This window comes from Methanococcoides sp. AM1 (assembly GCF_900774055.1).
Taxonomy (GTDB): Archaea; Halobacteriota; Methanosarcinia; order Methanosarcinales; family Methanosarcinaceae; genus Methanococcoides.
Map to the genome: position 1 here is coordinate 1 of NZ_CAAGSW010000003.1, position 57671 is coordinate 57671.

A 57671-nucleotide genomic window follows, 5' to 3' on the forward strand; every position below is an offset into this window, starting at 1 on the left:
TCAATCTTACTGTCAGTAATATCAATGGTACTGCTTCCGAAGTCAAGACCGGTTATATCAATGTGACATCAGTTCCTATACTTCCGGTATCCGATTTCAGTGCTAATGTAACTGAAGGTATTGCTCCTCTGAGTATTGCGTTTACTGATCTCTCAACCAATGCAACGTCATGGTCCTGGGATATTGATGCTGACGGTACCGAGGATTACTCCAGTCAGAATATAATTCATACGTATGATACAGCTGGTTTGTATACTGTCAATCTAACTGTCAGTAATATCAATGGAACTGCTTCCGAAGTCAAGACCGGTTATATCAATGTGACACCCTCAAACCAGCCACCTGTGGCAGACGCCAACGGTCCCTATATGGGTGATGAGGGATCTCCAATAACTTTCAATGCCAGTAATTCTACCGATCCTAATGGAGATACGTTGACATTCGAGTGGGATTTCAACTATGATGGTGTAAACTTTGATGTTAATGCAACTGGCCAATCACCCACTAATATATGGTACGACAATGCAACTTTTACAGTTGCTGTTAGGGTTTCTGATGATATGTTTTCAGATATTGATAGTACGACAGTAACTGTCAACAATGTCGCACCAAACATAACATCCCTTGCTGTGTTGGAAACTGAACCAGTTGAAGTTGGTACTAAAGTGAATTTAACTGCAGAATTCCTTGATCCTGGTATCGAAGATACTCATAATTATACCATAGACTGGGGAGATAATACAGAAGATGAGATTGATATTATTATACCCCCGGGTGACCGTGTTGTGGATGCAAATCACACATATGCGACCTCTGGTTTGTACAATGTCACATTCATTGTTGAGGACGATGATGGTGGCAGTGATACAGACTTCCGGTATGTGCTTGTATATGATTCAACAAGCGGATCTGTAGCCTGTAGAGGAAGTTTCGACTCACCTGCGGGGGCATATGTGGCTGATCCTGGCCTTACGGGAGTGGCAACATTCGATTTCACTTCAAAGTACAAGAAAGGTGTGCTGATAGGCAAGACGCAGTTCGAGTTTGAGGATCTGAATTTCCATTCCGTCGATTATGAATGGATGGTTGTTGCGGGTCACAAGGCCATTTACAAAGGAAATGGTACTGTCAACGGTGAGGGCAACTATGAGTTCCTGATATCGGTAATTGATGCAGGACGCACACCAGACTACGATACTGATATGCTCAGGATAAAGATCTGGGACAAAGACAACAATAATGTAATAGTCTACGATAACATGTCGGGTGAAGATGATGTTGCAGATCCGATAACACCAATATTGAAAGGTAGGGTCCAGATTAGGCCATGATCATCTGCAAATAAGGTCAATTCGTGCACATTCCCGGTGATTGAGCCGGGTTTTGTGCATTCTTTTTTCGAGCTAGAAATTGATTCTAAGATCGTCTGCAAGTGACATCTCAACTTAATTATTACAAAAAGTGTTACTGAAAGATAGCTGATTTTATCTAGGGACTTGCTACAATCGTAGTTGGAAGTGCACATTATTTGAATAAAGTTCAAAGAGTGGTGGAATACGCTAAGACAATTAATCAATTTACTCCACACCCGAAACCCCAAAGCATATCTATTTCTTTCATAAAGTAAAATTAAACTTAACGATCTAAATTCATTTTTCCAACAGGGGGTACAATATGAGCGATTTTAAAACCATACTTTGTATGCTACTTATGGCTGCCCTATTACTGGTGGCCTCTGGTTGTGTGCAGCCAGACGATGCATCCGTTTATGAGCAGGAGGATCAGACCGTTGAAGAGGATCAGAGCGATCTGTCTTTACAGGAAGAGTATACTATATCCCAGGTCAATGCGGCTATTGGCCTGATAGAAGAGAATGGAAAGCTGGCATTTCCTGAATTCAGGGAGAACAACAGTGAGTGGTTCCACGATGATTCCTATATATTCGTCTGGAGGACTGACGGGATACGTGTCGTCTATCCGCCGGATCTGAGCGGTGAAGGCAAGGACATGAGCGGACTTGAGGATTTCAACGGCAAACCCATAGGTAGGGTCTTCATCGAGACTGCTTTAAGTGAAGATGGAGAAGGGTGGGTCGATTACTACTGGCCAAAGCCCGGTGAGACTGAGCCTTCAATGAAGCATACGTTCATCAAGATAACTTATATTGGAAACGAGACATATCTTGTGGGGTCCGGCTTCTACGTTGAATGAGCCAGGTCACGTTTCTGCAGCCAGATTACGCTTCTGGAGCGCGGACTGAGGCGATGAGCTACGCTCACCACCTCCCTTATAGTCAAACGGAAGTCACAATTAGAAATCTAAAACAGCAAGATCAAAGCTCTTCATCGCGAAATTCAAATGAATAGAATACGATGGGCCCGGGGAGATTCGAACACCCGACCTCTGCCGTGTGAAGGCAACGTCATAACCAGCTAGACCACGAGCCCATTTTTGTTTTAATTAGGTGCCTGATATCTTGATTTTCTTCAATTTTCAGGTGCCACTGAACCATCACATGGACTTGATGGGCTATAAGGTTAACGGCAATTAATTATGATTGCAATTATATAACGAAGCATATTTCAAAAAACCCGTCTATTTATGGAAAGGTTTAAGTATAATTCGGGCATTTATTGTATTGTACATTGGCAGAGAACTTTGAGTAGTTACTTGACAACTGATGAGTCACTACCCTAACACACACATACAAACACCACACACTCCTTTTCAACTCGAAGTTCTCTTCTGATGCTATCCTTTTTGTTCATTTTTTAAGATAAGATCCTTGTATTCCTGCTGTCCTTATGCCTTTATGCTTTTATGCTTTTATTTCTATACCTTTCCGGGTTTTTGCAACTGGAACTGAACTTTGATCAGAAAAAATAAGGGTAAAATAAAAAGAGTAAAAAAAGAAGCTATGGAGATTAAATTCTCTCTTCCAGAGCCATACGTTTCTTTAATTGTGCTGATTCAAGCCAGATTCCCCTGAGTTCCACCTGACCGTCTGAATTTACGAATATCAGCCGTAAGATAACATCATCGGTCTCTTTCTCGAAGTTAGCACGATATATAACAACAGTATGCTTTTCAGCAGCATTGATCTCCAGCAGTTCCTTAGAACTATAGTTGCCCAGCTCATCCTGAATGACGTATGCAGACTTCAGAAATATCTCTTCTGTGAATGCCTTTTTCATCGTCGGATCCAGTTCAGCGGAAAATTTGGTATAATTTTGCTCATTGATGGCCTGGAGTGCATTTTCTGCAATAGGGTCCGCATATCCTTCAATATCGGCATTGAAGCTTTCTTCATCTATGGAGGTGCATCCGCTCTGGAATATCGCTGCTACAATGATGAGAATCAATAATGCTTTGATCTTTAATTTCATGTTTCACCCTTAATACTGTTCTATCTCTGTGAAGTCTTCTTCCTTTAGCTCTTTTGGTAATCTGAATGTGAAAGTACTGCCCTTGTTGGCCTCGCTTTCCACGAATATGGTGCCGCCCTGTCCATCTATAATTCCTTTGATGATCGCAAGTCCAAGTCCTGTACCGCCTGCTTTTCTTGTGGCGGTACTGTCCACCTGGTAGAACTTATCGAATATCTTCTCCCGCTTTTCAGGAGGTATGCCGATACCATTGTCTCTGATACTTGCCTGAATATGATCTCCGGCATCCGTTACGCTGATCTCCACCTCTCCATCATGCGGTGTGAACTTGATGGCATTCGTCAGGAGGTTCACAAACACCCTGATAAGCTTGTCCTTATCTGTCTTGATGGTAAGGCTCTCTTCAGGATATCCGACCCTAATGTCTATCCCTTTGTCCTTAGCCTGCTTTTCAACTGTCTGCAGTGAAGTCTCAACGATATTCCTTATATTCACATCTTCCGGATTGAATTTCATCTTGCCGGATTCAATGCGTGAGATGTCCAGAAGGTCGTCCACCATTCTTGCCTGACGGTCGATGTTCCTTATGATAAGGTCAAGCATCTCTTCCTTGATCTCAGGGTTGCATTCACTTTCCTTCATGAACTCACTGGAGGTCTTCATTGCGGTCAATGGCGTTTTCAGTTCATGTGATACCATTGATACGAAATCGTTCTTGAGCCGGTCAAGCTCTTTCAGTTTCCGGTTGGCATTTTGCAGGTAGTCGTTCGACCTTTCCAGCTCTGATGTCTTACTCTTTACTTCATCCTCAAGTGTCTTGTTCCAGGAGAACAGGATCAGTGCTATAAATGAACCGATGAAGAGGATGAATGCAACAGAGATCATCGCAAAGAGTCCCTGCTTAATGTATATTGACTGGACTAGGGATTCCACATACCACAGCGGTGTAACAACACCCACGGACCACTGCTGGTTCTTCCATATTACAGGTTCGTAGGATATGATCTTCTTTTCAAGGAAACCATTCTCATTCCTTTCCGAGAAGCTGCCATTGCCGGAAAGCCCTTCTGTCTGCATTCCGATTATTTCAAGGCGGCTGACATCAGGTTCGTTCACAATGTCAAAGTAGTTCTTTCCAATAAGTTCTGTCTCAGCACTATCGTAGAGAAGTCTTGCATGGTCGTTGATCAGGTAGATGTATCCTGCAGGATTTTCCGTTTTTATCGTCTCTTCAGCGATCTCATCGATCTCGATAACTGCGATAAAGGAACCTTCAAAATCGTCTTCACCGACGTATACAGGTACCCAGACATATATTGCCAGTTCTTTCTCAAATGTGGTTAGTGGATTGGTAATATAAGTTTCACCGGTTTGCTGTATTATATCAAAAGGGATATTATTTTCATTCTCGTACAGGTTGTATCCAAGCGGTGTGTTCTCTTTAGGATAACCCGATATTATAGTTCCATTCTTGTCCACATATTCAATAACGTAAAATCCCTTTGATTTTTCATATATGTTGGCAAAGGTACTTTCAAAATTATCATCCGGTATCTGGTGGGGTTGTATGGAAAGAACTTCCAGCATTGTAACCTTCTCATTAAGGAAAGTCGTTATGCCGGTAGAGATCTGCTGTGCCTGTGATGTCTGTCCCTGTGTGAACTGGTCAATGAACTGCTCTTCAACCTCAGTGTTGGCCCTGATCCCTAGAAAAAGGATCGAGCTTATAAAGAGCATCGTTATGAAAAGAACGATGATCGCATTCCATCTGCTTTTTCTGGCAAACATGAGGTTTCAGCACAAAAAGTGCGTTATAAGTATCATTCCTGTGCTCTTCTTAGCACCGTTTTGATCCTTGCTTTCAGTTCCTTCAGGTTGAAAGGTTTTATAATATAGTCATCTGCTCCGATATCAAGGCCGCCTACCTTGTCATCGATCTCTCCTTTTGCAGTAAGCATTATGATGGGTATGTTCCTGTATACAGGATCTTCTTTTAGTCTCTTACATACCTCGAAGCCGTCCATATCCGGCATCATTACATCGAGAAGGATCACGTCAGGGATATCGGATCTCAGGAGATCGAATGCCATAGCACCATTTCCTGCATCGATAACATTGTATCCATCTGCTTCAAGTGCTCTTTTGGTAGCCATGACAGCATCAGGCTCATCATCCACGATAAGGATCTTCTCTCGGGTATCTGAAAGGGCTTCTACTCTTTTTGCCACCACGTCTTCAGAAACAGATAGTTTTTCTGCAATTTCTTTGGTGCTGATATCCGGCTTTTCCTCGAGAAGTCTCAGGATGTCTTTGTCAAGCGTTTCCTTTTCCATATATACCACAACTTTGAAATATATCTAGATATAAACGAATGATGTTATTAAAGCCTTTCGAAATATAATAAAGTCTCTTCATATTTTGAATCTGCCAGCCAATTATTAGAAAGTCTTATAAGTTATTATTGTATATTTAACGATGATATTAATGGATGCTCTTGAAAAAATATTCGGAAAGACGGCACAGATAACTGTTCTGAAGAACCTTATCCACCACAAAGGTGAGTCCACTTACTTATCAGGTATTGCGGAAGAGACCGGCCTTTCCCATTCAAGTGTTGCGAGGGTGATCGAACCTTTGCTTGAAGCGAACATCGTGACCGAGAAACGCCTTGGCAAACAGATACGCACCTTTAGCCTGAACCTTGACAATAAGCTAACATTATTGATACTTGATTTCTACAATGATCTGGGTAAAATAAAAGTTTGATCTTTGATCGATCTTCACTACCCTGGTATTATCTATCTTCACTATCCGAAACGCAATTTGTTCCTAAAAGCGTTTCAAACAATATTTCTGACAACATCTCAATTCTGTGGATCACTTTCAGCTCTATCCGCAGCATCTTCTTTTGATCCTGTTGCTTTCACCGTTGTTTCCATTGTTGCATCTGATGTCTCTTCTTTGATATCGTCTTCTATCTCTACATCTTCCATCTCAACATCATCGATGTATGTATAATCATTCTCATCGATGCTTGCAGACCATGTACTTCCAAGCAGGTGATAGGCCAGTATTCCGGAAACCTTTGCAAGAGCATTCATTATATGCAGTGAAATGATGCCTAAAAGCAGTCCTCCGGCCATAACCATAAGGGCTACACCGATAGACTCCACCTGGTAGGATCCGAAGTTTATGTAATTGGTCTTGTAGATAAGAGGTACTCCGATCAGGGCTATTGTAAGTGCTATCAGTGTGAAGGAAACTATCAGTGTGAATATTCCCAGTGGGAACTTTATGAACAGGAAAACCAGTCCTTTCCATGTGACCGGGTTTATGATATATCCTTTCAGCTTTTCTGTCATCTTTTGGTTTGTGACCTTCTGTGACTCCATTGGTGGGATATCAATTCCCAGAAGCCAGATGGCAAGCTGCCTCTCAAAGGATGCCAGTTCCCACCAGGCCACAAGCATCAATATTAGAATGGGGATGCCGATGAGGGTTATTGAAAGGCTTAGGCCCATTGAAAGGCCTGTCACAAGGAATATGAAATATGCTGTTCCAAGAGGGAAAGAGAACAGCAGGTATGTGAGATTCAGATAGGTCTGTTTACGTGTGACCACGCCAAAAAAATCCCGTATCATACTTTTCATGTCTTTTTCTACCATATGTTCTCCCTCCTTTGCTGTTAATTTTCTGTACTCATTGATATTTCCTGTGCGATCCTTTTTGGTCTTCTGAAGAAGAAATATATCACTGCTCCCAATAACTGAGTAAATACTATTATAATTACCCATATAAGCTTATCATTTCCCTGTGAAGGTTCGTTCATTACACAGTCGATAAGCATCCAGAGCCAGAATATTGTACTTGCTATTGCAAGTCCTGCAAACATAAGGAACAATATTGCGTTTATCGGGAAAAATATCCAGCTATCAAACATCTTTATTCACCTTGTTCTCTTTTTTGTTTATCCTTTTGTCATCGATGTCAGGCGTTGGTCTCATCCTCATTTTAGATTGATCTGCTTTCTTCTCAATCATGTCTTAATGCATCCACAGGCTTCATCTTCGCAGCTTTATTGGCCGGATAAGCGCCTGCTATTAAACCTACAAGTATTGAGATCACAAATCCTGCGAATATCTTTGTTGCAGGTAGAACAACGGGCAGGCCCATGAAGGTTGCAGCACCATAAGCTCCCACGCATCCGAGGACCGCACCAATGACCCCTCCTATAGTTCCGACAACAGCGGATTCTACGATGAACATTGTCAGGACATCATAATTGGAGTATCCGAGAGCTTTCATAAGCCCGATTTCGGATGTTCGTTCTGTCACCGTTACCAGCATGATGTTCATGATGCCGATGGAACCCACAACGAGTGAGATCAGTGCAACTGCTGTAAGTAGTGCAGTAAGGGCATCTGAGAGGCTTCCTGCCTCTTCAAGCAATTCCTGCTGGTCCATGATAAAGTAAGGTTTCACATCATCTTTTTCCATGTCTCTCGAAGAGATTCCCATATACCTTCCGAGCCTCTTGTCGATCTCATCCGAGGTCTCAGTGACAGTATCTATGGATTCTCCTTCTGCAAATATTGCGGAATAATCGTTTACTGATAGGATCTCGTTCATGGTGGAGATCGGTATGAAGATGCGGGTATCAGGGTCCAGTCCCGATGAAATGAAACTTGCTTCGGATTTCTCGACAATGCCTTTTACCTGGAAGGTTTGCGTTATGACCTCACCATCACGATTTCGGAAGGTTATATCAATGGAATTCTTGTTTGCCAGTCTGCGATCGAAGGTATTCTCGGAGATCTCGCTTCCAATAACAGCAACGTATTGGTCATTATCCTTGAGGAAATTCCCTTCACTGAGCTGGATATTGGCGACCTCGTCATAGTCGCCTGTAACCCCGATGATTGTCACCCTTCTCGAGTCTGACATGTACGTCACCTCAGCAACCTGTTCATTGAGCGGAGATGCCCTTACAACACCAGGAGTGTTCCTGACAACCTCCAGTTCATTATCGAACAGTATGTTCGGCTCATTTGCTCCGACATAAACGAAGTTAGATCCAATTGTTCCTATCTCCTCGTCAAAGTACTGGTTAAAGCTTGCACCAATGGCCACATTTGCGATAACGGCAGCTACACCAATAACTATGCCAAGTGTTGTAAGGGTAGAGCGAAGCTTTGAGTTGAAGATGCTTCCCGTTGCGATCTCAAGTGACTGCCTGAGGTTGACCATGCAAATTACTCCTGCGATTGATCCTGTTTCTTCTTCCTATATACGAAAAGTGTTGATCCGGCAAGTATCACAAGTCCAAAGGCTGCAGCAGCAGTTGTAGTTCCATTCCCGGTGTCTTCCTCCGTAAGATCAAAGTTACCAACATCTTCAGAGGTTGTGTGTTCGTTGAATCCGTTCCTGTATTCTGCGACAAGTGTAAGAGGAGTTACTGTCTCTTCCTCTTCCACTACTGCAGTGAATTCGATAGTGAAGAGCTCGTCAGGTTTCATAGCTCCGATAAAATATTCTTTCGGTGAGAATCTTACACCTTCAGCTTCCGGTCTGACACTTACGGATGAAAGTGTATTTTGATGAAGATTTGCCACATCGAACTGGATCTTTCCTTCTCCGTTGACAAGTGTCATGGGCTTCGAGGGGATCATTTTGAGTGATGAACTGTCAACTGTAAGTGGAACTCTCCAGTTGTTATTGTAAGCGTGTGAATTTCCGATAATCGAAAGGTCAAGGTAGTATGTTCCATCCGGCGTATCCTCAGGAACTTCTACATTAAATGTCAGTGTGACCGAATTTCCCGGTCCTATTATTCCTGCATCCTGTTCACCACCTGTTGTCTGGATCATATCGGAGCCGGAAAGAGTTGCGGACTGGATACGTGCATTAGTATCGTAGTCCTTGCCTTCGAATGTTATTGTATTCTCTGTAGCAGTATTGGTAAGCGTAAAACTAACTGTCCCTGTATCTCCGGGGCTGAACACTCCGGGGTTGGCTGTGATATCTTCCAGTTCAAGTGTCCCCTTGCTTTCAAAGGTCGTAGATCCAACCTTCATTTCAAAAGTATCTTTTACCCAGGGACTATCACTATCGCCTCTGTAATATACATTAAAAGAAGCTGTTCCGGGTTTTGCATTTTCATCCACATACAGGCGGTATTCCTGAACAGATGCAGTGTCAGGCGAGAGTATGCCGATATTCTTGATGGCATTGTTCTCGGAATCGAGGGAGAGTGGATATTCGGGTATTAATTTAATGGACACATCATCGGATTGTCCTGAGCGGAAGTTCTCCACTTTGATCCAGACGTCAACATATTGTCCTATCTCTGCCGGATATGGCTCATATTTCTGGACATCCACATCAAGGCTTGTTGCACTGTTCTCCTGTGCTGATACCGGGGTCAACATCACTGTCAACATCACCAGGAGAATTGCGAATGTGGGCAATTCTTTTGATATTTTGAAGTTGCTTCTTTGCATGATCATCACCTTAGTTATTTTTGATATAGCCGTCCTTTACATGGATGATCCTGTCTGCATATTCAGAAGTTTCAGGGTCGTGCGTGATCATAATTATAGTACTTCCTTTCTTATGGAGGTCTGAAAAAAGCTCCATGATCTCAACACTTGTCTTTGAGTCAAGGTTTCCTGTAGGCTCATCTGCAAGGATTATGGCAGGATCGTTGATCAGTGCCCGGGCAATCGCAACTCTCTGGGATTGTCCTCCCGAGAGCTCGGTTGGCTTGTGTTCCATACGGTCTGAGAGTCCCACAAGATCGAGGAGTTGCCGGGCACGTTCATTCACGTCGATATTCGAACTGCGATTTGCGTAGGTAGGCAAAAGTACATTCTGGAGGGCTGAAAGCCTGGAGACAAGGTTGAAGTTCTGGAACACGAACCCTATCTCCATTCCTCTAAGCTTTGCCAGTTCGATATCTGAGATCTTGTTGATGTCCATCCCCATGACCATCACATGGCCTTCATTAGGCCTGTCAAGACATCCAAGCATGTTCATAAGAGTGCTTTTACCGGAACCTGAGGGACCCATTATCGCTATGAAATCTCCCTTTTTCACGTTGATGTTAATATCGTGAAGTATGGGTACTTCCACATCCGTCAGATAGTAGCTCTTTTTTAAAGCAACAGTTTCGATAACAGTCTCTCGTCCTTTTTTATCCTGATCAGCCAGAATGCTCATCGCATCATCTCCGAATATGCACAAATCTGTCGATTTATCGACAATATGTCATATGACTATGTTTCAATTTAAGTCTTTCGATATTTCGGCAAGTTAGGCGATACACTCAATGTCATAATGATCTGATCAAAAAGGAAGCCAAAGGCTCAAAGAAGAAAAATATAGATCATTATCAGGCAGAAATAAATCAAAGAGAAATCCAATCGATAAAAGGAATTATGGAATAAAGAGAAAAACAAAAAAGGAAATATTGGTGAAAAGAAGGTCAGGAAGATGAATTGTTCTTCTGCCTGCTCTCTTCAAGTGCGCTTTTGACGATCTTCATCGCACACAATTCACCACACATGGAACATGCATCGCTTCCGCTATACCTGCTCTCTCTGATGGTACGAGCCCTTTCAGTGTCAATAGCAATCTCATACTGTGTATCCCAGTCAAGCTTTGCACGGGCGGTTGCCATCCTGTTATCCAGTGCACGTGCCTGCTCTTTCTGACCATCGCGTGTCAGGTCGGCAGCATGGGCTGCTATTTTGGTAACAGTTGCTCCTTCGCGTATATCCTCGACGGTTGGAAGTGCAAGGTGTTCTGCGGGTGTTGTCATGCAGAGGAAATCTGCTCCACACATGCCGGCAAGTGTTCCTCCGATGGCACCGGTGATGTGATCAAAACCTGGTGCAATGTCAGTAACAAGTGGACCGAGCAGGTAAAGTGGTGCCTGATGACATAGTTCCTTCATTGCTCTTACGCTGAGCTCAACTTCGTTCAACGGAACATGTCCCGGACCTTCAACAAAGGTCTGTACACTGGACTGTCTTGCTTTGCTCACAAGTTCTCCGAGTGTGATAAATTCCATGAACTTCGGTCCGTCAGATGCATCATGTATGCACCCAGGTCTCATGCCATCACCAAGGCTTAAGGTAAGGTCATATTCTCTTGCTATCTCAACAAGATAGTCATACTCTGCATAGAAAGGATTTTCCTGCTCGTTGTGTGTCATCCATGCAAAGGTAAAGGAACCACCACGGCTGACCATATTTGTGATCCTGTCGCTGTTCTTGAGCCTCTCGATCGCATTGTAGTTGACACCTGCATGTACAGTGACAAAGTCTACTCCGTCCTCAGCATGCTTACGCACTGCATTGAACATGTCATCGGATGTCATATCAACAACGGTCTTGTGGGAAGCTGCAGCCTGGTATATTGGCACGGTACCTATTGGTACATCCACTGCATCCATGATCCTTGCACGTATCAGGTCAAGGTCTCCGCCTGTGGAAAGGTCCATGATAGTGTCAGCACCGTATTCAACTGCGACCTTGGCTTTCTCAACTTCATCTTCAATGTCCACAAAGTCCCTTGAGGTACCGATGTTAGCGTTGATCTTTACGCTCATATATTTCCCGATACCGAATGCCCGGGATTTTCCCTTGATGTTATTTGGGATCGTTACAAGCCCTTTTGCAACGCAGGATCTAACTGTATCTGCATCGATACCTTCTACCTCTGCCACACGTTCTATCTCTGGAGTGATAAGGCCCTTATTTGCATCTTCCATTAACGTCATTGTAACTCCGAAAAAATGATTTTTAGCATGATTATAGCCGGTTCTTAGGATTCAATACAGCAATGATACATATATATGTTTCATACTCTCAGGAACGTCAGTCTCTTGTCATGTTTTGGGAAAGTTGATATATTATTGAAGTTTATATTTATTTGGCAAAGTGCGTCATGCACTGCTTACAGATCAACAAGGGGGTAATTGTGTGACTGGTAATGAATATAAGAAGATCCTGATAGCTACTGACGGATCAGAGAATGCAGATAGTGCAATTTTATCGGGAATAGATATTGCAAAAAAACTTGATGCAAAGGTATATGCGATTTGTGTAGTACCTACGCACCCATCGTCTTCAATGCCGATCGGCTCCAGGATGATGCAATGGGAAGTGCCATTCAAGGTCATGATGGAGGAAGCTGAAAAAGCTGTTGAACAGGTTGCAGATGCCTGCTCATCGTCTGGTGTTGAGGTTGAAACTGTGGTCCTTGAGGGTCATCCGGCAGAAGAGATCGTCAAGTATGCAGAAGATCGCAAAATAGATCTAATTGTAATGGGCAGTCTTGGAAAGACAGGACTTACAAGATTACTTCTTGGAAGCGTTGCAGAGGAAGTGCTGCGTCATTCCAAGGTGGATGTTATGGTTTCAAGGTGAGCTTCCTAGCTCACTTCTTTGATATCTTTAAATCCCTTATTTTCTAAATACCGGCTTTTTTATTTCCTGTGGGCTTGATCATACCGGGATCTTATAGAACAGCTAATGTTATTGGGTTTCAATTAGCTATTTTTCTCAAAAAATGAATTGTAAGGACAGTGTGGGTGGTAAGGAAATATCCAATTTCGTATTCCACCCATTATTTTAGTCTGATATTAATCTTCAACTTCCATTGCGTTGATTATGTCATTAACGGTCAGTTCTCCTTTGGTTGCCCTTTTTATCATAGGATAGATGTATGAGCAATCGTCAATTGCACTCCAGCGCTTTTCTCCGACCTTCTGGATTATTTCTTCCAGTATCTTTTCACAATCATTACAATATTTGTTTTCAGTTTCAACTCCACAAACAGTACATTGCATGGTTACCCTCCAATATTAGATTGGTTTGTATATTTATGAAGTTTTTGATGAGGTTTCATTGCTTTATCTTGATAAGCTAAATATCTTCAAAAATTCCTGTTTTTTGATCTTTACAACTCTTGTTAATACGATAATTAATGTACTGTTAGTACCATTTTATGTCACACCTTTTTAGGTACAGTATCGCTAGTTGAAAACGTTATTTGCCTTTGATTTCCATGACCACAGTCGTATTTACAGAGAAGAACAAAGCTGCAGCTCAGATATCGAACATATTAGCCGGCGGCTCGGCCAGACGAACAATTGTAGCCGGGGTTCCTGTTTATGAATTCCAGAGGAACGGTGTCCTATGGAGAGTAATGGGACTTGCAGGACATATCATGGGCTATGATTACCCGGAGGAGTTCAATAACTGGAGGGATGTAGATCCTGCTATGCTTCTGGACACCGCACCGGTAAAACAGATAACAAAAGCCCAGTTTGGCAATGCGATACTGAAGCTTTCACAGGACGCTGACCTTCTCGTGCTTGCCTGCGATTTTGACAGGGAAGGGGAAAATATCGGTTTTGAGGCGAAATCCATCGCTGAAAAGGTATCCGGGTCGACCGTCAAGCGAGCAAGATTCTCATCTCTTTCGAAAAGTGAGATCGAAAAGGCCTTTACCGATCTTGTGGAGCCTGATGAGAACATGGCAATGTCCGCAGAAGCAAGACAGATACTTGACCTGAAGATGGGTGCAGCATTTACTCGCTTTGTAACCCTTTCCGTGAGGGAGCGTGCAAGGACCAAAGGGGTGTTGTCCATTGGTCCCTGTCAGACACCGACATGTGGGTTCGTCTATGAGCGCGAACTTGCCATACGGAAGTTCGATTCGAAGGACTTCTGGAAGATCGAGGGGATCTTCAATGGAAAAGGTACCGACTTTACAGGAACTCACCGTGGCGGTCATATCTATGAAAAGGAAAAAGCGGATGCTATATTCAGCAAGATCAAAGGCTGCAAGACCGCGGTTATATCAAAGAAGACTGTAAAGGAGATGAAAACCAATGCTCCTTTCCCGCTTAATACTAATGAATTCCTGAAACGTTCATCCAAATACCTTGGCGTAAGTCCTGAAAAGGCCCTGGAGGTCGCAGAGCAGCTTTACCTTTCCGGTTTTACAAGTTATCCCAGGACAGAGACCAACAAGTATGCCGATGATATGGATTTCAAGAATATCCTCAAAGGATTCACCAGAGGCGATTACCAGGACTTTGCCCTGTTTCTTCTATCTCAGAATACGATAACTCCCCGTAACGGGAAGAAAGATGGTCATGACCACCCTCCTATCCATCCGATCAAGGCTGGTTCCCGCGCAGAAGTGGAAAAGGCGATCAAGATGCCTCATGCATGGGATATCTATGATCTTATTGTAAGGCACTTTATTGCAAACCTGCTGCCTGAAGCTGTCTTTGAGAAGACGCGCTTTGAGCTAACCGCAGGGGACGAATTATTCGATTCCACAGGTTCTATCCAGAAAAGTGCCGGCTGGCTTGCAGTTTATCCTTTTGAGAAACCAAAGGATAAACTGTTGCCTGATCTTGAAGAGAATGAGATCGTAGATGTAAAGAAGATCAGCAACATCAAGTCGCAGACAATGCCTCCAAAGAAGCTTACGGAAGCGGAGTTGCTGACCCTTATGGATAAACATGGCATTGGTACCAAAGCAACCGCGCCTTCTCATATCGAAACGAACAAGAAACGTGGCTATTTTGAGACAAAAGGCAAGACCATTGCAATACTGGACACAGGTTTCACTTTGATGGATGCACTGAACAGCTCTGTGCCCATACTTGTCAAACCGGATATCCGTTCCCGGATAGAATCCCTCATCCAGGAAGTGGAGGACGGGACAAAGAAGTTCCCACAAGCCCTTGAGGAAGGAACTGCCCTTATCAAGGAAATGTATTCCCAGCTGCTGAAGAACCGTGACCTTATGGTCTCCCAGATCGCAGGTACGATCACAGATGAGGCTGTTGCAGCGGACAAGAAGAACCATATTGGCACATGTCCCGAATGCGATCGTATGCTTCGTATCGTTACTACGGACAAGGGTCGTTTTGTGGGATGTACAGGTTATCCGCAGTGTAAGAACACATTCCCGCTTCCCAAGACCGGTGCACTGGCAGTGCAGCGCTCTCGTAAGTGCAAAAAAGGTGGTGCTGCGGTAATAAAGGTGGGGAACAAATACTTCTGGTCTGTTGGTATCGGTCCATGTTTCTCATGCGATCTGGAAAAGGAATGCTTTCCGCCTGAAGTGATTGGTCCGTGCCCTTCCTGCGATGGTCAGACGTTCCTTATAACTACCAAGGATTCACGTTTTCTGGGATGTACCAAACGCTGTGGACATACGCAATCTGTTCCGAAAGCAGGAAGATTAACAGTAACAGATAAGGTATGTGATGGCTGTGGCTGGCATTTTATCAGGGTAAAGGAGCAGGGAAAGGATGCTAAAGAATACTGTGCCAATCGCAAGTGCGAAGCTGCAGCTGCAGCCCGTAAAGATGCGATAAGGAAGGCCAGGGCCAAATGAAATATTGATAATTTTAAAATGGTTGGGGGTTTTAATTTCCCTCTATCCACTTCTCGCCATACTTTTCGCTGAACGTGATCTCCTCGAGAGTTCTCCTTGTCGATGAGCGCTCTTTTTCTACCGGGTGGCCGATAGCGAGGACTGCCATAAGCTCAAAGGTATCCGTTACTTCCAGAATGGCATTTACATGCTCGCTCTTTTTGAGTATCTCGCCAAGCCACACAGCTCCAAGACCAAGATCTTCGCATGCGAGAAGCATGTTCTGTATGGAAGCACCGATGGCAAGCACATCCTTGTCGTGGTGATACATGGTTTCCTGATCAAGATATACTGCGATCAGCACCTTTGCCTGCAGTACTATCTTTGAGTAATGTGTGCATTCTGCAAGTCTTTTAATGGTATCTTCATCTTGGATTACAATGAATTTCCAGGGTTGGTTGTTAAGCCCTGAAGGTGCCCATTTCCCGCATTCAAGGATAGTATTGATATCATCTTTGCTCACAGGATCTTCTGTATATTCCCTGACGCTTCTGCGTGCAAGTATGGTCTCTATAGTAGCTGACATGTTATCACAGGATCATCAAAAAAAGAATGGTTTTTCAGGACAACTGTCCTGAAAAATATATGGTTTACTTTACTCTTCGTTGAGTTCGCTGTTGAGCCATGGCATCATTGCCCTGAGCTTCTTACCAACGATCTCTACAGGGTGCTCGTTCTCCAGGCGCTCCATGGAGGTAAGTACAGCGTGGTTTGTCTGTCCTTCAAGGACGAACTCACGTGCGAACTCACCGTTCTGGATCCTCTCGAGTGCAATGTACATTGCTTCACGGGACTCTTCGTTGATGACCTGTGGACCAACTGTAAGACCGCCGTATTCTGCTGTGTTGGAGACTGAATACCACATCTTCTCAAGACCGCCCTCGTGGATGAGATCAACGATGAGCTTGAGCTCGTGGAGTGTCTCAAAGTATGCCATCTCTGGCTGGTATCCTGCTTCGACAAGTACTTCGAAGGATGTCTTGATGAGGCTTGCGACACCACCACAGAGGTCGACCTGCTCACCGAACAGGTCGGTCTCGGTCTCCTCGCGGAAGGTTGTCTCGATGACACCGGCTCTTGTACAGCCGACACCCTTTGCGTGTGCGAGTGCCATTTCATGCGCATTTCCGGTTGCATCCTGGTAGATAGCGATAAGACCTGGTACACCAGCGCCTTCATTGTATGTCCTTCTTACAAGGTGCCCCGGGCTTTTTGGTGCGACCATGTAGACGTCCACATCTTTTGATGGTACGATCTGGTTGTAGTGGATGTTGAATCCGTGGGAGAATACAAGCGCATTGCCTGCTTCAAGTCCTGGCTCGATCTCAGCGTAGTATATCTTTGACTGGATCTCGTCAGGGAGGAGGATCTGGATAACATCTGCAGCTTTTGCAGCGTCTGCAACGGTCATTACCTTAAGACCATCGTTCTCTGCCTGTTTCCAGCGGCGGCTACCTTCCCTGAGACCTACGATAACATCAAGGCCTGAGTCGTGAAGGTTCTGAGCCTGTGCGTGTCCCTGGCTTCCGTAACCCATTACAGCTACTTTCTTACCTTTAAGTGCGCCAAGATCGGCGTCTTTGTCATAGAACATTTCTACCATGTTTATTTCTCCATATTTAATATCAAAATAATTCAATTATGAACTTTTAGAACCTCTTGTAAGTGCTACCTTACCGGTCCTTGCCATTTCCTTGATCCCGAAAGGTTTCAGCAATGTCTGGATCGCCTTGATCTTGTTGGAATCTCCGGTGACCTCAACGGTAACTGATCTTGAAGCAACGTCAATGATCCTTGCCCTGAAGATGTCCACGATCTGGATGATCTCAGCACGGTTGCTGGCATCGGTATTCACCTTTATCAGTGCCAGTTCCCTTTCAACGGATTCATCAGCGCCAAGGTCTGTTACACGAATGACATCGATCAGCTTGTTAAGCTGCTTGGTGACCTGTTCAAGCACATGGTCATCACCACGGACAACAATTGTCATCCTTGAAATGGTGGGGTCTTCAGTGATTCCCACCGCCAGGCTGTCAATATTGAAACCTCTTCGTGAAAAGAGTCCTGCAACCCTTGCCAGTACTCCGTATTTGTTCTCTACCAGAACTGCAAGTGTATGTTTCATTGTATCTTCTCCAGGTCAAGTATCTCGTTGATCGCTGCACCTGCCGGTACCATTGGTGATACATTCTCTTCTCGTTCGACTATGAAATCGATGATCACAGGCCGGTTTGCTTCAATTGCTTTTTCAATTGCAGGCCTGACCTCTGATGGCTTATTCACACGAATTCCAAGTGCACCGTAGGCTTCTGCCAGTTTGACGAAGTCCACGCTGTCCTCTATGGTGGTGTGTGAGTAGCGGTGTTCAAAGAACAATGCCTGCCACTGCCTGACCATTCCAAGATATCCGTTGTTGAACAACGCGATGATTATCGGAATGTCATTCTGCACGATGGTTGCCATCTCCTGAGAGTTCATCTGGAACGATCCGTCTCCGGAAATGTCGAATACGACCTTGTCAGGCCTTCCGAGCTTTGCACCGATGGCTGCGGGGAATCCGTATCCCATGGTCCCCAGTCCGCCTGAGGTTATGAATGTACGTGGCTCTTTGTACTTGAAGTACTGGGCAGCCCACATCTGGTGCTGTCCGACCTCTGTAACGATGATCGCATCAGGACATGCCTCATTGATCTGTTCTATAATGTATTGTGGCTTGATCGCATCATCCCTGTTGACATAGAAAAGTGGGAAGTCCCGTTTCCATATGGCGATCTTGTCAAGCCATTCCTTTGTGTCACATTCGCTAACATGTGAAATGAGTGACTTGAGGATATCTTTTGCATCTCCAACGATAGGGATGTCTACATTGATATTCTTTGAGATCTCTGCCGGATCGATATCGATGTGGATGATCTTCGCATTTGGTGCAAATGACTGGAGCTTTCCGGTGACCCTGTCATCAAAACGTGCTCCCACAGCGATCAAAATGTCTGATTCCTGTACTGCATAATTGGCGTACTTGGTACCATGCATTCCCAGCATCCCCAGGTAAAGATCATTGTCATTTGGGAATCCGCCTATACCGGTCAATGTACTTGTGACAGGTGCCCTGATCTTCTCAGCAAAGGCGAGTAGCTCCTTGCTTGCGTCTGATCCGATAACACCGCCACCTGCATAGATGACGGGTCTTGTTGATTTTGCTATAGCTGATGCAGCTCTTTTGACCTGCTGGATGTTGCCTTTATAGGTAGGCTTGTAGCCGCGAAGCTCGACCTTATCAGGATATACGAAATCGATCTCAGTGGTCGTAATATCCTTTGGCATATCAATAAGTACGGGACCTGGCCTGCCTGTGGAAGCGATATGGAATGCTTCCTTTATGATCCTTGGCAGATCTTTTGCATCCTGTACAAGATAATTGTGTTTTGTGATCGGCATTGTAATGCCTGTGATGTTAGCTTCCTGGAAGGCATCGTTGCCTATCATTGAGCTTGGTACCTGTCCGGTGAAAGCTACCATTGGAATTGAATCCATGTATGCGTTTGCGATACCTGTGACAAGGTTTGTTGCTCCCGGGCCTGATGTTGCCAGGCAGACACCTACTTTACCTGTGGCTCTTGCATATCCTTCGGCTGCATGGACTGCTGCCTGTTCGTGCCTGACAAGTAGATGGTGCAGATGTGCATCATAGAGTTCATCATAGATAGGGAGCAGCACGCCGCCTGGATATCCGAAGATAACGTCGACATTTTCCCTGTACAGGCACTCGACGAATGCTCTTGCGCCTGTCATTCTTTCTGGTTTTCCGGTCATGCTATCTTTTCCTTTGGTTGATCGGTAAGATATTATCAATATATGTTCAAATCTTTGTTTTTCAGTTTGTTGTTTGTTATTGGGCTGATCAGTACTGTATGTGAACGTTCAGTCCTGTATAAGCTGGTTGATCCCGTTAATGACGGCTTCTACGGAAGCCATGATTATGTCGGTACGTGCGCCTCTTGAAGTGACCATTTTTCCATCCTTGGAAAGTTTGACCAGTACTTCTACAAGTGCATCAGTTCCACCGGTGATCGAATCCACATGATATTCTTCAAGATGAATGTCTGCAACACCTGAGATGGCTTTACGTATTCCTTCAAAGGTTGCATCCACAGGTCCGTCTCCAATACCCGCTTCAACGATCTCTTTCCCATCAACTGTAAGTCTCACGGAAGCTGTTGGTATTACCTTGTTACCTGAAACAACAGTGAATTCCTCGAGCTTGACCTTTGATTCACGATAGATATCAAGCACAGTCTCAGCGATCGTCTGGAGGTCTGCATCTGTGACACGTTTTCCATGGTCACCCAATTGCTTGACACGACCTACGATCTCGTTCAACTGTGAGTCATCAACAGCAAGTCCCAGTTCTTTCAATGCAAGTGTTACGGAACTCTTTCCTGCATGCTTTCCAAGCACGATCTGCCTTTCACGTCCAATGCTCTCAGGAGTTATTGGCTCATATGTGGAAGTATCGGCCAGCAATCCATGTACATGGATTCCTGCTTCATGGGTGAATGCATTTCCACCTACAAGGGATTTGTTAGGTGCTACTGCAAGTCCGGTCAGGCGGCTGACAAGCCTTGAGATCTTGTAAAGATCATTGGTCTTGATCCCTGTATCGTATTTGTAGAGCCACTCAAGGACCATTACGACCTCTTCAAGTGCTGTATTTCCTGCCCTTTCACCGATACCATTGATGGTCATATGTGCTTCTTTTGCACCGCCATTCAATGCTGCGATAGTGTTCGAGACCGCAAGACCGAAGTCATTATGGCAGTGAATGGCCACCGGTACATCGATGGCTGATGATAGTTCTTTGAATATCTCGGTCGTTCTTTCCGGCACAAGTAATCCCACTGTATCACAGAAGCATACCCTGTCAGCACCGACTTCCACGCCTGATCTGTACAGGTCCTTTAAGAATTCCAGATCTGCCCTGGATGCATCCTCTCCACTAAGTTCCACTATCAGCCCGTGGTCCTTTGCATATTCAGTGGTGCTTAATGCCATTTCCTTTAATGCTTCCCTGTCCTTCTTGAGCTTCACATTAATGTGAAGGTCTGATACAGGTGCTACGAGGTGAATTGAATCCACATCGCATTCTAAGGCATAGTCCACATCCTGCTGCATGATACGGCAGTAGCTGCAGATCTCTGCATCCAGCCCTTCAGCTGCCACAGCACGAATGGCTTCGCGCTCGCCTTCGGAAGTGATGGCTGAGCCTGCTTCGATGATGTCAACTCCCAGATCGTCAAGCTTGCGTGCGATCCAGACTTTCTCTTCTGTTTTCAGTGCGACACCAGGTGTCTGTTCACCGTCTCGTAAAGTTGTGTCCAAAAACCGGATATTTTCGAATAATGCAATCCCTCAGTTGTGTTTTTTTGTTTCAGCGAATTATATTTTTTTCGATCGTGATCTTCTTGCTTTCATTTCAAGATTTATCACTAATAATCAATATGTTATTTATAGATGCATGTCGCTGACTATAACAGCCAAAAGAATACTCCTATTGGTTTTAGTACTTTTGGTTTGGAGCTTATCTGATCCAGTTTATCGTTCCGATCAGTCGATATTTTTGTACCGACTATACATATCCAATAAATTCAAACCTCATAAGTTTGCTAAAATAAAAAAAGAGATGCCAGGAAGGCATCAGAAATATTTCTCAATATTAAGTACTGCTTTTGCTATAAGATCTGCACAGGCTTTAAGGTCCTCAAGGGACAATACCTCAACAGGCGAATGAATATATCTTGTAGGCACACTGATAGTGCTTGAAGGAACACCTTCACGTGTCAGATGGATCGCAGTGGCATCTGTAGTGCCGCCACCACCCACATTGAGCTGGTATGGTATGTCGTTCTCCTCAGCGGTCTCTTTCAGCCATTTCACGACTGTTTTATCTGCAATGAGCCCTCTTCCGGATGCATCAACAACGGTGATGACAGCACCTTTTCCCATTTCGAGTGCAGAATCCTTCTTTTCGATACCGGGATGATCTCCCGGGAATGTGACATCAACTGCTATTGCAACGTCAGGATTTAAGCCGAATGCGGATGTTCGTGCACCTTTTAGCCCGACCTCTTCCTGTACGGTTCCAACAGCGTGGACTGTTGCCTTAACATCAGTTTCAGAAAGCTGTTTCATTGCATCGATAAGCATAGCAACGCCTGCGCGGTTGTCAAAGGCTTTACATGTGACAATTCCGTTAGCAAGTTTCGTATAGTCTCTGTCCATGGATATGGCAGTTCCGACATCCACTCCCATGTTGATGGCGTCTTCCTTGTCTTTCGCACCGATGTCGATGAACATGTCCTCGGCCTTTACAGGACGTTTCCTGTCGTCTTCTTTCATAACATGTGGTGGTTTTGATCCGATCACTCCCGGGAGAGGTCCGTTGTTTCCGTGAACTACCACTCTCTGGCTGTGAAGTGTCTGGTCGAACCAGCCTCCTATTTTAACAAAGCGCAGGAATCCCTTATCATCGATGTACTGCACCATGAGCCCGATCTCATCCATGTGTGCTGCCAGCATGATCGTAGGACCTTCTCCTTTCTTTGTGGTGATGAGATTTCCCATCTTGTCGGTCTTTGTCTCATCCACATATGGTCTGATCTCATCTTCCATTATCTGTTTAATGTCATTCTCATATCCGGATATGCCGTGCGCATTGGATAACTTTTCAAGTAGCTTCTCTAGTTCCATAGCTGATCGGTGGTAGATTGGTCTTTGAGGATATAAATGTTTGAGTAAGGTAGTTTTGATTTTAGAGCTTTTTTATTTTGTTTTACATTTTGGCGGATTTAAACGAAACCAAGAAAACATATATTAATTTTGAGTGTCAAACTTAGATATAGTATATTGAGCATTTGATATATCCAATCATCTTGGGGGGTTATTACGAAATGAAGAAAATTACAGTCATAGGATCAGGTAACGTTGGCTCAACCACGGTTCAGCGTCTCGCAGAACTTGAACTTGGGAATATTGTTATGACCGATGTTGTTGATGGTCTGCCTCAAGGAAAGGCACTTGATATTATTGAGGCTGCTCCGGTTCTTGGGTTTGATGTGGACATACTGGGAACGACCGATTACGCTGATATTGAGGATTCTGACATTGTTATCATTACCGCAGGAATTGCCCGTAAAAAAGGAATGGTGCGGGATGACCTGATGAAGGTCAATGCAAATATCATAAAAGAAGTCTGTGAAAATATCTCATTATATGCACCTGAAGCCATAGTTATCACTGTATCTAATCCACTGGACATAATGACCTATGCCACACAGAAATATACCGGATTGGAAAAGAACCGGGTATTTGGAATGAGCGGAGTACTTGATTCAAGTCGATTTGCAGCATTTATTGCAATGGAACTTGGAATTTCGGTAAAGGATGTTTCTGCATTGGTACTTGGCGGACACGGCGATTCCATGGTCGCATTGCCACAATACACTACAGTATCAGGAGTTCCATTACCAGAATTACTTTCTGAAGAAGCGATTGATAGGCTGGTAAATCGCACTGTGAACGCCGGAACTGAAATTGTTGATCATCTTAAGACTGGCAGTTCTTTCTTTGCCCCGGCAGCAGCTATTGCAACGATGGTAGAATCCGTAATTAATGACCAAAAGCGAGTTCTTCCTGCAGCCGCTTATTTGCAGGGAGAATATGGTGAGAACGGTCTTTATTTAGGAGTGCCTGTAATATTAGGTAAGAACGGCATAGATAAAGTAATCGAACTTGAACTGACAGAAAGCCAACAACAGGCATTTTCAAGATCTGCTGAGTCTGTGCGTGAAGGTATAGCAAAGTTGCAATTGTAATATGTAAGGACATCGGATCAATTGCATTTTCGGTTGTATCTTTCTACTTATGTCAGTGTTATCTGATCGTGTGGAAATGATGCAACTGAGTTTTAATTCTATGTTCTATATATATTTAGAAACCTTTTATATCATAGGATACAAATCTGTTTATTATATATTACAAGTTGCTGGTGAGGGGTATTCATAAGAAACAATACTAAGATCATTCTCTTTTTTGCTCTGTCTTCAATAGTTGTCTCAGCATTCACATTTTTTATTTCAGGTCCGTTTGCTGCTGAAATAGTTATGGTCGCATTCATATGGATAAGCTATGTCCTCTATAGGTATAGTGGCAAACTTCTCCTAAAATGGTATCATGCAGAGAAGGTGGGTGTGTTGGATAAACTCTCTAAAAAAGCAGGAGTATCTACACCCGGAATGTATACATTTAATTCTCCCATGCCCTTTATCTTCACGGTAGGAACCAGTTCCGAATATAATGTAGCTTTATCCACTGGTGCAATGGGTATGTTTGATGTAGCTGAGATTGAAGTGTTGCTTGCTCGTGAGATTGGCCATATTAGGAATGGGGATGTTCCGATCAATACTATCTCAGCACTTTTTGCTGGTACTTTAGTAGGACTTTCATCTGCTGCTTATAATTTATCATTGATGGCAGTGTTTGGAAGAGAAAATAACCCAATACCTAAATTAATTCATTTCTTTATAATGGGTTTTGTAGCGCTTCCGGCAGCATTGCTGATAAAGCTTATGATCTCTCCTTCCCGGGAGTATACTGCTGACGAATTTGTGGAAGGGGTCGCTGGCAGGCCAAATCTATTGCCAGAACTGTTAAAGCGTCTTGAAAGTCAGACCGAGTCATTCCACAGAAAAATAAATCCTGGTCATGGTCACTTGTTTCCTGTAAATTTCCTATGTATCAAAGACGGTTATGATGTGTATCTATCAATGTTCAATACCCATCCAACTATAGATCAAAGGCTTGATCATCTTATGAAGAAGAGTGATTGATAATATGAAATGAAAAAACAGCTATAGCTTAGAGTTTATTATCTTATTGTCTTTTACTTCTAATGACCGTCTTTATTGATATATTTTGGAAACAGGTTTTCATATTCAAAGAAATTGCGATAATAGCTGATGTGTTTATTAGTATAGTCTTACTTCTAACTATCCCTGATCTGTAGTATTTGAATATCGATTAGTAAAGATCAATGATTTTTGATTGTCTGTTGTTTCAATTTGAATTGTCAATTGTTCAGAGCGTTTGACATCCATCAACAGATATTACCTGACCACTTACATAATCCCCAAGCTCTGAGCTTAAAAACAAAACTACTTTTGCAACGTCTTCCGGGTTACCGCTTCGACCAAGAGCTATGTTTGAGATAAGTTTTTCGCGAATTTCTTCTTTAACATCTCTGGTCAGATCAGTTTCAATGAAGCCCGGTGCAATGGCATTCACAGTAATTCCATATCTGCCAAGTTCTTTTGCTGCAGACTTTGTAAACCCGATAACCCCTGCTTTACTTGCTGAATATGCGGTTTGCCCGGCATTCCCATTTAACCCTATTATGGATGAGATATTAATTATTTTTCCTGATCCTTGTTTTCTCATCATGTTTGAGGCGTATCGACTACATAGAAAAGTTCCTTTTAAATTGACATCAATAGTATGATCAAACAACTCAGTGCTTGTCATCATCAACAAATTATTTTTTAGTATTCCAGCATTATTAACAAGTATATCAAGTTTTGAGTATCGCTTTTTAATAAAATCAAACATGTCTTTGACTTCATTTTCAACAGAAACATCTGCTTTTATCATTGTGGCTTGAAGTCCTTTTTCAGTAATGTTGTCTACAAGTTCAGCTGCTTTATCTTCACTTTCTTTGTAGTTTATAATCACATTTGCATGGTTCTCTGCTGCCAATAATGCCGTAGATCTTCCAATTCCGCGGCTCGCTCCTGTGATCAGTATGACTTTACCTTCGAGCATGCTGTATTCCTTTTTTTGAATAGCTCAAGTTTGAAATATAATAATCTGAATGTTTTTAGCTTGATCTTCGATCATTTGTCAAGATAACATATAGGAGGCGGTGATGTGATGTATTTGGCTGTATTTCTTATTTTATCAATGCTTCTTCTTGCTTTGTTTATTGTTTCTTCTGATAGTTCTGTATTTTCTTTGATAATATCCATCGGTAGGTCATATTCCTGTGAATACAATAATTGGTCCAGAATATGAATTGGCATACGCCAGAAAAAATCTTCATCCGATGTGAAGTTGCTCCATGTATCGGCGCTTGGAGGCCTTTCTATTATTTCTTTATCAATACCAAGTAGATCTGCTAATGCATATACTTGAGTTTTGTAACAGTCTGCCAGAGGTTCGATATCCACTCCACCGTCTCCATATTTCACGAACTGTCCCAGAAAATGTTCGGTCTTATTAGTGGTACCGCAGACAAGATAATTGTTCTTTTCCGCGTATAAATACTGGATCAACATTCTTGATCTCTGTTTCACATTCTGGATTCCGATCAATTCGAGATAGTCCTTTGCTTTCAACTTGTTCTTTGCAATTACTTCATCATCTTTTACCAGTCTTATTGATGGGATGCATAACATGTTACTATCTAAGATGTTAGGTAGAACCAGTGAGGTCTTATGGATATCCGGATCATATTCCGGGCAGGTTTTCTTTATTATCCGATCCTTTTTACCGTATATGTCAAGTGCTTGCAATATTGGGGTAATTGGAACTTCTTCATAGGAAACATCCAATGAGTCACAAAGTCTTGCTCCAAGTTCTTTGCTGGATGTAGCTGATTCTTCTTCAGGAAGTAGCAATCCGTAAACATTCTTATTGCCCAAAGTCTGAACAACTAGTGCGAGTATGACTGCAGAATCGATTCCTCCTGAAACTCCTACAACAACTCCCTTTTTCTTAAAATCCTTTACATTACTTTCAATAAATGCCTGGATATGAGAGGCGTTCTTTTCTGTATCTTTATTAAGTTCATCAATTATTTTCATAATATTCCCCACTGGAATAATTTGATTTTGCACTGTGTTTAGTTTAGAATATTGTTACATCTCATCGGTATGGCAGTTTACTCTAGTTCCATTTCAAGTTTCTTTGCAGCCATTTCTATCAATGGCTCTGACAGTTCTTTATGCAATTTTTCCAATCCTTCTTCCCGGGTCATATCTCCGCTTCTCACAAGCCCTGCTATGTCGAAAGCATATGGGTGGATGTCATATTTATTGATATGATTCTGACAGGCAAATGCATTCAAAAGACAGTTTGTTGAATTGCTGTCATTGATCTTTGGAGGCATCCATCCGAGGTCTATCAGAGTCTCAATTATCTTATCTTCATTGTAATCCCACAGGCACATTGGGTGTAATATAACTGGTGTGGTGCCTTTATCTATACTCTTTATGATATCATTTTTTAAAGTGAAACTCTCATCCTTATCCTCTACACCGATATTTTGCAGTTGCTTCTCAAAAAGATCCCGGGACCACTTTATGAAACTGGGTTTAAGATCGATTATTGGATTAGGGGCCTGGCCCGATGTGAAAGCAAAAACAATGAATGGTGCTTTATGAATAATTGCCTGTTCTATCAGTTTCTGTTTGATGATACTAATGCATGTGTTACAGATATCACTGGCTCGATATCTAGCAAATTTTGAGTATGCATTGGTAGATCCAGCTGCTTTTCGAAATGTATCACAGAGTTTCTTTTCTTCCATACCCAGCTTGAAATAGTCGCATTCCACGATCTCACACATCTTTTTTGCATTATCAATAGCAGTGTCTGAAATGAATGCATTATCAAATTGAACTGCAAGGATGTTCAGGAATGGGTACTCCTTTTTAAGTTTATAGAGTCCATATGAGGAGTCCTTTCCACCGGAAAGTGCAAAAATGACATCATATTCTCCTGTTCCACTGTTCTCTTTAAGCATCTTTTCTATAATTCCCAAATAATTCTTCTTTTCTTCCGAAGACATGGGTGTATAGCTCTCGCAGAACTGGCAAAGGCCACTTTCTTCGTTTATTGTTATACCAGGAATGTCTGAATCTAAAATACATTTCTTACATATTAGCTTTGACATTTTGATACTCCTCTATTATAGACCTGTTAGATATTTTTCCACTTTTACTCAGTGGCAAGTTTTCGATAAGAATTATTTCCAGTGGACACAGGAAGCCTGGCAAATTCTTTCTGCAAAATGTATACAATGTTTCAACTTCTGTATCCTGAGTTGGAATTACCATCAGGCTGATGGCATTTCCCATATACTCATGATCAACCGGGACGACGAATACATCTGAAACTTCATTATTTTGGCCAATATATTTTTCCAGTTCTCTTGGATTTATACGATGATCAGCAACTTTGATCAGGTCATCTTTGCGACCTAATAATTTAAAATAACCATTTGGCAACTTTTGTGCCAGGTCGCCGGTATACATCCAACCATCGATGACCTTTTTACGGCTAGCTTCCTCATCATTAAGATAGCCTATCAGTATGTTCTTTCCTCTGGCTATCAATTCACCTGTTATGCCAGGTCCAACTGGCTTTTTACTATCATCAACCACATCAAGTTCAACTCCCGGGATTGGTCTGCCGATTGTATCAGGATACTTTTCCAGATCTGCTGGTGGAAGATACGCAAGCCTTGCGGTTGCTTCTGTTTGGCCATACATTGGTATGATTTCTATACTGCCATTCAACTGCTTTATCTTTTCGATAATTTCTACTTCCATGGCACCGCCTGCAGATGCAGCAAGTCTGACGTTCTTGAATGATTTCTGGAAGCGGGATGGGTATTTGAGAAGGATTCGATAAGTGCTTGGGACTCCATAGAATATTGTTACTCCAGATCCCACAAGTTTAAAGGTTGATTCGAGGAAAGTAAGGCCACCGATCTTTATAGATCCTCCTGCAACCAATTGGGAATTAATTATTGAATTTCCAAAAGCATGGTGTGGAGATATCACTTGTGCAGCGTTGTCTTCTGGTGTTATGCTCAGTACCTCTATTATGGAATTTGCATTTGCTATTAGATTTTCATCACTTAGCATAACACCTTTTGGAGCACCTGTAGTTCCGGATGTATACATTACAAGCCTTAATTGATCATTATTGTTCTCACTAATGATCTTTTTATGTAAAGTTTTCACAGTGGAATCCTTTGAAATATAGATTATAGTGGTAAATCCTTCAAAGAAGGCATTTTCAAATCTCGAATATTGCTGTTCAGTGACAATGATATTGCTTATCTGGTTGCTATCTAATATTTGTCTAATATTGGATTCTGTCAGTTCCACCGGTAGGGGTACAGCAATGTTATCCGATCGATAGACTGCCATTAGGGCCCGAATATACTCTATACCTGATTCTGCAAGGATTGCCAATTTGCAATGTTCGAAATCATCGATTTCTGCTGCTATGGTGTTTATAGCTTCATCGAGATGACTATAAGAAATTGATCTGTCTTTCTCTTCAAGAGCAGTTTTTTGAGGATTTTCTTTGGCATGGTTTGCAATATATTCGTCGATTCTCATGATCTCACTTTGTCAATTTTTGGATGGTATCTACTATTCCGCGGATTGAATCAAAATTTTCAGGAGTTAATAGGTCTTCAGGAATTTCTATGGAATATTTTTCAGAAATGAAATCTATAAATTCGATTAATCCAATTGAATCGATAATTCCTTTCATTGTTAAAGAATCATCATCATTTAATTGTGTACTACTGTCCATAAACGATCTTTCTTGCAAATATGCCATTATATTTTCTTTAATTTCATCCATGTTTGTCAGCCCACTCAACGTATTTATTACTTAAAGAGCATAATAATGCAATCTTGATTCAACAAAGTCACGTAATACAAGCATAAGGAATACTCTATGCTTCATAGCTGCTTGAATTAATTCCCCATAAGCAAAATAACTTCAATCGTATATAAGATGTTCTTATGGCAAACAAATTCTTCTCTCTGCCAAATTGATCTATGATATTCCAATTACGTCCTTATTCATTAAATCTATATATTTGGCATCGACGGCTTCTATTATTTCAGAAGTGTTGTTCATTTAAATGGAAATACCTTTTTGGAGATAGCAAATATTGATCCTATCATTTATCGAGGCAAAAGCAACAGATAGTACATATCGGTTATCTATAACGCATTCTTGGTGATCGATATCATTGAGATCAATTTCTTTATTCAAACATGCTAACATACTCTGATCGGTCAGTTTACAATATGCTTCTCGCAATGTCCAATTTTTTAGTTTATTAACATTGTCTTTTTGAAGCAGATCTCTTTTCGATCCTGTATCAAGCAAACCTTTCGAAATATTCCCGAAATGTATTGGTCTGATATATTCAATATCAATTCCTGTTTTCAGTTTTGATATTGATACAGCAGCAAGATCTCCGGTGTACGAGATGCAGATATAAATATCCTCATGTTTGTGTACGCACACACGTCCGGCATTATTTCGATAGAGGGATATATCTAACAATGATTCTTTTTTAAGAATATGCTGCAGAATAAATTTCAGGAATGACCGAGATCCGATGAACCTTTTTCTAAAATAATTCGTTTTTAGTGTGTTTAGGTATTCTTTTTCATCGTTGCTTAGATCTGATAGGTCGAATTGTTCATCAATTTTCAGATCAATCAAAAAAATAAGGGCATCGTTCTTATTCCATAATTTACAGACTGACAAAGAAGATAGAGAAGTTAACGATCCTACTGTTTCAATAACCATGAAATAACCTTTCAGTTTATGATAATAGCAAAGACCATAGCAGGCAATGATCAGGCTTGTAAATATCTATTATGTTCAAGTTAGTCCGGTGGAGATCTATTCATTTCTGTTTAATATTATTCTAATTAATGTGCTGTGTGTTTCAGATTGATTTAAACTAACCTTTTCATTCCATGGTTAATTGGTATTATATTAGTTGTTGGGACATAAGTACTTTAATAAGAGTATGGTACGATATCTAAGTTTTTTCGGGAGTGCTAATTGAAGGATTTGAGAATATTTCAATGATGGACTACGTATCTGTTATGTTTACATTTGTTTTGGTATCAGGAACATCATGGACTGGTTTTCAGTTTTCAGTGGTATTTCTTTTTCATATAGTTTTTATTCATTGTTATTATTTAGGTATATTATAAATAGCTCATAATAATGATAGTAATGACATCTTTGTTTTTTTCACAATGTATATATAGCACCAGTACTATTTGAAATACGGGGATTTTGAATTTTGGTGATTAGGATCAAGTCAGCTCAACTCATCAGATGCATTTCAAAATAAAGGAAAAAACATGTCTAGCATAAAAAAGATCTTGATGGTAGTAACTTTAATCACATTGCTGGTAGGTCTAACTAATGTTTCTGCAGCTGCTTCAGATGTAACTCTAAAGCCATCATCACAGACCATTGCACCGGGTGAATCTTTCACAGTCGATGTTTTTGTCTCTCCTGATGTTGATATTGCAGGAATCCAGTTCGATCTGCTTTTTGATAGTTCTCAGTTCCAAGTATCAGATGTGAGTGAAGGAAGCTTGTTCAAGCAAAGTGGTATGAACACATTTTTTGTTTCAGGTTCTGCAAATTCAGGTTTAATAAATGATGCATATGGTTGCATTCTCGGTGCTTCAGATGTGACAACACCAGCAACTTTTGCTATCATCACGTTAACAGCAACTGAACAGGCAAAAGGAAGATCAGAATTAGTCCTGAAAGATGTTATTATAAGTGATCCAGAAGGTAATTCTGTAGATCTCGAATTAACAAATACAGTGATCTCAGTACTGGTATTTGATATAAACCAGGATCATGTAGTTGATTTTAATGATTATGGTCTAGTTGAACAGCATTTCGATGAAACCACCTCATATCCTTATCCTCTATGGGATGTTAATCAGGATAATATTGTAAATGTCCTTGATATGATGCTGGTGCTATCGCATATGGACTGATAATGGTAAGGTGTACCGATGGAAAAGTATATTTTCATCTCTGGTAAAAGTAAATTTTATTCCTTACTATTTTTTTCTTTGTTTGCTATTACCTGCCTTAGTGGAATTGCCAGTGCCAGTACGACCATCAGCATCATGCCCGCTTCTCAATCAGTGGAGGAAGGGCAGAACTTTGTTGTGAGTGTCTATTTGGATCCGGACCATCCGGTTGCTGGTGTCCAGTTCGACTTGTCTTATGACAGTGAACTTGTCAGGGTTGTTCAGGTCTCAGAAGGTGAATTATTAAGACAGGAAGGTGCTCTTGTCTGGTTCAATCCCGGTGAGATCAAAAGTTCAAATGGAGAAATTAATTCTGTATATGGGTTGATACTAGACAAGACAAGTGTTACAGGTCCGGAATCTTTTGCTATGGTCCAGATGACCGCTGGTAATACATCAGGCACAAGTTCCCTGTCCTTATCAAACGTTGTGGTCAGTGATACTCAGGGTCAGATCATTCCTACAGATATTGTTGATGGATCTATCACTATTGGCTTTGATTCATCTTCTAAATCTACGACCAGTAACACGAATGATTCTGAAACTGGTGAAATTAGCATCACAAGCAGATCCTATGAGGAATTGAAGATCATAGAAAGATCTATCCAGCCTGTGTATCTTGGATCTCAGGTTTCCTATCAGTTCGATAAGCCTGATAATCCCATTATGTACATCAATTACGAATCTCTCGCAAATGCCGGTAATGTTGTAGCAACAATTGAGATCCTTAAGCAGACGTCCCTTCTCGTTTCATCGCCTCCTCCCGGTATTGTCTACAAAGATGTGAATATCTGGTTGGGTAAACCCGGTTATAGTGCTGAGGGTAATATAAAGGATGCAGTAATCGGATTCAGTGTAGAAAGACCCTGGCTTGAGGAGAATCAGGTATCTGATAGTTCAATATTGATGTATCGTTATGAACAGGACAAGTGGCTACCCCTTTCAACAAAGAAGATCAATGAGAGCAACAGCCACGTGTTTTTTGAAGCAGAAACGTCTGTTTTTTCGCCTTTTGTAATTGTGGCTTCCAGTTCAACAGAGGATATTGTTAGGAATACAGAAGTCGATAATACTCCTGAAGAAAATGAAAGTCTTGATCAGAACGCGGCTTTTATTCTGAGTATGTCGATATTGATACTTCTATTTGCCAGAAGGCATTAATTTATAATTTGTAGCTATCAAATCCCTATCCGCCGATTTTGATAGCTTTAATTTTTTATTGTAACATCAAATTATAATGAATTCAAACAATGCCAAAATTATTTAAATGATCAAGTTTGATGCAATGATATCTTATAATATCGTTATCAACTCCAAATTTATACAATTCACTTGAAATAATTCTCTTGAAATTAATGTAGGAAAGGACTTTTATGCAATATTCAATTCAATAATTACAAGAGCAATTGCTTGAAACCCGATACTAACAATCGTATTTATTCTTATGAGGTGATATCATTCTTGAACGAATAATTCCTAAACAGAGGACAACTTCTACCCGTCTGGGAGGGATCCTTATCCTGGTAGGCGAGACCATGTTCCTGTTCTCGATCCTGAATTTTATGATGATCACCCGGCTTCAGTATTACAGTTCCGGTGATTCGTTTGCCAGAACGATCTTCCCGGAATATTATTTCTTCCTTCTATCAATGTTCATCGTAGCTTTCATAGGAATGTGGCTTACATATGTCTATATTTTCCCGAGCAAGCAGAAGTTCTCACAGGAACAGGCAGTAAAGGATGACAGGAGTCCCATGTACAATCGCCTGGTACAGATGCACGATGAAATGCGTGAGATGCAGTCCATGGTAAAGGAGTTGCATGAAAAGGTAGATACCCTTAGCAAAGAGGGACAGAAATAAAATGACAATAACAATCGATCCTGTGATCAATGAGCCTGCACTCTTAGTTTCAGGTGATACAAAGGCCCTTGTACTGGCGGACATCCATTTGGGGATCGAATGGGACCTTTACCGGAGCGGGTTTTCCATACCCAGCCAGATAGAGCAGCGACTTGAGCGTATCATGAGGCTTGTGGAGCAGGAGAGGCCTGACCGGATCGTGCTGCTTGGTGACATAAAACACAACGTACCACAGGTTTCCTGGCAGGAACGTGATGAGATCCCGTACTTTATTGGCAGCCTTGCAGAGAAGGCCATTGTTGATATCTTCCCCGGGAACCATGACGGTGGGATCGAGTTCCTGCTTCCGCCGGACAGTGATGTAAATGTTTATTCTGCACGTGGCGATGTTATTGACGGAGTTGGTTATTTCCATGGTCATACGTGGCCATCGGTGGAATTATTATCTGCCGAGCATGTGATCGTTGCTCACAACCATCCTACAGTACGTTTCACGGATGCCATGGGATACTCGGTGGTGGAGCAGGTATGGATAAGGGCACGACTTGAAAGGGAAGTACTTGCAAATCACTTTAAGAGTGCTGATCTCTCTTCTGAAAGTGATATCTGGTCCGATCCTGATGTGGTGGTGGTTCCGGCTTTCAACGAACTTTGTGGCGGGGTTGCATTTAATGAGTCCGTGCGTGATGATCTTCTGGGACCCATATTTTCATCCGGTGCACTTGACATTGATAATTCTGATATCTATCTGCTGGATGGAACGTATCTGGGGATATTGAAGAATATCCGAAAACTGGAGGAAACCCAATCCGATCGAAGCAGAATCCGGAAAAGCAGCAAAAATAGGATCAACAAACGAAAAAAGGATAGCAGAACCAGCAACCCAAAAGAGACTTCCCGGAAGAACAATACTGCAAAAGGAAACAGTAAAAAGAGTATCATTACAAAAGGAAATACCACAAAGGAGGATGGAAAATGAGCTTCGGTAATCAGTTCGATGATTTTCATCCTGCCATTCAGGAAACCCTTGTGAAAATGGGCTTCACTGCTCCTACTAAACCGCAGGAGATGTGCTTCCCTCACCTCCTCGCAGGAGAACATACATTCCTGATAGCACCCACAGGTTCCGGTAAGACCGAGTCTGCAGTACTGCCTATGTTCGATCATATCCTTGGCAAAAGTGAAGAAGGGCGCACGGGTATTTCTGCTCTTTATATAACACCACTACGTGCGCTGAATCGTGATATGCTCACACGTATCCAGACATGGGGCAAAGAGTTAGGCATAACAGTACAGGTCCGCCATGGGGATACCTCGCCATACGAAAGGCAGAAACAATCCAAGAACCCTCCTGATCTTCTGATAACAACTCCTGAAACACTCCAGGCGATGTTCACAGGTTCGCGGCTTCGGAAGAACCTTGAGTGCGTCAGTTACGTTGTTGTGGATGAGATACATGAACTTGCATCATCCAAAAGAGGTGCACAGCTTTCTGTGGGACTTGAAAGGCTTGTGGAAATATCCGGTGAGTTCCTGAGGGTTGGTCTTTCAGCCACTGTGGGTAACCCTGATGTGGTCTCTCAATTCCTTGTTGGGTCCGGCAGGGAAGTATCTGTTGTACAGGTTTCCATGATAAGCCTGCTTGAGTTCAATGTGGTCAGTCCGCAGGTTATCGATGAGGATGTTGAACTTGGAAGGAAGATCGGCTGTGAGCCGGAGTTTGCATCCCATCTGCGTTGTATCCGTGAGATCGTGGAAACCCATCTGTCAACTCTTATTTTCGTTAATACAAGACAAAGTGCTGAAGCCCTTGCATCAGGTTTCAAGATACTGGAGGCTTCAATAGGTGTACATCACGGTTCTCTTTCTGTGGATGCACGTATCGAAGCTGAAGAATCGTTCAAGGCAGGCGATATAAAGGGTTTGATCTGTACTTCATCAATGGAGCTTGGTATTGATATCGGTAAAGTTGACCACGTTGTACAGTATGGTTCCCCAAGACAGGTCTCGCGCCTGCTCCAGCGCGTGGGACGTGCCGGACACAGAATACACGAGGTTTCCAGGGGTACGATCCTTGCAATGGGATCCGATGATATTCTGGAGAGCATGGCCATTACAAAGGCTGCAATGGAAGGTAAAGTTGAGAATATTATTCCTCACAGTGGTTCCCTTGACGTTGTGGCGAACCAGATCTCCGGCATGGTTATCGATTTTGGTGATGTTGAGATAAAGAAGATCCATTCCATACTGAGGAGGACCTATCCTTTCAGGGACCTTTCCATAGAGCAGCTCGAACGCGTCGTTGAACAGGTTACAGATTACCGGATGGTCTGGCGTGATGAGGGTTCCAGCAGCATTAGCAGGCGAAAGAAGAGCTGGCAATATTACTACGAAAATCTTTCAATGATCCCTGATGAAAGGAAGTTCGAGATCTACGATATTGTCTCCGGCAGGTCCGTGGGAATGCTGGATGAAGCCTTTGTTGTCAATTTCGCATCTCCCGGTGCAGTTTTTATTACCAAGGGTGACATGTGGCGTGTCATTGAGATGAATACGGACCGTGACAGGATAAAAGTTGAGCCTGTCAAGACCATGGGTGAGATCCCAAGCTGGGTTGGTGAGGAGATCCCGGTTCCGTTCGAGGTGGCACAGCAAGTTGGTCGTATCCGGTTTAGAGTATCGTTCCTGATACACGATGGGAAAAGTGATGAGGAGATCGTTGAAGCACTGATGGAAGAATATCCTGTTGATATTCACAGTGCTCTTACAGTCATAGATCTCATAAAAGAACACATTTCAAAGGGCTACCCGCTTCCTGATAATGATACGATCGTAATTGAGGATGAAGGGGAAGCCATCATAATTAATTCGTGTTTCGGACACACTACCAATGAGACCATCGGGAAGGTAATTACTTCCCTTCTTGCTGCCCGTTTTGGCAGTAGTGTAAGTCAGGAGATTGATCCTTACAGGATAAGGATGCAGCTCCCAAGGCGCATGAAGGCCCTGCATATTCAGGAAATGATCTACGACATCCAGCCGGAGCATATTGAGCCGATCATTGAGATGACGCTGAAGAACACTTCTGTGATGAAATGGAAGATGGTCCATGTGGCACGGAAGTTCGGTGCATTGAGCAAGGACATTGATTATGATCGCATCAGCATGAAGAAACTGCTCGAGATCTACAAGGATACTTCCATGTATGATGAGGTCATGCGTGAGATCTTCCACAACATGCTGGATGTGGACCGGGCAAGGGATGTGCTTTCGCGTATAGCTTCTGAGGAGATGGTCATACTGGTCAGCCCTATGCCAACACCCATTGGTTCTGCAGGATTTGCAATGCGACGTGATCTTGTAGCTCCGGAGAAAGCCGACAGGTCCATTGTCCTTGCCCTGAAGGACAGGATCATGCACGATCGGATCATATTGTTCTGTGTGCATTGCAAGAAATGGGTGTCACGCAGGAAGGTCATGAATGTTCCCGATGAGATACAGTGTCCGGTATGTGATTCCAGAATGGTGGCTGCCCTTAAACCGTGGGAAGAGGAAGAGATCAAGCTTGTCCGCAAGCAGGATAAGGTAACTGCAAAGGAAGATGTGAAGCGCATTCAGCGGGTATATCGAAATGCAGGCATCGTGATGGGGAACGGGAAGCTTGCGGTCATAGCTCTTGCAAGTCGTGGGATCGGTCCTGATACTGCTTCACGTGTGATTGAAAAGATGCGTGTTGATGAGGAAACATTCTACAGGGATATCATGGCTGCAGAAAGGAACTATGCCAAGAACAAGCAGTTCTGGAAATAAAATGTCAGTGCATGCTATTTACAAAAAGGGTCTGCCATTTACTACTTTCTATGGCGCAATATCCTTATACTTTGTACATCCAAGAAATCTTTCATGGACATAAGGGACAGGATATTTGCAGCTACAGGTAAAGTTAAAGCAGACACGATCTTTACCGGCGGTCATATTGTAAATGTCAATACAAAAGAGATATTGGACAGGGACATTGCAGTAAAAGACGGCTATATTGCAGGCATCGGTGATGTTTCCTGCCTTAAAGGTGATGATACTCAACTCATCGATGTAAGTGGGCGTTACATCTGTCCCGGATTGATCGATGGTCATGTTCATTTTGAATCCAGCATGGTAACCCTGAGCCAGTTCTCAATGTCGGCTCTGGAACACGGCACGACATCCGTGGTGATAGATCCTCATGAGATTGCTAATGTGCTTGGCAGGAAAGGTATTGAAATTGTGCTTGAAGAAGCGAGATCTCTTCCTTTGAACGCTTTTGTAGCGATCTCATCCTGTGTGCCTGCAACAGTTTTCGAAACAGCTGGTGCATCCATCAGTGCAGATGATATTGATTCCCTGATAGACAATGAGAATGTCGTGGGCCTTGGAGAGATGATGGACTATCCTGGTGTGCTGTCAGGGGATGACAATAAATTATCCATGATAAGGGCTGCACTTAAAGACAAACTCGTGGTCGATGGGCATTGTCCTGCACTTACCGGTGAACAGTTATGGGGCTATATAGCAGCTGGTATCTCTACAGACCACGAATCTATTGAATATGAAGAGGCACTTGAAAAACTGCGTCTTGGAATGAAGCTTATGATAAGGGAAGGGTCTGCTGCGAAATCTCTCGATCGTTTCCTTCCACGACTTATTGAAGATGGTGTGTCTCTTGAGAACGTCTTCTTTGTGACCGATGACAAACATCCGTCTGACCTGATGGAAGGTTACATGGACGTGATCGTCAGAAGGGCCATAGAAATAGGGCTCTCCCCGATCGATGCTATCTGTATGGCCAGCATCAATACAGCGAAGAATTACCATATTGACAACCAGGTTGGTTCCATTTCAATTGGCAGGAAAGCCGATCTTATTGTGCTTGATGACCTTGATACTTTCAGCATAGATTCGATCTATGCGGCAGGAAAACCCGTTGATGGATTTACTCCATCTTACGATCATCCTGATCTCGTCTTTAATACCATTAGTTTCTCAAAGGTCGATGCGTCTGACCTGCAGCTAAAAGCAGATGCTGACAGGGATTACAAGGTTTCAGTTATAAAGGTCCTGCCTGATCTCATCCTTACGGAAAAAGAAAATGCTATACTTCATTCAGATCGTGATGGTGTGTTGCTTCCAGACGTTGATAATGATATACTATGTGCTGCTGTGATCGAAAGGCATGGAAAGACAGGTAACATCGGTCTTGGTTTTATCAAGGGAATAGGTATCCGGAATGGTGCTATTGGCCAGAGCATAGGACACGACAGTCACAATGTTGTTGTAACCGGGGATAACCATTCGGATATGGCATTGTGTGCCAACACCATTAGGGATATGAATGGTGGTATTTGTGTTGTCAATGATGGTAAGGTGGTGGACAAGCTTGAACTACCATTTGCCGGGCTGTTGAGCACTCTTCCGGTCGAAGAGGTTGAAAAAAGACTGAACGATCTTCACATGGCAGTAAAGAGTATCGGTTGCAGCCTTCCGGCACCGTTCATAACCCATTCTTTCATTGCTCTTCCGGTGATACCTTCACTAAGGCTTACTGATATGGGGCTTTTTGATGTAGATAATTTTAGTCTGGTATCTCCGATAGAAGAAGAGGTGAAGTCCTCTGAAAAATGATAGTTGCAATGTCTCATCGGAAAGACGAGATCTGATCTTGGAATATGGCAAAATAAAAGAACAAATTCGAAAGTGTTGCAGGACACTTTTCTGACAAGTGTTAGCAAGTTGTCAGAAAACTGTCAGCACAACTTTCACTTTTAAAATGAAATATACGCAAACTACAGGTCTCATCCAAACTTCTCAATATAGCTCTTGTAAGTCCTGATATACTCTGCATGGGGCCATATCAGGGGTATCGTTACGTATGCCATTCCGTCTTTCCATTTTGGATGGTTACGTACGTTCTCGATCATGGTGAGCTTACTATCCCTGAGGATCTTTGCATTGGTATAGTCTTCATACCATATCTCGAACCGTTCAATTGTTGATATATGTTCAGGCAGGAAATAGTTGTGTGCCATGTCCACTACCCAACCCATATACATCTCTGCCATATCCTGATCATCAATAGCAATATAGTGGTTAGCAAGCTGGCAGGTAAAGTGGCACCATGGTCCGTATCCTCCGTTATTCCTGTCCCACATTTCCGGATAGCGGTTCAAGCCTCCGATCTCCTTGTCCCAGAGGCGATCGTGTATCCTCCGGACAGTATAGCGATTCTTGATGTCATGGTGATCGATGAGCTCAAAGTATGCAGGTGCGTATTCCACAACATCCACATCGATAACGCTTGATGCAAATGCATCATATCCAATAGGGTTGCTACTTTTTTCTTTCACACGAATGCATTTGATGAATGAACGCCTACGCGGGCTGTACATTCGTGTAAGGATAGCCTCTCTTACTTTTTCAGCCTCAGCTTCCCAGTCAGCAACATCTTCGCCAAGAGCCTCTCCCATTTTTACTGCTGCAAGGATCCCTGCACAACAGGCAGAGTTGGCATAGATCTCAAATCCATGTTCGTATGCCGGATATTCATGGATGCTGTTCACGGTATGGATAAGGTCAACTTCGTCGTTCTTGTTCATCAGTATGAACTCTACGGCCTTTTTGACAGTTTCCCAGTGCTTTTCCACAAAGGTCCTGTCAGCCATTGATTCAAAGAAGAGTCCGCCTGTTGCTTCGAAATATTTTCCCATTGCAAAAAGGACCAGCCCATTCCCATCGATCTGAAGGTCCTTGTAACTGGCGTCATTTCCGTCAACATCATATCTCTGGGAAAATTCTCCAAGGGGCTTCTGGGAATTCAGGACGAATTCAAGACCTCTTCGGGCCTCGTCCATCATCTCGGCTTCAATGCAGCCAAGTATTGCCACAGAGTGGTCTCTCGGGTAAATAAAGGGATAACGTGTTCCCGGGGGACTTGCATAAAATCCTCCTTTTTCATGCTGGTTGTTTTTCAGGATCTTCACGCTGTTCTCGTAGAGTTTTTCAGCTTCGATCAGGTTCAAGAAATTCACTCCTTTTTTATGTAATTGATCTTACAAACGTAATATGCTTTCTCAAGGTACTTGTCCACGTCTTCTTTTGTCATATTTGCCTTTTCAAGGGCTTTCTCGTTGTATACTATGTTGTTGGTCCGGGGACATCTTGATCCAATGTTGAGAAGTTCTACCCCTGCCAGTTCACCTCGCCTTTTAATGTAACTGTGATGAAGTATGCCTGTGACCGTTGTAAGTGCCGGATATTCCCATCCGTCTTCAGCTTCCATCATCTGCTTGTTAGAAAGATTCACAAGCTCTATGAATTGCGAAGGCCTTTCTCCATAGATCTGTATAAAATCAAGAAGTGTGTTCGAGAACGGGCAGACCGGCAAATAGTTGATATCATCCTCACGTGCACCTTCGAATCCCGGACCTTCGATCTCAGCCATTTCTTCTCCTATCTCACGTAGCCATTCCAGTGCATTCTGAGCCCCGTTCTTGTCCACCATCTTGATAATGCCTATCAAAAAAGCTCTAGATATCATATTCTCAATTCGTATCATTCCACGTACCCCTTTAAGTTCTTAAAATTAAATTTCAGATCCCTTCTCAATTATTTCCCTGATAGCATTGTTCCACCCTATGGGTCCGATCCCTTTCACACGCTTTATATTGGGATCAGTTATGGAAGGATCATGTACATTGCCCGGCTTTTGTACAAGAACGGGCATATCCACAGATTCCAGCATTGGCAGATCATTTAAACTGTCACCCAGACCGATTGTAATAACATCAGTGAACTGCTGCCTGTATATCTTGCTTAGTATCCTGACAGCTTTGCCTTTATCGTTATTTCCGATAATGTGCCAGTATCTGCCACCTCTTGTATGATTGTATCCTGCAGCCCCTATAAGCTCCATCATCCGGGAAGCTTTGTCCTCAGTCTCATCAATTATCCGGAAAACCTCATCATATTCGCGTATCTTTGCAAGTCCTGCAGAGTGAAGATCAAGTCCTGTATCCTTACTTACCTCTTCAGTGGTCATGTTTCCGAAGTTGATCACCTCAATACCGGATATCTGGCAGATCTCAATTAGTGCATCTTTTAATTTTGAATAGCTGGTCCCAAGTTCTATAACATTGTAGCCTCCGAACTTGTGGTCGAATTTAAGGTCAATATCAAAATATCCTTCCGGTATGAAGATACCTCCGCCATTTTCTGATATGAAGGGATGGCGGCAGTCCAGTTCTTCAACATAGACCTCAAGCTCTGCATGTGTTTTGCTGGTACAGAATATCAGTGGTACATGCTCTTGTTTTAGCAGGTTAAGTGCAGGTTTTGCTGCCTCGTATGAATATGTATCATGGTCTATCAGCGTGCCATCAAGGTCCGTGAATACTATATATCTCAAGAAATCGCTCCCCCTACAAGCAGTTAAAAAAACATTGTGCAGTCTATTAATATTTTAATTGACCGATGTCAGTTTTGTATTTCCCGTTCGTATAAAAGTTTATATTAAATGTTCTATATATAGATATTCAACCTATAATACATCCGGAATGTTGGGATGCATCTACATTTGGGGGGATGCATTTCGAGACAGTTTGTTTTCCGGAATATGGATACTTTGTAGACTTATCAGATCTATCGTCTTTGTTGGGGAGTTATATGGATTTTTATCAGGAATACATAACGACAATTCATGATTTTAGTATCGATAAAGAGATGCTTATCAAAAGAATACATGAACTTAAAAGTCGCAGACCCGCGTCACTTATAATTCCTATCTTGTATGAAGAGGTTAACAATCCACCTCTTAAGAACATAATTTCCAATCTTAATGAGTGTACTTGTCTTAATCAGGTCGTTATCGCCCTTGCAGCTGAAAATGCAGAAGAGTATGTTCACGTGGTGGAATTTTTCAAAGAATTGAAAACACCTCACATTGTGGTATGGTGTGATGGTCCCAGGGCTCAGCACATCTTATTCACTATGAAAAAGATGGGGATTGACATTACCTCTTATAAGGGTAAAGGGAAAGACGTCTGGCTGGCCACGGGGATCGCGACTCTCGATTCCTATGCAATTGCCTATCATGATGCTGATATTGTCACATATTCAAAGGATTTCCCTGCAAAATTATTGTACCCTATTGTTGAACCAGAACTTAATTTCTTTTTCAATAAAGGATATTATGCCAGGATAAATCTGGAGAGTAAGACCATGCATGGTCGTGTTTTCAGACTTTTCGTCCGTCCTTTGCTCGATACTTTACAGGCAGATTCAAAGGCAGACATACTTCGATATCTTCTTGCTTTCAGGTACACTCTTGCAGGAGAGTTTGCCATGACCAGTGATCTTGCGATGAACATACGTATCCCTGCTGATTGGGGACTTGAAGTGGGTCTTCTTGCAGAGGTCTACAGAAATGCATCAACTAAGAAAGTCTGTCAGACTGATCTTGGTTATTATGATCACAAGCATCAGGAGGTAGGTTCCAACAGATCAGAAGGCCTTTGCAAAATGGTCGGTGATATCTTCACGACCTTCATGAGGATCACAACAGAATCCACGGATAATATAATTTCACCTTCTTACCTGCATGGTATCCATGTAAAATACAAGCGTCTTGGGCAGGACCTGATACGCAGGTATCATGCTGATGCCCTTTGCAATGGCCTGTGCTATAACAGACATGAAGAGGAGCTATATGTCGATATGTTCGCAAATGTTATCAGGAGATCAGGCGAAGATTACCTTGAACATCCTTCAGATGTACTTATGCCTGACTGGACACGTGCCCTTTCAGCTATGCCGGACCTTCGTGAACAGTTATATGAAGCCTGTCTTGCTGATGAAAAGGAATATTGTAAGGAATGATGAAATATTCACCTAAAAATATCTCTTATTTTGTGAGATGGAGGATATTCACGATTCAAAATTTATGCTTATACTTCCGGATCTCTCTGCCAGGCTCTTTGACAGGAACCCTGCCTCCAGATTGCACATGTGAAGTACTGCACAAGGGATAAGACAAGTAGAGCTGCATTTTGCATCTTTTGCTTTCCTGATTACATAGTTATCATCGATCCCGAATATCTCCATCGTAGGGACTTCCATGTGGGAAAATTCTTTGACCTTTTCACATGGTGTATCGATATCGATGATGACCTTGTCACCTTTCAACTGGCCGGTAATTGTATGGGTAAATCCGCATATTGTCGAATCGACAGTGATCTTTGTCATATTGTTATCTTTCCTTATTTTTTGTTAAGAGACATCTTCTTCTATCATATACTATAAGTTATCCTTAAATAAACCTCAAGAGCATACATATTAAGAACTTCGGACAGGAGCTACCAAAAATGTCACATCCACCTACCTCTTCATTGTTATCTGAAAGATCCATGAACATACCGCCTTTCTATGTAATGGATGTGCTGGAAAGTGCCCAAAAACTGGAACGATCTGGCAGAGATATCGTTCATCTTGAGATCGGCGAGCCTGATTTCCCAACAGCACCTCACATTTGTGATGCAGCAAACCAATCACTTGCATCATGTAATACCCGCTATACCCATAGCCTTGGTCTGCCTGAGCTGAGAAGTGCCATCGTGGATGATTATAACAACCGCTTCGGGCTCGACCTTGTTCCTGAGCAGGTCCTTGTAACGTCCGGGACAAGCCCTGCGTTGATGCTGGTTTTCATGGCATTGCTGGATCAGGGTGACGAGGTCCTTTTGCCAAATCCTCATTATGCATGCTATCCGAATTTTGTCAGTGCTCTTGGCTGTACATCGAACTTTGCATACACCTCCGAAGAGAATGGATTTGGTCTGACACCGGAACTTGTATCCGAGAATCTTAATGCAGATACCAGTTCGATCCTTATCAATAGCCCCTCCAACCCAACTGGTTATGTAATGTCATCAAAGGAGATGCAGGGGATCGCAGAAATTGCAGAAACAAAAGGCAATATCCCGATAATTTCAGATGAGATCTACCAGGGTCTTATCTATGGCGGAAAGGACCACAGCATTCTGGAATACACTGACAATGCCTTTGTCCTCAACGGATTCTCCAAGAAATATTGCATGACAGGCTGGCGTCTTGGATACATGATCGCACCTCTTGACTGCATGAGGGTCCTGCAAAAGCTCCAGCAGAACTTCTTCATCTGTGCCAATAGCTTTGTGCAGGAGGCAGGTATCGCTGCACTTCGTGGCCCTCAGGACCATGTTGATAAAATGGTGGCAACATACGACGAACGCAGGAAATACATGCTTAAGAGGCTGCAGGACATCGGGTTCAAAGTGGGATACGAACCAATGGGTGCTTTCTATGTGCTTGCTGATGCCCATGAGTTTGGGACTGATTCTCTTGAAATGAGCCGTACAATGCTGAATGAAGCAGGCGTGGCCGTCACTCCGGGAATTGATTTTGGTGATGGTGCCGAAGGCTATATCAGATTCTCGTATGCAAACAGTATCGAGAATATTGAAGAGGGGATGAAGAGGCTCGATGCTTTCCTGAATGGATGATCGATGAAGGTCTAATAATTAACTTTAATTTTGTTACAAAAACTGTTCCTTACAAAAATTAGAAATCAGATGTACGCAGATTTCTTATTACAGAGGTGTTTGAGTGGAGAAAGAAGTCAGGCCTTCAATAAAAGTATCAAAAAATGGGCCATATATTGTGAAAGACCTTAAAACACTCAGGAATTCAAAGGGTGTTTTCATCGAGATAAAACCGGTTATGGCACTTTGCAGATGTGGAGGCTCGGCAAATATGCCATTTTGTGATGGAACACATTTAGGGAACGATTTTTCCGGGGAAAAAGAAAAAGACCGTGTTCCCGACAGGGTTGATACTTACGTCGGAAAACATATTACCATTCATCGTAACAGGGATGTGTGTTCTCACGTAGGCCATTGTGTTCGTAATCTACCTTCTGTTTTCAAAAAGGGTGAAGAACCCTGGGCAGATCCGGATGCTGCAGACCCGGAAGAGATAGCAAAACTCATCAGGACCTGTCCTTCTGGCGCATTGAGTTATACTGTTAATGGAAATTTGTATAAGGATTATTCACATGGCCCGGAAATTTTTGTTCTGAAAGATGGACCTTACAATGTTACAGGAGCCAAGCTTGACGATCCTGATGATTTAGTACCTGAAACCCAAGACCATTATGCTCTCTGCAGATGCGGTGAATCCCGAAATAAGCCATTCTGTGACGGCCAGCACTCCAATGCTAAATTTAAGGACAGGAAGAATTGAATCAACAGGTAGAACAGGAATTGGAAACGAAACTACTGAATATTAAAAATAGAAAAATAAATGGAATAAAACTGCTTATTCCATTGAAATTGCTTCGGATGGACAGGAGTCCACACATATACCACATTCAGTACATTTGTCAGCATCTACTACAGCGATGTTGTCGCCGTCCATTGAAATTGCTTCGGCTGGGCAGTCATCTACACATACTCCGCATCCTACACATTCGTCCCTGTTAATTACAGCTACCATTATTATTTTCTCCAATTCAAGTTGGTTTAACTTGCACGATTTGCAAGTTTTACAATACACTCATTAAGTGATGTTCGATAAAAATGTATCGAGTATCAAAAAAGGTTTGCTAAATATCATGCTTATGAAGATGATATGGTGAATGGGAAGGTCAAGTACAGGAAGAAGATCATTGAAATGCCTTATACTGATTGGAAAAAGCTAGGATATTCCAAAGGTACATTGCATTATATGAAACAAAATGCGAAGGGTGATAAGCCTTTTACTCTCAATGCTCATGTGAGGGAAAGATTGGGGATATAGTGGTAAATAGGACATAAATATGATTTTATTCGGATGTGACCTGCTTTTTATGAGCAAGTCACTCCACATATACGCTATTAGAGTTTGTTCTTCTGAAAAATGTAGAACGCATAACCATATTCATCTGGGCGTTCTCTGAAGAGTTTTATCTCTTTTCTGTTAAACTCAAGTATCATTTCTGCCTCAGTGTTTCCTTTATAGTTATCACTGATTTCATCAACTCTTTTTTCCAGATTGTCATAAAACTCGTACCAGACAGAAACTGGCAGTTTAAAGTGATCAATGACATCATATCCTACTGCTGTAATAACTTTTTCAGTATCAGGTATATTCATGATACCAGGATATATTTCCTGCCAGAATTCAACAACTTCTGAAGAAGGTTCATCCGTGAACCATGTATTCTCTGTCACTGCCATATAGCCTCCTTCTTTCAGAAACTGTTTCCAGTAGCTAATTCCTTTCTCAAAACCAAGGATAAAGATGGAGCCTTCTGCCCAGATGACGTCGAATTCTCCTGCTTCGAAAGGCAGTTCATCCATGGAAGCACAAACTGTGGAAATCTTATTGTCAACTCCTTCATTAGCTGCATTTTCCATCAGTTTATCCAGAAATGGCTGGTAAATGTCAGTTGCAGTGATATGGCAGTCGTTGCAGATCTTCGCAAGATGTATTGTCTGCATACCCACACCACAACCAATTTCAAGGATCTTACTGCCTGCAGGAAGGGAAGAAATCAGATTAAAAGCTTTTTCAGTACACTCATTACTACCCGGACCCTGTCTGGGTAATCCATCAAATATTTCAAAAATTGGCGATTCCATTTTTGCACCTATACTCATCATTTATTTTGCTTGATATGGATATGTAATAAAGTCAATATGACCTTTTGACAATTATAATTTTATATGTCCAAGCAGTGATTCTTAATATCACGCAGAATATATAGCAATTTTACTTTACAATAAACTCAGAAGTAGTGAAAAAATGGATAAAAAGTTACTTGCAAACATCGGTTTAAACAAATATGAGAGCTCTGTTTACTGTACGCTTTTGAAAAAAAGAGAGCTGGAAGCAAGCAAATTGTCGCAGTTATCACGAGTTCCCATTGGAAAGATCTATGAGATTTTGAAGGATTTGAACAAGTATGGCCTTGTGGAGATCCAACCTTCAAGGCCACGAAAATACAGGGCTGTTGATCCGAAAATTGCTTTTGAACTCATGTACAAAAGAAGAGAAGAAGAAGCACTCAATGAGCTCAAACTACTCAAGGAAACATTTGCTGAAATTGAACGGCAACTTTCCAATGGCGATTCTCCAAAGCATGTTGAAACAATATTCTGGCCCGACGAGTTCCATGATAATGAACTAAAAGAGATGGTGAATTCATTTTTTGAGGATATTGAGCATGACATATGTGTTGTTACTCCCCTTAAGTATAAGCCAGGAGTATCAGAACAATATGATGATTCAATATCAATATTCAGCAAAGCTTACTTAAATTTGGCACAACGTGGCATTCATGTTAAAATTCTAGATTCCTACTCTCAACTGTTGCCGTCAATAAAAGAACTTATTAATTCAATAGAAGATGAATCAGTCAAAAGTAATTTTCAGAAATTCATGGAAATAAGAATTTTGGAAACAAAGCATGATTTTGTAATCTTTGATTCAAAGACTATCTTTCTTGATATTGAAGATCAGATTAATATGGGTACTAGTCTCGGTATGACGCAAATTCATGATGAGTCATATACAAAGCGTTTCAAGGCTAAATTCGACGACCTCTGGGCTAAGGGGAAGCGATTCAATTTCACATAAACTGGTCTAGGTTATGAGTTTCTTATTGATGCCTGCTAGTTTGTAACCTCATTGAATTGTTGCATAATAATTTTTGAATAAATTGCAATTTAATTAATGGCCAAATAATTTTCTAAGAGTTCGGTTTTTCAGCCTTACCTATATCCCCGACTTGCTATGCGGAGGGAGAGATTCGAACCTTCTCGTTTTTGTTTAGAATAGTACACCAAGCCTTAAGAATCGGGGTATGTTTTAACCAAAGAGCTTAAACTGCAAAATGGGCTGGAATTAAATTAAGAAAGATCTGAGATCAAATCAAAATCGACAAAAGAAAAAAGAAGCCCGTATGCGACAAACGCATACGAGTAATTAATTTTAGTTCTTATCAACGAACTTCCTGAACAGGCGTGCCTGGAATCCGTGGTATTTTGCAAATCCTTCGGCGTCCTTCTGGTCAATGCTTGTTCCATCAAAGGATACAAGTTCTTCTGAATAAAGTGCAGCCGGGGATGTCCTTGCAAGAATTGTGAGGCTTCCCTTGTACAGTTTCATGGTAACAGTACCGTTGACACGTACCTGTGTCTTGTCAATGAACGCATTCAGGTCATCGTAGAGTGGTTCGTCCACAAGACCGTAGTATGCAAGCTCAGACCACTGTTCATCTACCATTGCCTTGAACTTGAGTTCAGAGCGGGTGAGTACCAGTTTTTCAAGGTCCTTGTGTGCTGCAAGGAGTACGGTTGCTGCAGGGTGCTCGTAGTTCTCACGTGCTTTGAGTCCGAGGACACGGTCTTCGATCATGTCAGTACGTCCGACACCGTGGGTGCCTGCAATGACGTTCATCTTCTCAATGAGCTCAACACCGTCCATCTTCTCACCATCAAGTGATACCGGCACACCGTTCTCGAAACCGATCACGATGGTCTGTGCATCAGGTGCATCTTCAGGTGAAGCTGTCCACTTGTAGATCTCCTCAGGTGGGATGTATCCGGGGTCTTCGAGCTTTCCGCCTTCAATGCTTCTGCTCCAGATGTTCTCGTCAACGCTCCATGGTTTTGCAGTTGTGACACCTACTGGGATGCCATGTTCTTTTGCGTATTCGATCTCCCATTCACGGGTCAGGTTCATCTCTCTCATAGGTGCGATAACATCCATATCAGTGAGCCTGAAAACAGCCTCGAAACGAAGCTGGTCGTTTCCTTTGCCTGTACAACCGTGAGCAAGTGCAACAGCACCTTCCTGCTCTGCGATCTCGACGACCTTCTTGGCGATAAGCGGGCGTGCAATGGATGTTCCCATTACATAGCCTTCGTAGTCACCATTGGCTCTGATAAGAGGGAAGATGTAATCGTTCACGAACTCCTCGCGAACATCAAGGGTGAAATGAAGGTCACTGATCTTCTTTGCCTTCTCTTCTGCCTGTGCGACATCTTCCTTTGGCTGTCCCACATCGACTGCTACGGTTATGACCTCGTCGTATCCGTATTCTTCTTTGAGGAGAGGGATACAGATAGATGTGTCCAGTCCTCCGGAATAAGCAAGTACTACTTTCTTTGACATGTTAATTCGCTTCCTTAATTGATAATTAGTTCCTGACGATCTCTTTGTGATATTCATTGATGGACTTGATGGCAAGGTCTCCTTCCTTCATTGAGACAATAGCATCAGCCGCAGCTTTTGCAGACTGGATCGTGGTGATATACGGCACCTTGAAGTCCACTGCTGCACGGCGGATAGTGTATCCGTCCTTTCGTGACTGCCTTCCTGTTGGCGTGTTCACAATGAGTGCGACCTCATCCCTGCGCATCATATCGATGACATTAGGGCTGCCTTCATGCACTTTCATCACCGCTTCCATATTGATGCCTTTCTCGGCCAAAAAGTTCACAGTACCTTTGGTACCGATGAGCTTAAGCCCTGCATCCTGCATCTTGCGGGCGGTTTCAACAAAAGCTTCCTTGTCGTTCTGTCTGATGGACATGAAAACGTAACCGCTAAGTGGCAGTATATTGTCTGCACTGATCTGTGCCTTGAAGAAAGCACGTCCGAAATCATAGTCAACTCCCATGACCTCTCCGGTACTCTTCATTTCAGGGCTGAGCACAGGGTCTGCACCTGGCAATTTGTCGAATGGAAGTAATACTTCCTTGACGGAGTAATGCTTTACAGCTGTCTCATCAAGTTCTGTATAACCAAGGTCTTCAAGTGTATGTCCGATTATGACCTGGGCAGCTATTTTGGCAAGTGGAACTCCTACAGCTTTTGATACGAATGGGATCGTTCGGCTGGAACGTGGGTTTGCTTCAAGCACATAGACCTTGCCATTCTGCTCTGCCATCTGTATGTTGATAAGTCCCTTAACATTGAGCACAAGTGCGATCTTGCGGGTATAATCACGTACTGTGGCAAGTGTTTCTTCGGAGAGTGAGTATGGCGGGATCACGCATGCAGAGTCGCCGGAGTGTACGCCTGCTTCTTCGATGTGTTCCATGATAGCACCGATAAGCACGTCCTTGCCGTCACAGACAGCATCCACATCGATCTCGATCGCGCCTTCAAGGAAGTCATCGATAAGTATCGGGTGTTCAGGGGATACACGTACTGCTTCTCTCATATAGCGTTCAAGGTCTGACTGCTCATAGACGATCTCCATTGCACGTCCACCGAGAACGTATGATGGCCTGACAAGCACAGGATATCCGATGCGTGTTGCGATCTCAATAGCATCTTCCTGGGATGTTGCATAACCTGCTTCCGGCTGTGCAACGTCAATCTCGCTCATCATCAGGTTGAACTTCTCCCTGTCCTCTGCCATGTCGATGTCTTCCGGAGATGTTCCGAGAATTATCGTATCGATGTCGTCACGACGATCGAGCTCTTTCTGGAGTGGTAATGCAAGGTTGACAGATGTCTGTCCACCGAACTGGACAAGCACTCCGTATGGTTTCTCACGGTCGATAACGTTCATGACGTCCTCGAGTGTCAGAGGCTCAAAGAACAGCTTATCGGATGTATCGTAGTCAGTTGATACCGTCTCAGGGTTATTGTTGATGATATGTGCCTCAAGACCTTCATCACGGATAGCTGTGACAGCGTGGACAGTACAGTAGTCGAACTCGATACCCTGACCAATTCGTATCGGACCTGCACCAAGGATCAGGATCTTCTTCCTGTCGGTTGGCTGGTCTTCGCACATGGTCTCGTAGCATGAATAATAGTAAGGAGTCTCTGCAGCGAACTCTGCAGCACAGGTATCTACCATCTTGTAGGTAGCACTGATGTTCTCACGGCGAAGGTCATTGATCTCCTCGCGGCTCTTGCCTGTGAGTTCTGCGATCCTGTCATCGGTGAATCCCATCTGCTTGGCAGACCTGAGCATCTCAATGTCCGGCTCACCTGCGAAAAGCCTGTTCCCAAGTTCTTTCTCCATCTCGACGATGTTGTTGATCTTTGTTACGAAGAATATATCATAACCTGAGAGTTCCGAGACCTCTTCAACGCTCATACCATTCTTCAATGCATCGAAGATAACGAAAAGCCTCTCACTGGTAGGTGTTTTTAGCAGGGTTTTGGTTTCTGCCTGATCCCATGTCTTGCTTCCGAACTTCATTCCGATATCAAGGGAACGGACTGCTTTCTGGAGTGATTCCTCGATGGTGCGTCCGATGGACATGACCTCACCGGTACTCTTCATAGCGGTTGTCAATGTCTTGTCCGCGGTCACGAACTTGTCGAAAGGCCACCTTGGGATCTTTGTAACTACGTAGTCAATGGTAGGCTCAAAGGATGCAGGTGTCTTCTTTGTGACATCGTTGAGGATCTGGTCCAGTGTCATGCCGATAGCGATCTTAGCCGTTACCCTGGCGATCGGGTAACCTGTTGCCTTTGATGCAAGGGCTGATGATCTTGAAACACGCGGGTTGACCTCTACGATCCTGTATTCACCGTCTTTTGCAGCGAACTGGATGTTACATCCACCTTCAATTCCTAAAGCACGGATGATCTTGATAGCTGCTGTCCTCAGCATCTGGTGTTCGATATCGTTCAGTGTCTGGGATGGTGTTACAACAATGGATTCACCGGTGTGAACTCCCATTGGATCAAGATTCTCCATGTTACAGATAACGATACATGTATCATTGGAGTCACGCATGACCTCGTATTCGAACTCTTTCCAGCCAAGTACGCTCTCTTCGATAAGCACTTGATTGATCCTGCTGCGGCGCAGTCCTCTTTCACTGATCTCGAGAAGCTGTTCTCTTGTGTATGCGATACCGCCACCGGCACCACCAAGGGTGTATGCGGGACGAATGATAAGTGGAAGTCCGAGCTCTTCAATGAGCGCTTCAGCTTCTTTCAGTGTGGAAACTGCCACACTTCTCGGGACCTTTTCCCCAATCTCTTCCATCTTCTTCTTGAAAAGCTCACGGTCCTCGGTGTTCTTGATGGCCTCAAGGGATGTTCCAAGCAGTTCGACATTGAACTTTTCGAAAACTCCCAGATCAGCAAGCTCACTTGTAAGGTTTAGTCCGGTCTGACCACCAATACCTGCAATGATACCGTCGGGGCGTTCCTTCTCGATTATCTTTGCGATTATCTTTGCTTCAAGGGGTTCAATGTAAACAGCATCTGCCATCTCCGGATCTGTCATTATGGTTGCCGGATTGGAGTTTACAAGGACTACTTCATATCCTTCTTCTCTTAATGACCTGCAAGCCTGGCTTCCTGAGAAATCGAATTCTGCTCCCTGTCCGATCATGATCGGTCCGGAGCCTATCAGCAGGATCTTTTTAATATCTGTTCGTTTTGCCATTATATCCTGCCTCCCATAGCTTTCATGACCTTTCCAAAGAATATTTTCTCCGTGTCCCTTGGTCCGGCATGTGCTTCCGGATGGTACTGGACACTGAAGATGTCAAGATCGTTGTGTTCGATACCCTCTACTGTATTATCATTAGTGTTGATCTGTGTAACAGTCACATCTGTATCATCGAATGAGTCACCTTCAACAGCAAATCCGTGATTCTGTGATGTTATGTGGACAATTCCGGATTCCAGATCCTTTACCGGCTGGTTTGCTCCGCGGTGTCCGAATTTGAGCTTGTATGTATCTGCTCCAAGTGCTCTTGAGATGACCTGGTGTCCAAGGCAGATACCTGATATTGGCATTGTTCCTGCCAGATCCTTGACAACATCAATAGCATTCTGTGCATTCTGTGGATCTCCCGGCCCATTGGAAAGGAAAAGCAGATCAGGGTTGTAATCCTCGATCACAGAAGTAGGTGTGTTGGCAGGCACTACTGTAACATCTACGCCTCTTCTCAGAAGACTTAAAGAGATGTTCTTTTTCATACCAAGATCAAAGAGCACAACGTGTTTTTTGTCAGCGGTCTTTACCTGACTTTCTATTGTGTATGGCTCTTTGCAGGTGACCCTGGAAATAAGGTCAAGGGTTGAGATGTCGGGCTGTTCCCTTGCCAGCCTGACAGCTTCTTCACCATCATCGCTGCCGTTTATCAATGCAGCACGCATGGTACCATGTTCTCTGGTACCTATAGTAAGCATACGGGTATCAATTCCGGAAATTCCCGGCTTACCTTCATCTTCCATTAATTTGTAGATATTACGTGTGGAAAGGTGGTGACTTGGAGAAGGACAGGCTTCCCTTACCACAAGACCTTCGGCCTTTACGCCATCTGACTGGAAAGTTTCCTTATTGACACCATAGTTCCCTATCAAAGGGTACGTGAACATTAATATCTGACCAGTATAGGACGGGTCTGTAAGAGACTCCTCATATCCTGTGTACTGGGTAGTAAAAACAAGTTCTCCGCAAACGATACCTTCGGCACCAAAACCAGTACCTTTTAAAATTGTTCCATCTTCTAATCCTATTACTGCAGCCATCATCCGAACCTGCGAATACATGTCATGAATAGGCTATAAGCGTTACGATGGAATCTACAACTTTCAAAACAGATGTAATTGGTAGGACTATTGATTCTAAAATAATAGGGTAATAAAAGCTAATAGAACTAAAAAGAAAATTAAAGGACTGTTCTTACAGTCCTCTCAGGAAGTTCCTGAGGAACATCACTATTATAACGACTGAGAGTGCGAATAGTATAATGAGTGTTCTTAAAGGTGATTCTGTTATAAAGTCTTCCAGATCTTTTATTATGTCTAACTTTTCTTCTTCGATTATCAATTCTTTATCGAGTCCCAGCTCAATTGGTTCATCAGTGTCTGAAAGTGTGATCGTCCAGATATTATAGTCACCACCTTCGTTCGATGAAAATGCTATTTTGTCACCTTCAGGACTCCAGGCAGGGTGTGTCTGAGTCGAATTATCAAATGTTATCTGTTCTATGCCCAGACTATTTGAGTTCATCACCCATATATCGGAATTTCCAGACCTGTCAGATACAAATGCTATCTTTGTGCCATCAGGATTGAAAACAGGATGTGTGTTCACAAAAGTATCATTTCGGAGGATCTCCGGAACCCGGCTAGTGAGGTTTACGGTCCAGAGTTTCCCTTCCAGTGAGTATACGAGCATGTCATTTTCAGGTGACCAGGAAGGTGCCCCTTCATTACTGGATGAATCGGTTATCTGCCTGCTCTCACTACCATCAGGGTTCATTAACCAGATATCATAGTTACCTGAGACCTTGGATAGGTATGCTATCTTTGTTCCGTCAGGACTCATCACTGGTTCTCTTTTATCAGCATTTTGCGTTATCTGTGAGGTGTTGCTTTTGTCCGCAAGCTCTACCACACGTATACTGATGAACTTGGAAGAGAGTGGCTGGACGTGTTCTGTAGCATAATAGATGAATTTTCCGTCCGAACTAAATGAGGGTTCTCCTTCCCATGCAATGGTATCATATACTCTTATCTGTTCAGAGCCGTCTACATTCATGACCCAGATGGCCTGCTCTGAAGAATATGTGATCAGCTTTCCATCAGGACTCCATGCTGGTGTTCTCTGATTGACATCGAAGGTCAGTTGTTCTGTCTCTTCTATTGTTATAGCACCTGCTAAAGCTGTTGATATCAATAGTATCGACGCGATCAATGCAATCTTTAAGACTAATGTACCAGTGTTATTTCTCCCAAGTGTCATAATATCTAACAAATATTATGTATTAATACACTCATTAATCTTTTGTTTCAGGAGTTCACTGAGAACCTTTCCGTCAACCTTTCCACGGAACTCGGCCATGACAATTCCCATGAGGGGACCTACGGCGGCTGGTCCCTTTTCTTTCACAAAGTCCTGTCTTTCTTCCACGATCTTTGCGATAAACTCTTCGATCTGTGATGTATCAATGCCTGTAAGCCCAAGATCTTCCAGACTGTCCCGGATATTGACCTTTGGTTTTTTTGCAACATAGCGGAGTATCTGTTCCATGCCCTCTTTGGCAACATCACCTGAAGAGATGATCTCGAACATCTGTTTGAAGTGGTCGTCGTTGATCTTCGTGACCTCCACACCATCACGCTTGAGTTCCGGGACAAGTCCTGTAAGTGTGGTCACGATAAGAGTTGCAGTGACATTCTTGTCATTGTTGAACCTGCTCATCAATTCCTCGAAAAGCGTCAGGTCCTGTGAATATGCGATCTTCTCTGCAAGTTCCTCGTTGAGTCCGTAATCTTTGCTGAACCTCTTTGCCCTTTCTGTGAGAAGCTCAGGGATCTCGATAGTGTCAAAGTACTCCTTTCTGATCTCCACCTGTGGTACATCTGTCTCCGGGTACATCCTTGATGCACCTGGAAGTGGTCTCATGTATGCGCTGTTACCGTCAGGAAGTGCACGTCTGGTCTCTTCCGGAACGAACTCAAGTGCTTCCTGTGCGCGTATCAGCACACTTTCCATGGCACCTCTTGCCCGTTTCTCTTTGTCTGCCACCATAACGACAGCATCGCCTTCCTTTGCACCGACGAAATCACGCAATGAGGCGACCTCATCTTCGGTTATGCCATAATTAGGCAGCTCATCAGTGTGGAATATGCCACCTACACCTGAGGTCTTTGCACGGTCGGAGAATTCGGTGCCCAGGCGTCTTCCGGGCTGTACTTCCATTCCCACATGACCTGCAAACCCGGGCAGGAGGACTGCCAGTACCTTTCCTTTCTTGAGTGATTTCTTTATGACCTTTGATTCTGTTTCGCTGAACAGGTCGGTTACATCAAAGATCTCATCATGGACGCTTGCATCCCTCTCCAAAAGGGACCTGCGTATCTCAAGCAGGTTAACCTGCCTCTCGGCTTCCCTTTCAACAATCGTTTCGATAAGATCAAGGGCCTGGACACCTTTGACCTCTACGCGTGCTCCTTCTGCAATGGATATGTTAACATCCTGCCTGATGGTCCCAAGACCTCTTTTCACCTTGCCGGTAGATCGGAGTAACATACCGATATTGGCAGCTGTCTCTTTCGCATGGGCTGGTGAGATTATGTCAGGTGCTGTACCGATCTCCACTAGCGGGATTCCAAGCCTGTCAAGTGAATAAAGAATAGAATCGCCTTTGTCCTCTATCTTTTGTGCGGCCTCTTCTTCCACACACAGGACATCAACACCCACGTCTCCTTCGGAAGTGTCGAGATGTCCTCCTCCGGCGAGGAAAGCTGTTCTCTGGAATCCGCTTGTATTTGATCCGTCCACAACTATCTTTCTCATGACATGAAGTTGCTCCACTGGTATCATGTGCAATAGTTTTGCAATTGATAATGCGATGTCAAGTGACTCTTTATTAAGTTCACGAGGTGGTTCCTCATCATTTTCCACAAGGCAGGTGCTGTCGTATGCTTTATATATATATTTCCTGTTGACCTTTGTCTGCTCGAGTGCTGCCCTGTCGGTCTCTCCCATCTCACTTGCAGTAGGTCTCAGGTAACGGAAAAATTCAAAGTTCGACTCATCCGTGTCACGTATCTTAGTAGGGCATTTACAGAAGAGTTTCTCTTTTGAGTTCAACTGCTGATGAATCTCAAGTCCGCATTTTAATCCAAGTTCACGGTAGTCGATCTTTTTGCTCATAGAAGTATCACCAATTGCTCTTTCACGATCTAAGACAACAAAACGTGTTAGGCGTTATAAAAGTATTGTTTGCTATTTATTTACTGGTGTCAGAATATCGCCTTTTACTTGTCTTTAATCATTTTTGATAATGATCTAAAGCTTATCTTAAGACAATATGTGTGTCTGATGGTAAGGCATTTCCTATGGCTGAATACCTAAAGACCTTGTGGATCTTACTTTTCCATGGACCTGTGGATATCTCCTGCATCACCTTTGTTCAGTTTCCTTCTGAACTTTGGATCGGTAAGTACATCCCTGGCTGTTTTCA

At 42.9% G+C, this 57671-nt stretch carries 51 protein-coding genes, 1 tRNA gene and 1 pseudogene (1 of these 53 running past the window's edge); 18 read left to right on the forward strand and 35 right to left on the reverse strand.

The genetic code is table 11. From position 1 onward, the window contains the following. Positions 1–1331 (forward strand): PKD domain-containing protein (locus E7X57_RS05170; RefSeq protein ID WP_135611282.1); only part of this gene is annotated, 1331 nt, incomplete at its 5' end. A gap of 343 nt (positions 1332–1674) precedes the next feature. Further along, positions 1675–2211 carry a cache domain-containing protein gene (locus E7X57_RS05175; RefSeq protein ID WP_135611284.1) on the forward strand — a complete coding sequence of 179 codons (537 nt, stop codon included), beginning with the start codon at positions 1675–1677 and terminating at the stop codon, positions 2209–2211. A 162-nt stretch (positions 2212–2373) separates the two neighbouring features. On the opposite strand, the gene E7X57_RS05180 is transcribed toward E7X57_RS05175, so the two are convergent. The 4 genes from E7X57_RS05180 to E7X57_RS05195 all read right to left on the reverse strand — a co-directional run bounded on the left by E7X57_RS05180 (position 2374) and on the right by E7X57_RS05195 (position 5719). After that, a tRNA-Val gene (locus E7X57_RS05180) sits at positions 2374–2447 on the reverse strand. Positions 2448–2924: 477 nt separating this feature from the next. Then, positions 2925–3386 carry a DUF3887 domain-containing protein gene (locus E7X57_RS05185; RefSeq protein WP_135611286.1) on the reverse strand — a complete coding sequence of 154 codons (462 nt, stop codon included), beginning with the start codon at positions 3384–3386 and terminating at the stop codon, positions 2925–2927. 9 nt (positions 3387–3395) lie between these two features. Next, positions 3396–5174 carry a sensor histidine kinase gene (locus E7X57_RS05190; RefSeq protein ID WP_135611288.1) on the reverse strand — a complete coding sequence of 593 codons (1779 nt, stop codon included), beginning with the start codon at positions 5172–5174 and terminating at the stop codon, positions 3396–3398. A 32-nt stretch (positions 5175–5206) separates the two neighbouring features. Next, complete coding sequence (locus E7X57_RS05195) at positions 5207–5719, reverse strand: response regulator (protein ID WP_135611290.1); 513 nt, start codon at positions 5717–5719, stop codon at positions 5207–5209. 151 nt (positions 5720–5870) lie between these two features. Between E7X57_RS05195 and E7X57_RS05200 the strand changes: the two genes are divergently transcribed. Beyond that, a complete protein-coding gene (locus E7X57_RS05200; RefSeq protein ID WP_135612078.1) occupies positions 5871–6152 on the forward strand; it encodes a MarR family transcriptional regulator in 282 nt (93 codons plus the stop codon). A 98-nt stretch (positions 6153–6250) separates the two neighbouring features. Here E7X57_RS05200 and E7X57_RS05205 read toward each other — a convergent pair whose 3' ends face one another. The 6 genes from E7X57_RS05205 to thiC form a co-directional block, all read right to left on the reverse strand. Further along, positions 6251–7051, reverse strand: coding sequence for a sensor domain-containing protein (locus tag E7X57_RS05205; protein ID WP_167880902.1), 801 nt, complete (start codon positions 7049–7051; stop codon positions 6251–6253). Between the two features lie 20 nt (positions 7052–7071). Next, positions 7072–7326, reverse strand: coding sequence for a PLDc N-terminal domain-containing protein (locus E7X57_RS05210; RefSeq protein WP_135611294.1), 255 nt, complete (start codon positions 7324–7326; stop codon positions 7072–7074). Positions 7327–7418: 92 nt separating this feature from the next. After that, on the reverse strand, positions 7419–8633 hold the full coding sequence (locus tag E7X57_RS05215) for an ABC transporter permease (RefSeq protein WP_135611296.1): 1215 nt from the start codon (positions 8631–8633) through the stop codon (positions 7419–7421). A 5-nt stretch (positions 8634–8638) separates the two neighbouring features. Further along, positions 8639–9886, reverse strand: coding sequence for a COG1361 S-layer family protein (locus tag E7X57_RS05220; RefSeq protein WP_135611298.1), 1248 nt, complete (start codon positions 9884–9886; stop codon positions 8639–8641). 10 nt (positions 9887–9896) lie between these two features. After that, a complete protein-coding gene (locus E7X57_RS05225) occupies positions 9897–10604 on the reverse strand; it encodes an ABC transporter ATP-binding protein (protein ID WP_135611300.1) in 708 nt (235 codons plus the stop codon). A gap of 265 nt (positions 10605–10869) precedes the next feature. Next, positions 10870–12168, reverse strand: a complete 1299-nt coding sequence (gene thiC / locus E7X57_RS05230; protein ID WP_135611302.1) for a phosphomethylpyrimidine synthase ThiC — start codon at positions 12166–12168, stop codon at positions 10870–10872. 202 nt (positions 12169–12370) lie between these two features. On the opposite strand from thiC, the gene E7X57_RS05235 reads away from it, so the two are divergent. Next, a complete protein-coding gene (locus E7X57_RS05235; RefSeq protein WP_135611304.1) occupies positions 12371–12817 on the forward strand; it encodes a universal stress protein in 447 nt (148 codons plus the stop codon). A gap of 215 nt (positions 12818–13032) precedes the next feature. On the opposite strand, the gene E7X57_RS05240 is transcribed toward E7X57_RS05235, so the two are convergent. After that, positions 13033–13239, reverse strand: a complete 207-nt coding sequence (locus E7X57_RS05240; RefSeq protein ID WP_135611306.1) for a hypothetical protein — start codon at positions 13237–13239, stop codon at positions 13033–13035. A gap of 218 nt (positions 13240–13457) precedes the next feature. Between E7X57_RS05240 and E7X57_RS05245 the strand changes: the two genes are divergently transcribed. Then, a complete protein-coding gene (locus tag E7X57_RS05245) occupies positions 13458–15812 on the forward strand; it encodes a DNA topoisomerase (protein WP_135611308.1) in 2355 nt (784 codons plus the stop codon). 31 nt (positions 15813–15843) lie between these two features. On the opposite strand, the gene E7X57_RS05250 is transcribed toward E7X57_RS05245, so the two are convergent. The 6 genes from E7X57_RS05250 to E7X57_RS05275 all read right to left on the reverse strand — a co-directional run bounded on the left by E7X57_RS05250 (position 15844) and on the right by E7X57_RS05275 (position 22598). Then, entirely contained in the window at positions 15844–16377 is a 534-nt protein-coding gene (locus E7X57_RS05250; RefSeq protein ID WP_135611310.1) for a nitroreductase, read from the reverse strand. 69 nt (positions 16378–16446) lie between these two features. Then, entirely contained in the window at positions 16447–17454 is a 1008-nt protein-coding gene (gene ilvC / locus E7X57_RS05255) for a ketol-acid reductoisomerase (protein ID WP_135611312.1), read from the reverse strand. A gap of 36 nt (positions 17455–17490) precedes the next feature. After that, complete coding sequence (gene ilvN / locus E7X57_RS05260; protein WP_135611314.1) at positions 17491–17976, reverse strand: acetolactate synthase small subunit; 486 nt, start codon at positions 17974–17976, stop codon at positions 17491–17493. Beyond that, complete coding sequence (locus E7X57_RS05265; protein WP_135611316.1) at positions 17973–19664, reverse strand: acetolactate synthase large subunit; 1692 nt, start codon at positions 19662–19664, stop codon at positions 17973–17975. The genes ilvN and E7X57_RS05265 overlap by 4 nt, the downstream gene beginning before the upstream one ends. A gap of 108 nt (positions 19665–19772) precedes the next feature. Continuing rightward, on the reverse strand, positions 19773–21257 hold the full coding sequence (locus E7X57_RS05270; RefSeq protein WP_210409043.1) for a (R)-citramalate synthase: 1485 nt from the start codon (positions 21255–21257) through the stop codon (positions 19773–19775). Between the two features lie 288 nt (positions 21258–21545). Beyond that, positions 21546–22598 carry a M42 family metallopeptidase gene (locus tag E7X57_RS05275; protein ID WP_135611320.1) on the reverse strand — a complete coding sequence of 351 codons (1053 nt, stop codon included), beginning with the start codon at positions 22596–22598 and terminating at the stop codon, positions 21546–21548. Positions 22599–22798: 200 nt separating this feature from the next. Here E7X57_RS05275 and mdh point away from each other — a divergent pair, with 200 nt between their 5' ends. Both mdh and E7X57_RS05285 read left to right on the forward strand, forming a co-directional pair. Further along, a complete protein-coding gene (gene mdh, locus E7X57_RS05280) occupies positions 22799–23722 on the forward strand; it encodes a malate dehydrogenase (RefSeq protein WP_135611322.1) in 924 nt (307 codons plus the stop codon). 288 nt (positions 23723–24010) lie between these two features. Beyond that, complete coding sequence (locus E7X57_RS05285; RefSeq protein ID WP_135611324.1) at positions 24011–24736, forward strand: M48 family metallopeptidase; 726 nt, start codon at positions 24011–24013, stop codon at positions 24734–24736. A 247-nt stretch (positions 24737–24983) separates the two neighbouring features. Here the strand turns inward: E7X57_RS05285 and E7X57_RS05290 are convergent, their stop codons facing one another. The 6 genes from E7X57_RS05290 to E7X57_RS05315 all read right to left on the reverse strand — a co-directional run bounded on the left by E7X57_RS05290 (position 24984) and on the right by E7X57_RS05315 (position 30530). Beyond that, positions 24984–25724, reverse strand: a complete 741-nt coding sequence (locus tag E7X57_RS05290; RefSeq protein ID WP_135611326.1) for a 3-oxoacyl-ACP reductase family protein — start codon at positions 25722–25724, stop codon at positions 24984–24986. A 71-nt stretch (positions 25725–25795) separates the two neighbouring features. Next, positions 25796–26764 carry an NAD(+) synthase gene (gene nadE / locus E7X57_RS05295; RefSeq protein ID WP_135611328.1) on the reverse strand — a complete coding sequence of 323 codons (969 nt, stop codon included), beginning with the start codon at positions 26762–26764 and terminating at the stop codon, positions 25796–25798. Between the two features lie 77 nt (positions 26765–26841). Beyond that, a complete protein-coding gene (locus E7X57_RS05300; RefSeq protein ID WP_135611330.1) occupies positions 26842–27855 on the reverse strand; it encodes a hypothetical protein in 1014 nt (337 codons plus the stop codon). Then, positions 27836–29314 (reverse strand): class I adenylate-forming enzyme family protein, encoded by a 1479-nt coding sequence (locus tag E7X57_RS05305; protein WP_135611332.1) that lies wholly within the window; start codon positions 29312–29314, stop codon positions 27836–27838. The genes E7X57_RS05300 and E7X57_RS05305 overlap by 20 nt, the downstream gene beginning before the upstream one ends. Before the next feature lie 4 nt (positions 29315–29318). Further along, a complete protein-coding gene (locus E7X57_RS05310) occupies positions 29319–29564 on the reverse strand; it encodes an acyl carrier protein (RefSeq protein WP_135611335.1) in 246 nt (81 codons plus the stop codon). Between the two features lie 282 nt (positions 29565–29846). After that, positions 29847–30530 carry a 4'-phosphopantetheinyl transferase superfamily protein gene (locus tag E7X57_RS05315; RefSeq protein ID WP_135611337.1) on the reverse strand — a complete coding sequence of 228 codons (684 nt, stop codon included), beginning with the start codon at positions 30528–30530 and terminating at the stop codon, positions 29847–29849. A 569-nt stretch (positions 30531–31099) separates the two neighbouring features. On the opposite strand from E7X57_RS05315, the gene E7X57_RS05320 reads away from it, so the two are divergent. The 6 genes from E7X57_RS05320 (at position 31100) to ade (ending at position 39315) form a co-directional block, all read left to right on the forward strand. Beyond that, positions 31100–31756 (forward strand): cohesin domain-containing protein, encoded by a 657-nt coding sequence (locus E7X57_RS05320; protein ID WP_135611339.1) that lies wholly within the window; start codon positions 31100–31102, stop codon positions 31754–31756. A 78-nt stretch (positions 31757–31834) separates the two neighbouring features. After that, positions 31835–32956: a PGF-pre-PGF domain-containing protein gene (locus E7X57_RS05325; RefSeq protein ID WP_210409034.1), complete on the forward strand. Its 1122-nt coding sequence runs from the start codon at positions 31835–31837 to the stop codon at positions 32954–32956. 374 nt (positions 32957–33330) lie between these two features. Further along, on the forward strand, positions 33331–33657 hold the full coding sequence (locus tag E7X57_RS05330; protein WP_244603609.1) for a hypothetical protein: 327 nt from the start codon (positions 33331–33333) through the stop codon (positions 33655–33657). 1 nt (position 33658) lies between these two features. Then, positions 33659–34636, forward strand: coding sequence for a metallophosphoesterase (locus E7X57_RS05335; protein WP_135611345.1), 978 nt, complete (start codon positions 33659–33661; stop codon positions 34634–34636). Further along, positions 34633–37467 carry a DEAD/DEAH box helicase gene (locus E7X57_RS05340; protein ID WP_135611347.1) on the forward strand — a complete coding sequence of 945 codons (2835 nt, stop codon included), beginning with the start codon at positions 34633–34635 and terminating at the stop codon, positions 37465–37467. Before E7X57_RS05335 ends, E7X57_RS05340 begins: the two co-directional genes overlap by 4 nt. A 93-nt stretch (positions 37468–37560) precedes the next feature. Then, positions 37561–39315 carry an adenine deaminase gene (gene ade / locus E7X57_RS05345; RefSeq protein WP_135611349.1) on the forward strand — a complete coding sequence of 585 codons (1755 nt, stop codon included), beginning with the start codon at positions 37561–37563 and terminating at the stop codon, positions 39313–39315. 170 nt (positions 39316–39485) lie between these two features. Here ade and E7X57_RS05350 read toward each other — a convergent pair whose 3' ends face one another. From E7X57_RS05350 to mpgP, 3 genes are read right to left on the reverse strand one after another with little or no spacing between them, the layout of a single operon-like run. Further along, entirely contained in the window at positions 39486–40709 is a 1224-nt protein-coding gene (locus tag E7X57_RS05350) for a glucoamylase (protein ID WP_135611351.1), read from the reverse strand. 5 nt (positions 40710–40714) lie between these two features. Continuing rightward, complete coding sequence (locus tag E7X57_RS05355) at positions 40715–41245, reverse strand: hypothetical protein (RefSeq protein WP_135611353.1); 531 nt, start codon at positions 41243–41245, stop codon at positions 40715–40717. Positions 41246–41272: 27 nt separating this feature from the next. Next, positions 41273–42094, reverse strand: a complete 822-nt coding sequence (mpgP, locus tag E7X57_RS05360) for a mannosyl-3-phosphoglycerate phosphatase (RefSeq protein WP_135611357.1) — start codon at positions 42092–42094, stop codon at positions 41273–41275. Positions 42095–42351: 257 nt separating this feature from the next. Between mpgP and gpgS the strand changes: the two genes are divergently transcribed. Then, on the forward strand, positions 42352–43563 hold the full coding sequence (gene gpgS / locus E7X57_RS05365) for a glucosyl-3-phosphoglycerate synthase (RefSeq protein ID WP_135611360.1): 1212 nt from the start codon (positions 42352–42354) through the stop codon (positions 43561–43563). Positions 43564–43611: 48 nt separating this feature from the next. On the opposite strand, the gene E7X57_RS05370 is transcribed toward gpgS, so the two are convergent. Further along, the gene (locus E7X57_RS05370; RefSeq protein ID WP_135611362.1) at positions 43612–43929 is read right to left on the reverse strand and encodes a DUF6951 family protein; all 318 of its coding nucleotides are present in this window, start codon (positions 43927–43929) and stop codon (positions 43612–43614) included. 119 nt (positions 43930–44048) lie between these two features. Between E7X57_RS05370 and E7X57_RS05375 the strand changes: the two genes are divergently transcribed. Next, positions 44049–45224 (forward strand): pyridoxal phosphate-dependent aminotransferase, encoded by a 1176-nt coding sequence (locus E7X57_RS05375; RefSeq protein ID WP_135611365.1) that lies wholly within the window; start codon positions 44049–44051, stop codon positions 45222–45224. A gap of 103 nt (positions 45225–45327) precedes the next feature. After that, positions 45328–45963 carry a CDGSH iron-sulfur domain-containing protein gene (locus E7X57_RS05380; RefSeq protein ID WP_135611369.1) on the forward strand — a complete coding sequence of 212 codons (636 nt, stop codon included), beginning with the start codon at positions 45328–45330 and terminating at the stop codon, positions 45961–45963. A 75-nt stretch (positions 45964–46038) separates the two neighbouring features. Here E7X57_RS05380 and E7X57_RS05385 read toward each other — a convergent pair whose 3' ends face one another. Continuing rightward, the gene (locus tag E7X57_RS05385) at positions 46039–46215 is read right to left on the reverse strand and encodes a 4Fe-4S binding protein (protein WP_135611371.1); all 177 of its coding nucleotides are present in this window, start codon (positions 46213–46215) and stop codon (positions 46039–46041) included. A 159-nt stretch (positions 46216–46374) separates the two neighbouring features. Here E7X57_RS05385 and E7X57_RS12720 point away from each other — a divergent pair. After that, positions 46375–46518, forward strand: a pseudogene (locus E7X57_RS12720) (CRISPR-associated endonuclease Cas1); the annotation flags it as partial. 77 nt (positions 46519–46595) lie between these two features. Here the strand turns inward: E7X57_RS12720 and E7X57_RS05395 are convergent. Continuing rightward, a complete protein-coding gene (locus E7X57_RS05395) occupies positions 46596–47342 on the reverse strand; it encodes a class I SAM-dependent methyltransferase (protein WP_135611373.1) in 747 nt (248 codons plus the stop codon). A 163-nt stretch (positions 47343–47505) separates the two neighbouring features. On the opposite strand from E7X57_RS05395, the gene E7X57_RS05400 reads away from it, so the two are divergent. Continuing rightward, positions 47506–48339 carry a TrmB family transcriptional regulator gene (locus E7X57_RS05400; RefSeq protein WP_135611375.1) on the forward strand — a complete coding sequence of 278 codons (834 nt, stop codon included), beginning with the start codon at positions 47506–47508 and terminating at the stop codon, positions 48337–48339. A 354-nt stretch (positions 48340–48693) separates the two neighbouring features. Here E7X57_RS05400 and E7X57_RS05405 read toward each other — a convergent pair whose 3' ends face one another. The 6 genes from E7X57_RS05405 to E7X57_RS05430 form a co-directional block, all read right to left on the reverse strand. Next, the gene (locus tag E7X57_RS05405) at positions 48694–49878 is read right to left on the reverse strand and encodes an argininosuccinate synthase (protein WP_135611378.1); all 1185 of its coding nucleotides are present in this window, start codon (positions 49876–49878) and stop codon (positions 48694–48696) included. Between the two features lie 25 nt (positions 49879–49903). Beyond that, positions 49904–53131: a carbamoyl-phosphate synthase large subunit gene (gene carB / locus E7X57_RS05410; protein ID WP_135611381.1), complete on the reverse strand. Its 3228-nt coding sequence runs from the start codon at positions 53129–53131 to the stop codon at positions 49904–49906. Beyond that, positions 53131–54228 carry a glutamine-hydrolyzing carbamoyl-phosphate synthase small subunit gene (gene carA / locus E7X57_RS05415; RefSeq protein WP_135612080.1) on the reverse strand — a complete coding sequence of 366 codons (1098 nt, stop codon included), beginning with the start codon at positions 54226–54228 and terminating at the stop codon, positions 53131–53133. The genes carB and carA overlap by 1 nt, the downstream gene beginning before the upstream one ends. A 151-nt stretch (positions 54229–54379) precedes the next feature. Beyond that, positions 54380–55444 (reverse strand): PD40 domain-containing protein, encoded by a 1065-nt coding sequence (locus tag E7X57_RS05420; RefSeq protein WP_135611384.1) that lies wholly within the window; start codon positions 55442–55444, stop codon positions 54380–54382. A 15-nt stretch (positions 55445–55459) separates the two neighbouring features. Next, complete coding sequence (gatE, locus tag E7X57_RS05425; protein ID WP_135611386.1) at positions 55460–57361, reverse strand: Glu-tRNA(Gln) amidotransferase subunit GatE; 1902 nt, start codon at positions 57359–57361, stop codon at positions 55460–55462. 215 nt (positions 57362–57576) lie between these two features. Next, positions 57577–57671: the end of a 4Fe-4S binding protein gene (locus E7X57_RS05430; protein WP_135611389.1), read on the reverse strand. Its footprint extends 1195 nt past the window's final position; the window shows 95 of its 1290 coding nt (coding positions 1196–1290); its start codon lies off the right edge, out of view; it ends in the stop codon at positions 57577–57579.

What these genes read in the sequence shown, in the direction of transcription:
- E7X57_RS05370 (WP_135611362.1), bottom strand. Translation starts at nt 43,929, where the DNA reads ATGACAAAGATCACTGTCGATTCGACAATATGCGGATTTACCCATACA.
- E7X57_RS05250 (WP_135611310.1), bottom strand. Translation starts at nt 16,377, where the DNA reads ATGTCAGCTACTATAGAGACCATACTTGCACGCAGAAGCGTCAGGGAA.
- E7X57_RS05275 (WP_135611320.1), bottom strand. Translation starts at nt 22,598, where the DNA reads ATGGAACTAGAGAAGCTACTTGAAAAGTTATCCAATGCGCACGGCATA.
- E7X57_RS05355 (WP_135611353.1), bottom strand. Translation starts at nt 41,245, where the DNA reads ATGATACGAATTGAGAATATGATATCTAGAGCTTTTTTGATAGGCATT.
- E7X57_RS05315 (WP_135611337.1), bottom strand. Translation starts at nt 30,530, where the DNA reads ATGGTTATTGAAACAGTAGGATCGTTAACTTCTCTATCTTCTTTGTCA.
- E7X57_RS05210 (WP_135611294.1), bottom strand. Translation starts at nt 7,326, where the DNA reads ATGTTTGATAGCTGGATATTTTTCCCGATAAACGCAATATTGTTCCTT.
- carA (WP_135612080.1), bottom strand. Translation starts at nt 54,228, where the DNA reads ATGATGGCTGCAGTAATAGGATTAGAAGATGGAACAATTTTAAAAGGT.
- E7X57_RS05195 (WP_135611290.1), bottom strand. Translation starts at nt 5,719, where the DNA reads ATGGAAAAGGAAACGCTTGACAAAGACATCCTGAGACTTCTCGAGGAA.
- E7X57_RS05285 (WP_135611324.1), top strand. Translation starts at nt 24,011, where the DNA reads ATGGTCGCATTCATATGGATAAGCTATGTCCTCTATAGGTATAGTGGC.
- E7X57_RS05320 (WP_135611339.1), top strand. Translation starts at nt 31,100, where the DNA reads ATGTCTAGCATAAAAAAGATCTTGATGGTAGTAACTTTAATCACATTG.
- nadE (WP_135611328.1), bottom strand. Translation starts at nt 26,764, where the DNA reads ATGAAAATAATTGATGAACTTAATAAAGATACAGAAAAGAACGCCTCT.
- thiC (WP_135611302.1), bottom strand. Translation starts at nt 12,168, where the DNA reads ATGACGTTAATGGAAGATGCAAATAAGGGCCTTATCACTCCAGAGATA.
- E7X57_RS05200 (WP_135612078.1), top strand. Translation starts at nt 5,871, where the DNA reads ATGGATGCTCTTGAAAAAATATTCGGAAAGACGGCACAGATAACTGTT.
- E7X57_RS05375 (WP_135611365.1), top strand. Translation starts at nt 44,049, where the DNA reads ATGTCACATCCACCTACCTCTTCATTGTTATCTGAAAGATCCATGAAC.
- E7X57_RS05420 (WP_135611384.1), bottom strand. Translation starts at nt 55,444, where the DNA reads ATGACACTTGGGAGAAATAACACTGGTACATTAGTCTTAAAGATTGCA.
- E7X57_RS05400 (WP_135611375.1), top strand. Translation starts at nt 47,506, where the DNA reads ATGGATAAAAAGTTACTTGCAAACATCGGTTTAAACAAATATGAGAGC.
- E7X57_RS05190 (WP_135611288.1), bottom strand. Translation starts at nt 5,174, where the DNA reads ATGTTTGCCAGAAAAAGCAGATGGAATGCGATCATCGTTCTTTTCATA.
- E7X57_RS05305 (WP_135611332.1), bottom strand. Translation starts at nt 29,314, where the DNA reads ATGAGAATCGACGAATATATTGCAAACCATGCCAAAGAAAATCCTCAA.
- mdh (WP_135611322.1), top strand. Translation starts at nt 22,799, where the DNA reads ATGAAGAAAATTACAGTCATAGGATCAGGTAACGTTGGCTCAACCACG.
- E7X57_RS05240 (WP_135611306.1), bottom strand. Translation starts at nt 13,239, where the DNA reads ATGCAATGTACTGTTTGTGGAGTTGAAACTGAAAACAAATATTGTAAT.
- E7X57_RS05265 (WP_135611316.1), bottom strand. Translation starts at nt 19,664, where the DNA reads ATGACCGGAAAACCAGAAAGAATGACAGGCGCAAGAGCATTCGTCGAG.
- E7X57_RS05215 (WP_135611296.1), bottom strand. Translation starts at nt 8,633, where the DNA reads ATGGTCAACCTCAGGCAGTCACTTGAGATCGCAACGGGAAGCATCTTC.
- E7X57_RS05220 (WP_135611298.1), bottom strand. Translation starts at nt 9,886, where the DNA reads ATGCAAAGAAGCAACTTCAAAATATCAAAAGAATTGCCCACATTCGCA.
- gatE (WP_135611386.1), bottom strand. Translation starts at nt 57,361, where the DNA reads ATGAGCAAAAAGATCGACTACCGTGAACTTGGATTAAAATGCGGACTT.
- gpgS (WP_135611360.1), top strand. Translation starts at nt 42,352, where the DNA reads ATGGATTTTTATCAGGAATACATAACGACAATTCATGATTTTAGTATC.
- ilvN (WP_135611314.1), bottom strand. Translation starts at nt 17,976, where the DNA reads ATGAAACATACACTTGCAGTTCTGGTAGAGAACAAATACGGAGTACTG.
- E7X57_RS05395 (WP_135611373.1), bottom strand. Translation starts at nt 47,342, where the DNA reads ATGGAATCGCCAATTTTTGAAATATTTGATGGATTACCCAGACAGGGT.
- E7X57_RS05310 (WP_135611335.1), bottom strand. Translation starts at nt 29,564, where the DNA reads ATGGATGAAATTAAAGAAAATATAATGGCATATTTGCAAGAAAGATCG.
- ade (WP_135611349.1), top strand. Translation starts at nt 37,561, where the DNA reads ATGGACATAAGGGACAGGATATTTGCAGCTACAGGTAAAGTTAAAGCA.
- carB (WP_135611381.1), bottom strand. Translation starts at nt 53,131, where the DNA reads ATGGCAAAACGAACAGATATTAAAAAGATCCTGCTGATAGGCTCCGGA.
- E7X57_RS05290 (WP_135611326.1), bottom strand. Translation starts at nt 25,724, where the DNA reads ATGCTCGAAGGTAAAGTCATACTGATCACAGGAGCGAGCCGCGGAATT.
- E7X57_RS05185 (WP_135611286.1), bottom strand. Translation starts at nt 3,386, where the DNA reads ATGAAATTAAAGATCAAAGCATTATTGATTCTCATCATTGTAGCAGCG.
- E7X57_RS05175 (WP_135611284.1), top strand. Translation starts at nt 1,675, where the DNA reads ATGAGCGATTTTAAAACCATACTTTGTATGCTACTTATGGCTGCCCTA.
- E7X57_RS05385 (WP_135611371.1), bottom strand. Translation starts at nt 46,215, where the DNA reads ATGGTAGCTGTAATTAACAGGGACGAATGTGTAGGATGCGGAGTATGT.
- ilvC (WP_135611312.1), bottom strand. Translation starts at nt 17,454, where the DNA reads ATGGTAGAAATGTTCTATGACAAAGACGCCGATCTTGGCGCACTTAAA.
- E7X57_RS05300 (WP_135611330.1), bottom strand. Translation starts at nt 27,855, where the DNA reads ATGTCAAAGCTAATATGTAAGAAATGTATTTTAGATTCAGACATTCCT.
- E7X57_RS05405 (WP_135611378.1), bottom strand. Translation starts at nt 49,878, where the DNA reads ATGTCAAAGAAAGTAGTACTTGCTTATTCCGGAGGACTGGACACATCT.
- E7X57_RS05340 (WP_135611347.1), top strand. Translation starts at nt 34,633, where the DNA reads ATGAGCTTCGGTAATCAGTTCGATGATTTTCATCCTGCCATTCAGGAA.
- E7X57_RS05225 (WP_135611300.1), bottom strand. Translation starts at nt 10,604, where the DNA reads ATGAGCATTCTGGCTGATCAGGATAAAAAAGGACGAGAGACTGTTATC.
- E7X57_RS05335 (WP_135611345.1), top strand. Translation starts at nt 33,659, where the DNA reads ATGACAATAACAATCGATCCTGTGATCAATGAGCCTGCACTCTTAGTT.
- E7X57_RS05205 (WP_167880902.1), bottom strand. Translation starts at nt 7,051, where the DNA reads ATGGTAGAAAAAGACATGAAAAGTATGATACGGGATTTTTTTGGCGTG.
- E7X57_RS05245 (WP_135611308.1), top strand. Translation starts at nt 13,458, where the DNA reads ATGACCACAGTCGTATTTACAGAGAAGAACAAAGCTGCAGCTCAGATA.
- E7X57_RS05330 (WP_244603609.1), top strand. Translation starts at nt 33,331, where the DNA reads ATGTTCCTGTTCTCGATCCTGAATTTTATGATGATCACCCGGCTTCAG.